This is a genomic window from Pseudomonas sp. P5_A2_2 (assembly GCF_054177685.1).
Window position 1 is genome coordinate 57,672 of the sequence record NZ_JBGCUL010000002.1, and the last position, 55,353, is coordinate 113,024.

Sequence of the window (55,353 nt, forward strand, 5' to 3'; positions counted from 1 at the left end):
CGGCACCGAAGCATCGCGATAACCCAGGGTGATGCTGTTGGCGCTGGAGATCTTGCTCAGGGTGCCGGTCAGCGGCGCTTCATTGGCCTGAACCTGACTGCCGAGCAACAGGCCAAGCGTACAAGCGAGCAACGTGATTTTTTGCATTGTTATTCTCCGTTGTGGGTGTTGGTTTATCAGACGCGTGCAGCGATGACGGTGATTTCCACCAGCACCTGCGGGCGGGCCAGTTCGGCCTGCACGGTGGTGCGGCTCGGTGCCTGCCCCGGCGACAGCCAGGCCGACCAGACCTCGTTCATCGCGGCGAAATCCTCGGTGATGTTCTTCAGGTAAATGGTCGCGCTGAGCAGATGATCCTTGTCGCTGCCCGCCTCGGCCAGCAAGGTATCGATTTTCGCCAGCACTTCGCGGGTCTGGCCGCCGGCATCCCGGGCATCGCCTGGCACCTGCCCGGAGAGAAACACCAGGTCGCCAAAGGTCACGGCGCCGGACAGGCGCGGGTTGCTGTGCAGTCGGGTAATGGTCATTGCAGTGTCCTCTTCAGAAATCCGTATTCAGGCGGCCCGATGGCTGAAACCCTGAAGGTCAATGGAAGGCCGGCGCTCGCCGATCAGCTCGCTGAGCAAGCGCCCGCTGCCGCATGCCAGGGTGAAGCCCAGCGCACCGTGGCCGAGGTTGAGCCACAGATTGCGATACGCCGTCGCACCGAGCAACGGCACGCCGCTGGGGGTGGCCGGGCGCATGCCGGCCCACTCGACGGCTTCGTCATAGGCGCCGGCATTTGGAAAGGTGTCATGGGCCTGGCGCTTGATCAGTGCCAGGCGTTTGGGGTCCAGCGCAGGGTCGAAGCCGACGATGTCGACCATCGCCGCCACGCGCAAGTGCTCGCCGATGCGGGCGTAGACGATCTTGCGGTCGTAGTCGGTAATGCTCACGTCCGGCGCCCGGTGACCGGCGCCGATCGGCACGGTCAGGCTGTAGCCCTTGAGCGGATAAAGCGGCAGTTGCAGCCCCGGCAACGCCAACAGCGGACTGCGGTGACCGGCGGCGATCACCAGTTGCTCGACCGGCAGCACGTGTTCGCCCAGTTCGATGGCGTTGACGCTGCCGTTGCTGTGGCGAATGCCGGTCACCGCTTGCCCGAGGCGAAACTCGCAACGGCCAGACGCCTTCAGTCGTGCGGCCAGTTGCTGGCAGAAACCGTGGCAATCGCCGACCTCTTCGTCGGGGGTGTAGATCGCCCCGACAAAGGGCGCATCGGTCAGCGCCGGTTCCAGCTGCGCGCATTCGGCCGGCGACAACACCTGCTGTTGCTGCGGGTCGGCCAGGCCCTGGCGCGCATGCTCGAAACTGCTGTTCCGGCGGAAAGTCACCAGCTTGCCATTGCGCCGCCACTGGAATCCCGCCAGTCCATCGTCCTCGCGCCAGGACTTCAAGGTGTCCTGGCTGAACAGCGCCAGGCGCAGCAAGTGCGCGGTGTTCTCGCGGTTGACTGAGCGGCGACAGGCGCCGAGGAACGCCGCCATCCAGCGCCACTGGGCCGGGTCGAAGCGCGGGCGCAGCTTCAGCGGTGAATCGCCGCGCAGCATCCAGCCGATGGCTTGCCAAGGCACACCGGCGTCGGCCAGGGGCGCAACATAGCGATAAGACAACTGGCCACCGTTGGCGAAGCTGGTTTCACTGCCCAGCGAATCCCGTGCCTCGACCACCGTCACCTCGAAGCCGTCGCGCACCAGCGCATAGGCCGTTGCCAGGCCAATCACGCCGCCACCGATGATGCACACACGCTGAGCCATGTCCGTCCCTAAAACCGTTGTGAAGACAAGGCCAAGGTTAGAGCCAGGTGACAGACGTTGAACAATGCATAAAGATGGCAACCCCATAAACAAAGGTTATGGACTTGCCATGCGCCTTCGCCATATCGAAATTTTCCAGGCCATCCGCCAGACCGGATCGATCAGCGCTGCCGCGCAATTGCTGCACGTCTCGCAACCAGCGGTGAGCAAGGTGTTGCAGCACGCCGAGCAGCAATTGGGCTTCCCGTTGTTCCTGCGGGTACGCGGCAAGTTGCAGGCGACGCCGGAAGCGCTGGAGCTGGAGCGCGAAGTGGACAAGGTCAGTGAAAGCCTGCAAGGCGTGCGACGCCTGGCGCAGAGCCTGCGCCGCGAGCCTGGCCACAGCCTGCGCATCGGTGCCACCCCGGCACTGGCCCTGTCATTGCTGCCGCCGGCCATTCACGAGTGGACCGGGCGTTACCCGGACATCGTTTGCGAACTCTCCAGCGCCCACAGTCGCGAACTGGTGCAGAACCTGTTGATGCGCGAAGTGGATGTCGCCCTGACCCTGCAACGCCCGGATCACCCGGGGCTCAAGGCCCAGGCGCTGGCGTCCGGCGTGCTGGTGGCGCTGGCGCCGAGTGGTTACTGGCCTCAGGAAGAGGCGGGTAAACCGTTGCCGCTGATGGCGCTGGCGGATGCACCACTGATCGGTTTATCCAGCGCTGATCCGCTGGCCGCGCGGCTCGACAGTTACCTGGAAGCGGTCGAACCGCCGCCGCGGGTACGCATCGCCGTGCAAACCTACTCACTGGCACGGGCGATGGTGGAATCCGGCGCGGGCCTGGCGGTGATCGATCCGTTCACCGCCCTTGGCGCCTCTTGCGCCAGCACAACCATCCGCCCTCTGACACCGCCGCTGCCCATCACCCTGTACGCAGTGACCCGCGCCGCCGAACCACCGCCCCACACCTTGAACGACCTGTTGCAGGTGTTCAGCCGTCGAGCCCGGGAGCAGCTGGATCGCCTGGTTCCGGTACAGCCTTAAAGCACATAAAAGAAAATCGCCACAAAGTGCAGCAGGCTCCCGGCGATCACGAACAGATGCCAGATGCCGTGGGCATGCCGCAGCCTGTCGTCCAGGGCAAAAAAGATAATCCCGACGGTGTACAACACCCCGCCTGATGCCAGCCACGCAAATCCGGCGGCGCCCAGCGCCGCGAGCAGCGGCTTGACCGCCACCAACACGATCCAGCCCATCACCGCATAAATCACGATCGACAGAATTCGTGCTTCCGAACGCGGCTTGATCTCTTGCAGGATGCCGATCAGCGCCAGGCCCCAGACAATCCCGAACAACGTCCAGCCCCACGGCCCGCGCAGGGTCACCAGGCAGAACGGCGTGTAGCTGCCGGCGATCAACAGGTAGATCGAGAAGTGATCGACCTTCTGCATGATCTCTTTCTTGCGCCCGCGCACGCTGTGGTACACGGTCGATGCGCTGTAAAGCACCAGCAAGGTAAAGGCGTAGATTGCCATGCTGACAATCTTCCACGGGCTGCCGTCGAGACTGGCCAGCACAATCAGCCACACTCCGCCGACAAACGCCGCCACTGCCCCGACCAAATGCGTCCAGGCGTTCAGTCTTTCCCCGTGATACATGCGCTACTCACCTCGAAGTTCATTGCCGCAGAGCGCAAGGCTCAGGCTTCAAGCGTAAAAGCGCAATGTTTCTGTACGACGGGCCCGGCGTAATTGGGCACAATCGAGTCATTCCAGAAAGAGTCCGCCCCATGCTGATCGATGAAGAGTTGACCCTGAAAAAACTCGAGGTGTTCCTGGCCTTCATGCGCACCGGCAACCTGGCGCGGGCCGCTGCCGAGTTGCAGACCAGTAACGTCAGCGTGCATCGGGCGATCCATTCCCTGGAAAGCGCCCTGCGCTGCCCGTTGTTCAAGCACGAAGGCCGCAGCCTGACGCCGCTGGAAAGCGCTTATGTACTGGAAGAGCGGGCGCAGAAGCTGATTCAGGACGTGGTTGAAAGCGTGCGCCTGACCCGCGAGGCCGCCGGGTTTTCGGCCGAACGCTTCAAGTTAGGTTCGCTGTATTCACTGACGGTGAAGACTGTGCCGCAGTTGATCATGGGTTTGAAGATCCGCCGCAGCGAGCTCAACATCGACCTGATTCTGGGTTCCAATATCGACCTGCTCTACAAGCTCAAGAACATGGAAGTCGATGCGATCCTGGTGTCGCTGGACGACAGCGTCAACGATCCGGATTGCGAGCAGATCCCGCTGTTTTCCGACGACATCTTCCTCGCCACGCCCRCCGATTCGAAGTTTGCCCAGCGAACCGAAGTCGACCTGGCCGAAGTCCGCGACGAAACCTTCATCACCCTGACCCAAGGCTTCGCCACCCATCAGGACGGCAAGCGGGTATTCGAGCAGGCAGGGTTCGAGCCGAAGGTGGCGATGCAGGTCAACGACATCTTCACCTTGCTGAGCATGGTCAGTTCGGGTGTGGGTTATGCGTTGCTGCCGGGGCGGATTGCGGCGGTGTACGAAAACCGGGTGAAGCTGATCCCGCTGCAGGAAAAGTACCGGTTGCAGCAGCACATTGGCGTGGTGTTCCTGAAGGCCAAGGAGCGAGATCCGAATCTGCTGGCGTTGCTGGCGGAGTGTCGGATGTATGCCAATCGGCAGGTCTGAAACCGAGTCGCGGCCATCGCGAGCAAGCTCGCTCCCACATTGGAATGCAATCCCCTGTGGGAGCGAGCTTGCTCGCGATGACGTCGGTACAGTAAGCGAAGATCCCGCGGCTTACCCGACAATCCCGCGAACAATGAAGAACAACAGCGAAGGCCCCAGCAGACAGCCCAGCCCGGTGTGGAAAGTCGCGGTCAACGCGCCATAAGGCACCAGGCGCCGATCCGTCGCCGCCAGCCCGGCGGTCACGCCACTGACAGTCCCGGCCAGCCCACCGAACACCATCGCCGAGCGCGGGTTGTCCAGGCCCATCCAGCGCGCCGCCATCGGCGTACCGACCATCACCAGAATCGCCTTGATCAGGCCGGTGGCAATCGACAGCGCCATCACATCCGAGGTTGCACCAATTGCCGCACCAGTCACCGGGCCGACGATATAAGTCACCGCACCGGCACCAATGGTGGTCATGCTCACCGCGTCGCGGTATCCGAATGCCCAGGCCATGCACGCGCCGACAATAAACGGCAGCACCGTGCCCAACAGCAGCGCGATCACGCCGATCAAGCCGGCCTTTTTCGCTTCTGTGGCCTGCACCTCGAATGCCGTGGCAACGATGGCGAAGTCCCGCAGCATGGCGCCGCCCATCAGCCCGATGCCGGAAAACAGCGTGAGGTCCGCCAGGCCTTTTTGCCCGCCAGTCAATGTGCCGCCGACCCAGGCCAGCACCAGGCCGATGACGATGGCAATCGCCGAACCGTGGATGCGTCCGAAAGTCAGGCGCTTGGAAAGAATGACCGACACCCACATGATGATGCCGACGAAAGCGAATGCTGTGACCAGACTGTTCGTGGCCAGGCCTTTCTCGATGAGTTCCCACATATCAGCGACCTCCTGCCGGTGCGCCAACCGGCGTTACATCCGCCGGTTCATCGGGCAAGGGTTCGCCTTTATGGGTCCGACTGATCAGGGCAATGGTGCAGCCGCAGATCACCACCGATCCTATCGCCGCCAACACCGCCACCGGACCGCCATGCAGCGCCGTGACCACGTTTTGTTGCGCCGCCATCGCCACCACCACCGGGATGTACATCGCGCCCCAGAAGCCGACGCCCAGCTCGCAATCCTTGGTCATGCCGCCACGGTTGTGCATCCACAACCGTGCGCAAATCAGCAGGATCATCGCGATCCCGACACCGCCGACGTTTGACTTCACTCCCAGCAACACACCGAGCATGTCACCCATGATCACCCCTGCCAGCGTACAGATCGCCAACAGCGCCACACCGTAAATAATCATTGTTGTAGTCCTCAAAGTGCATCGTCGAATGTTGTTTTTGTTGTTCGAAGCCTGAGTCGGTTTTAGGAGTGACGGCTTCCCTCCTCACGCATCAGCGCCTGCAAGGTATCGAGCCGTGCACCGTCGAAGGCAATCACGGTGCCCTGCTCGAACACCCGGCGCGCCAGCCCGGTCAACACCGCGCCGGGCGGCAGTTCGATCTGCAGACGTACGCCGCGCTCGTAGGCGCTTTGTACCGTGCCGCGCCAATCGACGATGCGGCACATGTTGAAGGCCAGGTCGTCACGCAAGGCTTCAGGCTTGATCAGCGGACGCGCACGACTGCCGCTCAGGTAACCGATCTTCGGGGTGTGCAGCGGCACCTTGGCGAAGGCTTCGGCCAATCGTTGCGCAGGGGCATCAAGCAAAGGGCAGTGGGACGGCACGCTCACTGCCAGACGCTTGGCCAAGCCAGCCCCGCAACCTTTCGCCAACTCCGCCACCGCTTTCATCGCCGCGTCGCTACCGGCAATCACCACCTGGTTATCGGCATTGATATTGGCCAGATAAACCGGCATTTGCGCGCTGTGTACCTGGGCCAGTAATCCTTCCACCGTGGCCAGGTCCAGACCGATGATCGCGGTCATGCCATAGCCCTGTGGATATGCCTGCTGCATCAGCTCACCGCGCAGGCTGACCAGATGCAACGCATCGCTGAAACCCAGGGCGCCAGCCACCACCGCTGCCGGGTAAGCGCCGATCGACAAGCCGGCCACGTAGTCCGGGGCCATGGTCAACTGACGTGAAGCGGCGACCCCGGCGATCAGCAGGCAAAGCTGAACCGCCCTCGTCGACTGCAACGCCTCGGCAGAATCCAGCCGCGTGACATCTTCACCGAGCAGGTCGCTCGCTTCGTTCAATGTTTCCCGAGGCAAACGCGCCAGCATCCCGGGTTGTTGCGCGCCCTGCCCGGGGAACACCAGCAAGCTGCTCACGCTGCTTGCTCCTGTGGATTCCACGGATCAGTGACCAGGCTGGCCTGAGTGGCACTTTTCAACAGGACCCGCGACGAAGCACCGGCCCATTCGCGCAAGGCAACGGCGCCCGACGGTGTCTGCAATTGCAGGTCCACGCGGCACACGGCTGAATCAAGAACGGCCACCAACGCCCGCGCGTCGTCACGACTCAACGGACGCGGTGTACGCAAGATCAGATCGAGATCGCTGCCCTCATGCAAAGCGGCAAATCCACTGGCCAACTCGAACCCGGCGCTGCCGCTGACACCCCAGACCCAATCACAGTTTTCCAGGTGTGGGCGCAGTTGCGCCAAGGCTCGCAGCGCAGGGAAATCGCGCAGCCCTTGAACATGGCAGAGTTCTTCCGGCCGCACCTGCCGCGTAATGGCGGCGACGCCCATCACCGCCGCAAATCGCTGTTCGCGCATCGGCCCGCGCACGCCCACCGCCACCTGCCCCGCCGCGCACAAGGCGCGACGGACCACCACCGGCTGGCCGGCACTGATCGACTCGATCACCCAGGCAGGCGCATCCGCAGGCAACTGCTGCGGGGTCATGCCCCACAGCAGGTCATGGGCCAGTAGCGTGTTCACCACTGCGCTCTCAGCAATTGGCGAACCTTGCTCGACGCCGCACGATTGGCCGCACCGAGACGACCACTCAGATCACGACCACCGGCGGCCACATCGCCAATTGCCTGAAGCAGGCACTCGGTTACCCGCGCCAGATCCCCCGCCGTCGGCTGCTCGATCTGCTCCACCGACAAGGTTTCCCACAACAAACCCAGGCTGGCATAGCTGTCGATGTCATAGGCCATCGGCGGCACGCTGGCAGCCAGGGCTTCGAGCTCCTCAACGCTGCGCAAAGTCACCCGCGCCGCCGACGCCTTGCCCATGGCATGCACCATCACCCCCGGATCACGCAGGGCGATCAAGCGATTGGCCTGATAGCCGTGGGCCAGAAACGCCCCGGACATCGCCTTGCCCACCAGCAGACCGATCACCGCATGACCAGCGAGACGGGCGCGGGCATAACTGTCCGCCGCAGCGGCCAGCGCCTGATGGATACCGAGGGCTTCCTCGCGTCGACCGTAAGCCTGGCTCGGCACGTCGACGATGGCGATCAGGGCGCGTTTGTGTGCCTTGTTCTGATCGGCGGCGATGACTTCATCCACAGCCTTGGCCAGGCCCCAGCCTTCGAGCAAACCCACTTCGCCGTTGCGGGCACGGACGAAGCGGTTTTCCGGGTCGGCCACCACCGCGATGAAGCGCACAGGCTGAGCGCCCAGCGAACCGTCCGCGACCTTCAGTGAAGCCGGCAAACCCTCGACCGCTTTGGCCCCGGTACTCAAGGCGTTGAACCAGTTCAGGCCTCGCAGGGAATACGAACTCATGGGCGTTCTCCTTGGTACAGATCGCGAACCACGGACGGCTCGATTTGCGGTTCGGCGTCCAGACGCGCCAGGTGTTGCAGGAACAACTCGGCCTGCTGGCTGCGCGGCTGTGCAGGCAAACCCTGCTGGAGCAACTCAGCCACCTGCTGGCGAATCTGCGCCACATCGTCATCCACGTAACGATCCACCAGACCACTGGCGAAACGCTGTTCACCACCGGTCAGGCTCCAGATGAAGGGCCGGTCGCGGGAATCGTATTCTTCGAGTCCGGCTTCCTGCTCGATTACCTGCGGACCGTTCAAGCCGAGTCGCGCTTCCTGGGTCACCAACAGGTAGCTGCACAAGCCGGCGGCAATCGACATGCCGCCAAAGCAGCCGACGCTGCCCGCAACCACACCGACCACGGGTTGGTACTGCTGCAAGTCAACAATCGCCGCGTGGATGTCGGCAATTGCCGCCAGGCCGAGGTTGGCTTCCTGCAAGCGCACGCCGCCGGTTTCCAGCAACAGCACGGCGCGGGTCGGAATGCCGTTGCGGTTGTCTTCAGCGGCCAGTTCCAGTGCACCGGCAATTTTTGCTCCGCCGACTTCACCCAGGCTGCCACCCTGGAATGCGCCTTCAATGGCCGCAATCACCACCGGCAAACCATCGAGATTGCCCTTGGCGATCACCACGCCGTCGTCGGCTTGCGGCACCACGCCCTGGCGCGACAGCCATGGCGACATGATGCGCTGGAACGGATCGAGCAATTCGCGGAAGGTGCCCGCATCGAGCAGGGCCTTGGCCCGTTGCCGGGCACCGAGTTCGACGAAGCTGTGCTTGTTGAGCAAGGCTGCGCTGTCAGTCATGGCCGATCTCCTCGAAGCCCTGTTCCAGGCGCAGGCGCACCACGCCGGGTGTCGCGCCGAAATCGTGGATATCGATATCCATGGCCGGTGGCGTCTGGCCGTCGAACATCCGTGCGAACAGATGCTGCCAGCGTTGTTCGCTGCCATTGACCGAGGTCTGCACGTTGATCGTCAGCTTGCCGGCCTGGCCCGGTTCGATCAGCACTTCCAGATCACCAGAGCCGACACAACCCACCAGGGTGCGACCGCGTGGCGGCTGTCCGGCGGGGAATTCAAAGGATAAGGTTTCCATCAAAACACTCCCTGGATAAGGCCGTCGTCCGACCCGATACGGTCGACGAACAGGCAGGCTGCGAGCAGGTCGGCAGCGCCGCCGGGCGAGGCATTCAAAGCGATGAGTTGTTGGTCCAGCTCATGCAGGCGGCGACGTCCGGCGAGGCTGGCACTGCCACCCGCGTCGAGTACCGCCCGGGCACCCCGCTGCATGGTGCTCAGCCCTTCTTCCCCGGCGCGGTAAAGCACGCAGGTGTCGGCCAGATTGGTCATGATCGCCAGCAGCGCGTCGAGCCGGGCGTTCTGTTCGCCATGACCGGCTGCACGACTGCGTAGCAGTTGTGGCAGACCACGTTGGGTCACCGCCGGAAAACCCAGTTGCGCTTCTTCACGAGCACCCCGAGCGCCGTAGCGTTGGGCCACTTGCGCACCGTGACTGAGCGGACGTGGTGCATAACGGTCGTCGAGCAAGGCCAACCGCGCCACACGCAACGCCACGCTATTGGCGCTACAGGATTGAGGTTCCAGCGCAGCAGCCGTTACCAACAAGCCCAAGGCCCAGATTGCCCCACGATGAGTGTTCACGCCGCCCGTGGTGTCGAGCATCGCTTGCTCGCCTTCGCGACCGATGCGGCCCACGGCTTCGCGCAGGGGCAAGCCGACCTCGCCGAACTCGATGGCGGCTTCAGCCATATCTTTGAAGGCGGGCCACAAGGACAGCGCCGAAGCGTGCATCAACCCCAGATGCAAATCGGTGTGGGCGCCATTGCCGCGACGGTCGACCAGTGCCGGCTTCGGCGACAGATCAGCCTCGTCGATCAATGCGTCCACCGCCAGGTCCGCCAGCCGTTCGGTCAGGCTCAGGCTTTTTGGTTGCAGGTTAAGTGCGTGCATTACCAGCTCCTGAACTTGGCGGGCGGGTTGTAGAGGCCACCGGACCATTCCACCAGATCGGCCACGCTTTTCGCCGCGAGCAATTCGCGAGTGGCGTCGGTGCGGCGGATGCCGAGGTCTTCGGGCAAGGCGATCAGACCTTCGCGACGCATGCGTGCGGTGTCTTTGGGGTTGTGGCGCAGGCCGATGGCGGTGACCCCGGCGACGGCGGCGATCATCGCCTGGCGCTCTTCCAGCGAGCGCGCCTTGTACAGGTAGGCAATGCCTTCTTCAGTCAGCAGGTGGGTGACGTCGTCGCCATAAACCATGATCGGTGCCAGCGGCATGCCGCTTTTCTTCGCCACATCAACGGCATCGAGGGTTTCGACGAAGGTCGGTTTGCCGCCCTCCTGGAAGGTCTCGACCATCTGCACCACGAGTTTTTTACCGCGTTCGAGCATCGGCTCAGCCACATCTGTGTTGCGCATGTCGAGCCAGGCCGGTGTGCCGTGGCGACGACCGCGCGGGTCGTGGCCCATGTTCGGTGCCCCGCCGAAACCGGCCAGGCGCCCGCGCGTCACGGTGGAGGAGTGGCCGTCGCCATCGACCTGCAAAGTCGCGCCGATGAACAGGTCTACTGCGTATTGCCCGGCCAGTTGGCTGAACATCCGATTGGAACGCAGGGAGCCATCGCGCCCGGTAAAGAACACATCCGGCCGCGCCGCAATGTAGTTTTCCATCCCCAACTCGGTGCCGAAGCAATGCACGCTTTCGACCCAGCCGCTTTCAATCGCCGGAATCAGGGTCGGGTGCGGGTTGAGCGTCCAGTTGCGGCAGATCTTGCCTTTGAGGCCGAGGGATTCGCCGTAGGTCGGCAAGATCAGTTCGATGGCCGCGGTGTTGAAACCGATGCCATGGTTGAGCGACTGCACGTTGTGTTTTTCGTAGATCCCGCGAATCGCCATCATCGCCATCAGCACGTGCACGGGCTTGATGTGCCGAGGGTCGCGGGTGAACAGCGGTTCGATGTAGAACGGCTTGTCGGCCACCACCACGAAGTCGACCCAGGAGGCGGGAATGTCGACGCGCGGCAGGTCGCTGACATCGTCCACCAATTGGTTGACCTGGACGATGACGATGCCGTCGCTGAAGGCCGCCGGCTCAATCAGCGCCGGGGTGTCTTCGGTGCTTGGCCCGGTGTAGATGTTGCCGGCGCGGTCGGCCATGAACCCGGCCGAAAGCACGACGTTGGGAATCAGGTCCACCACCAGTCGTGCGTAGAGTTCGATGTAGGTGTGGATCGCGCCGATTTCCAGCAGGCCGTCTTCGAGCAACTGGCTGATGCGCAGGCTTTGGGTGCCGGCAAAAGAGAAGTCGAGCTTGCGGGCGATGCCGCGCTCGAACAAGTCCAGGTGCTCGGCGCGACCGACGCTGGGCATGATCATGTGCAGGTCATGCAGCTTCGCGGGGTCGGCCTTGGCCAGGGAGCGCGAGAGGAAATCCGCCTGCTTCTGGTTGTTGCCTTCGAGCACCACGCGGTCGCCAGGCAGAATCAACGCCTCCAGCGCCGCGACGATGTTGTCGGTGGGCAACACCACGCCGTCGGCAAGCCCTCGCACCAGCTCGAGGCGCCGCTGCTTTTCGCTGCGCCGCCGCGTCCATCGCGAGTCGGGGGATATTGTTGTTGTCATGACCACTCCACGGGTTCGCTGTCGTGGAGCTACCTTAGGAGCGTTGGGTGGGTGTATCAATCAAGCAGAGTGGTGGATCGTTACGCTCAGGGTAATGGTTGTCAGAACTGACGCCTTCGCGGGCAAGCCCTAATGCCGATCAGTCAACGCTTCGAACACCGCAACTCCTGTGGGAGCGAGCTTGCTCCGGGCGGCGTTCCGACGATGACGATCGCATAGCCAACACCTGCATTGCCTGACAGTCCGCTATCGCGAGCAAGCTCGCTCCCACAGGTTTTGCGCCTTAACTGACTGGCATTAGGGCAAGCCCGCTCCAACAGAGACCGTGCAATTTCGCAAATCGTGAATCACCTGAAGAACCTGTGGGAGCGGGCTTGCCCGCGAAGAGGCCGGTCAGATCACCGCTGAATCGGGATCAGTTGATTAACCCGGCATCCACCAACAACGCCTCCAGCGCCAACAGATCCGGCACCTTGGCCACCTGCTCGCCCACCTGCACCGCCGCCTGTTCCAACGAACACAACGGCACATCCACATAACTCAACTGGCTATCGAGCTTGCAGGAGCGCGGAATGCCCTGCACCAATAGCGCGATGAACTTCAGCTCGGGGCGCCCGCCGAGGGCGTTGAGGATCACGATCCGCGCACGTTCGCCGATGACGACTTTCTGCGCGCAGGCCGATTCGAAACTCAGCAGCGGAATCTGCCGTTCGCGCCACATCACCAGGCCCAGGTACCACGGCGGTGTGTCAAGGTCGAAAGTCCCCGGCGGCTGGTAATCGATCAGCTCGGCAACGGCGACGTTGGGCAGGATCAGGTTACGGTCGGCCAACGGCAGCAGCAGGCCGGTGAGGTTGCTGGTGCGGTGCTCAAGCATGGGTCTTGCTCCACAAGGCGATGCTTTCGAGCAGCACCGATTCCTGGTACGGCTTGCCGAGGTAGTCGTTGACGCCGATGGCCATGGCGCGGTCGCGGTGTTTCTGTCCGGTGCGGGAGGTGATCATGATGATCGGCAGGTGTCGCAGGCGTTCGTCGTTGCGCACCTGGGTCGCGACTTCGAAGCCATCCATGCGCGGCATCTCGATGTCCAGCAGCATCAGGTCGGGCATGTGTTCTTCCAACAGCAGCATGGCATCGACCCCGTCCTTGGCGGTCAACACGTTCATGCCGTGGCGTTCGAGCAAGCGGCTGGTGACCTTGCGCACGGTGACCGAGTCGTCGACCACCATCACCAGCAGCGGCCGATGCGGTTCGGCCTCGACCTCTTGTCCTGCCGGACGCTGGGGCACACGGGCCTGCATGGCGCGGATCGGCGCCAGCAAATCCAGAATCAGCACCACCCGGCCGTCTCCGAGAATCGTCGCCCCGGACACCCCTTGCACCGCCGCGAACTGCGGCCCCAGGCTCTTGACCACGATTTCGCGAGTGCCGGCCATGGCGTCCACCAGCACCGCGATGTGCCGTTCGTTGCACTGCACCAGCAACACCGGCAATGGCAGGCTCTGGCCCAACAGCTTCGGGCGCGGGCTGGTTTTCAGCAGCTCACCCAGATAGCACAGCTCGTAACGTTGTCCGGCGTATTCGTAGGTTGGCGAATCGAAACGGAAATACCCTTCGAGTTCATTGGGCAGGACGCGCACGATGCCGTCGATGGTATTGAGCGGGATCGCGTATTGGTCCTCACCGCACTGCACCATCAGCGCCCGGTTGACCGATACGGTGAACGGCAGGCGAATGCGAAAATGCACGCCCTGCCCCGGCACCGAGTCGATGCTCATGGTGCCGCCCAGTTGCCGCACCTCTTCGTGCACCACGTCCATGCCGACGCCGCGCCCGGAGATCTGGGTGATTTTTTCGGCGGTGGAAAACCCCGGTTGCAGGATGAACTGCAACACGTCGTGATCACTGATGACACTGTCCGGGGCGAGCAGACCGCGCTTGATCGCCTTGCGCCGCACCGCGTCCAGCGGCACACCGGCGCCGTCGTCGCGGATGTCGAAAATGATGTCGCCCCCTTCGCGCAGCAGATCGAGGGTGATCTTGCCCTTGGCCGGTTTTCCCGCCGCCAGCCGTGCTTCGACGGACTCCAGGCCGTGGTCGACGGCGTTGCGCAGCATGTGTTCCAGCGGCGCGGCCATGCGTTCGAGAACGTTGCGGTCCATCTCGCCTTCGGCGTTATCGACGATGAAATCCACGTCCTTGCCCAGTTCGCCGGCCACCTGCCGAACAATGCGCTGCAAACGCGGGAGCATGCGCTCGAACGGCACCATGCGCGTGCGCATCAGGCCTTCCTGCAATTCGGTGTTGATGCGGCCCTGCTGTTGCAACAGGTTTTCCGCATCCTGATTGCGTCGTTCGAGGGTTTCCTTGAGGTCGAGCAAGTCAGAGGCCGATTCGAACAGCGCCCGGGACAGTTGCTGCAATTGAGAGTGGCGGTCCATTTCCAGCGGGTCGAACTCTTCGTAGCCCAGGCGCTCGGCGTCGACTTGCTGGCGGCTGAGGATCCGCCCCTGGGTTTCGGTATCGAGGCGACGCAACTGGTCGCGCATTCGCTCGATGGTGGTCTCCATCTCATTCAGGGCGATGTGCGCATCGTTGACCTGCTGCTCGATCCGGCCACGGAAGATCGATGTTTCACCGGCCAGGTTGACCAGATCATCGAGCAGCTCCGCCGAGACCTTGACCATGTCGGCGCCGGCATCGGACGGCGGCGTCAGCGGCTCGGCCTTGGGCGTGGCCGGCAGAGCAATCGGCGCGGGGGCTTCAGGCACGGCCGGGTGGCTGAAGTTCTTGATGGCATCGATCAAGCGATCGGCCGGCGGCATCGGCTCACCGGCGCGGGCCGCATCGAGCATCTGCGCCAGGCGGTCATGGCTGCGCTGCAACAGCGCGAACAACGGCTCCGTCGGTTGCAACACGCCGGTGGACAGGCCTTCGTAGAGGAACTCCAGTTCATGGGCCAGATCACCAATCGCGGCGATTTCCATCATGCGCGCGCCGCCCTTGAGGGTGTGCAGGTCGCGCAGCAGGGTTTCCACTTCCTGCCGATTCGAAGGCTGGACCTGCCAGCGCTCCAGCGCCGCCCCGGAGCTTTCAATGATGTCGAAACCTTCCTCGAGGAATATTTCCAGCAATTGCGGATCGTGCGCAGCCGAGTCGTTGTCGGTCGCCTGCCGGGCAGACTCGGCGATACCCGCATGCCCTTGACGGTAGGCACGAATGGCTTCGATCAGCTCTCGGGCATCGTCCAGTGGCTGGTTGAGCTGCAACTGTTCGAAATACAACGCCAGTCGCTCATGGCTCTGTTTAAGCAACACCGCCATTGAATCGCTGAAGGCATAACGACGGTCCACCAGGCCCTGGTAAAGACTTTCCAGTTCATGGGCCAGATCGCCGACCGGCCCGACCTCGGCCATGCGTGCGCCACCCTTGAGGGTGTGCAAATCCCGTTGCAGGGACGACAGCGGCGCGGCGTTGTCCGGGTCGCGCAACCAACGCTGCAAGGCATGACCGGCGCTTTCGAGGATATCCACCGCTTCTTCGAGGAAGATCGCAACGATTTCATCGTCCGGCCCCGTGGCCGTGGTGGCTTGGGCCAGCTCCTCGGTGGCAGAACCCAATTCGCGGATGCTCAGGCTACGGCTGCCATCACTGCGGATCAGGCCCATGGCCGACGGGTCGAGGCTCTCGTCGAGCAGTTCGCGCAAGGCCCTGATCCGTTGCGGTTGCGGGCTGACTTCCTGACCGGCGGCCAGTTCGTCGAGCATGTTGATCAGTGCTTCGTGGGCACCCTGTGCTTCATGGAAAAACCGCTCGCTGACCGCGAGGCTGCTTTCCTCCACGGCACCGTACAGGTCGAGCAGCGCTTCGCACAGCTCATCCACCGGGTGCAGGTCGGCCAGATGGGCGCCTTCGCCGAGGGTGGTCAATTCGTCCAGCAGTGCGCTGAGTTCCTGACGTTCGCCGGGGTGTTGCTGCCAACGCTGCAACAGGCTTTCGGCGTCCAGCAGGATGTCCATGCCCTGGGCGAGGAAGTTGTTGATCAGTTGCGGGTCGCGCTTGATCCGCAGCCCGGTGTTCGGCGTGAGGTTTTCCAGGCGCTCGGCCAACAACGCCTTGGCTCGCTCGGTCAAACCCCGGGCGCCGGGAATTTCCGCCAGCGGATCGCGTTTGAGCTGGCGTAAGCCGAGGCGGAACAGCCCTTCTGCCTCCAGCAGCAGTTCAACTTCGTCCAGATCCAGCGCAATCAGGTGTGCCTTGTATTCCCGGGCCAGTTGATCCAGCGGCGCGGCCAGTTCGGCAATCGGCAACACGCCGGCCATGGAGGCGCTGCCCTTGAGGGTGTGCAAGGCGCGCTGCAATTGGTCGCTGGCCTGCAACGGCACATGTTCGGCGGCCTGATCAAGGAAGCGATTGAGGCTGCCCAAGTGGGTTTCGGCCTCTTTGCGGAAGATCTCCAGCAACAGCGGGTCGAGGGCCGCGACATCCTGCGTATCCTCATCGGACACCGGCTCATCGCCCTTGGCCAGGGCATGGGCACGCGCTGCCAACTGGTCGACATCGTTGCGCTGACGCTGGGCATTGGCGGCGTATTCCGCCACCAGTTCCGGCAGCAGCTGCAGCACATCGCCGATCAGTCGTTGCACCGTAGCGCCCGGCTCCACGCTGTCTTCCAGTACGCGGTTGAGCAGGTTTTCCACAGCCCAGGCCAGCTCACCCAACACCAGGGCGCGCACCATCCGGCCGCTGCCCTTGAGGGTATGAAAGGCGCGGCGCAGCTCACTCAGGGCCGAGCGGTTGTCGGGGTTGACCGACCAGCGCGGCAAGTACTCGCGCAGGATTTCCAGGACTTCGTCGGTTTCCTCGAGGAACACCTCACGCAGTTCCTCGTCCACCGGTTCTTCGCCTGCAGGTGGCGGCAGCAGGCTGCCCGGGGTGTTCAGCGCGGGCGGGTTCAGGCTCGAAACCGGGCTGGCAAGCACGTCGGCCAGGGTCTGGACGGTCTGCGGATCATCCAGCTCCTGCATCATCTGCATGACCTGCGCTTCGGTCGGGTTGAGCACATCATCAAGCACTGGCACATGCTGCTCACTGGGGAAAAACCCGAGGCTGGCCAGGCTTTTTTCCGCGACATCGAGCAGGTTTTCACCCTGTGCTTGCGGGTCATCGCTGAGGCGCTCGAGGTAGTACTCGATGCTGGTGATCACGTCGGCCAGGCTGTCCAGTTCCTGCCAGCCCGGTTGACCCGGTTCGAGCAACAGGTGCTCGCGGATAAAGTGATTGCAGGTTTCGACCAGACTCGCCGCCCGGCCCAGCGGAATCATCGCCAGCGCGCCGCGCACCTGGGTCAGCAAGGCCGGCAGCGCCTGCAAATGCTGGCGGTCCCAATCGGCGTCGATGTAGTCGACGATCATGTCTTTGGCCTGCTGCAAACAGATGCGGGCCTCCTTGATCACAATCTGATGGATCTGCGTCAGGTCGGTGGTCGGCAGGCGGTTGTCTTCCTGGCTCTCCGGCTCCACGGTACCGACCATGCCGGCCAGCGTCGCTTCGACGTACAACAAGGCCCCGGCAACGTCCATGAGGATCGCATCGTTGGGTTCGCGCTGGCCCTGGGCGAGGCTGAGCACCACCGCCAATTGATCGATGATCACCTTGCGCGGCTGGCCGAAGCCCAGGACCGCCAGGGTGTCGGCGATTTGCCGCAGCGGCGCCAGCAGGCTGTCGAGGTCAGAGGTGTGCTGGCGGTCACTGCGCACGAACAGGTCCAGGCGCTCCTTGACCCGCACCAGCTCTTCGCACAGCGCCGCCAGTACCGAGCGCATGGCATCACGGTCAGGACCGGCCAGCCGCGCGCGTTCTTCATCGACCATCGCGCTGTCGGGCAGCGCGTCGTCCAGTGAGTAGCGTTCTTTCATGGTCAGCATCTGCCCGGTGGGATGTTCGGCCTTGGCAATGTAGAAGAGCAAACTCTTGAGCAGCTCCGGCGGGGCCGCTTGGTTGATGCCTTGAATGCCTTGTTCGAGAAGACGCTTGAGCTCAATGTCGGCGTCCTTGAACAGGCTGCGCAAGGCCGGGCTGTTGGCGATCGCACCGCCCTGCATGCCTTCGACCAGCGCCGATGCCACCTGCCATAACGGGCTCAGGGGTGCATTGGCGCACAGTGCTTCGAGGCGGGTAAAGACCTTGGCCAGGTAATCGAGGTTGGTGTCGTTGTCCTGTTCACGCAGGAAACCGACCAGCGCCATTTGCAGCATCTGCCGCAGCTTGCGCAGCACATTGGGCAATTCGGCCGGCTCCAGCTGCGCCAGCGTTTCTGCGTCCAGCGCTGGTAACTCGGGCAATTGCGGGCTGAACAGGCTGGTTTCCGACAGCAGGCTTTCGCCGCGGGCGCTGCGCAGGTCGTTGATCAGTGGCAACACCACCAGAGGCAAGTCACGACGCGCGCCTTGCACCCGGTCGAGGTAGATCGGCAGCTGCCCCAGGGCCTGCATCAACAGGTGCAACGCCTCGTCGCGATGACTGACACGGCTGCCCTGCAAGGCCATGGCCAGTTGTTCCATTTCTTCGGCGAGCAACGCCGCGCCGTAGAACTCGACCATCTGCAAACTGCCGTGGACCTGATGGATGCATGCCAGGCAATCATCCAGCGCTTGCGTCGCCTGCGGGTCATCGAGCAGGTTTTCGATCGCGTGATGAGCCTGTTTCAGCGTTTCGGCAATCTCGCCCTTGACCCACTCGAGGGCCACATAGTCGTGCCGATCACCCATAACCACTCCAATCACAATTCAGATACCCATGGGCGGTTCAAGCTTTGTCCACAACCTGCGCCTTGGCATCCGGCAAGGTGAAACCGGACACCGAACGACGCAATTGACTGGCCATTTTCGCCAGGTTGCCGATGCTATCGGCCGTGGCGGTGGAACCCGACGACGTCTGCGAGGTGATCTGCTGGATCACGTTCATCGTCAGGGAAATCTGACCGGCCGACGACGTCTGCTGTTGCGCCGCATTGGAAATGCTCTGGATCAATGCCGCGAGCGTCTTGGAGACGCCTTCGATTTCTTCCAGGGCCACACCGGCATCCTGCGCCAGACGGGCGCCGCGCACCACTTCGGTCGTCGTCTGCTCCATGGAGATGACCGCTTCGTTGGTGTCGGTCTGGATCGCCCGCACCAGGGTTTCGATCTGCCGGGTGGCGGCGGATGAGCGCTCGGCCAGGCGCTGCACTTCATCGGCGACCACGGCGAAACCGCGACCGGCGTCACCGGCCATGGACGCCTGGATAGCCGCGTTGAGGGCAAGGATGTTGGTCTGGTCGGCAATGTCATCGATCAGGCTGACAATGTCGCCGATTTCCTGGGACGACTCGCCCAGGCGCTTGATGCGCTTGGCGGTGTCCTGGATCTGCTCGCGAATGTTGTCCATGCCGTGGATGGTGTTGTGCACCACCTCGTTGCCCTTGTTGGCGATTTCCACCGAGCGCTCGGCAACCGCCGAAGATTCAGCTGCGTTGGCCGACACCTGGTCGATCGACTCGGCCATGTCGTTGATTGCCATGGAGGCCTCGGAAATCTGCTGGGCCTGATGCTCCGACGCTTGGGCCAGGTGCATGGCGGTGGCCTGGGTTTCCTGCACGGCGGCTGCGACCTGGCCGGCGGTGAGGTTGATGGTCGCGACCAGATCGCGCAACTGGTCGACGGAGTAATTGATCGAATCGGCGATGGTGCCGGTAAAGTCTTCGGTCACCGAGGCGGTCACCGTGAGGTCGCCGTCGGCCAGGTCTTCGATCTCGTCGAGCAGGCGCATGATCGCGTTCTGGTTACGCTCGTTTTTCTCCGCGGTTTCGCGCAACTGACGATTGGTTTCGCGCACCATCACCATGCCGATCAGGATGATCGAAGCCAGCGCCAGCAAGCCCAGTACGTAACCACCAATGGTGTCGGTGGTGCGTCCACCGACCAGGTTTTCGAAACCGTTGGCCAAGTGCGAGGCTTCATCGAGCAGGGTTTGCGACAGACTGAAAATGTTCGAGGCCGATTCGCGGACCTTGAACAGCTCCGGCGAGGTTTCGAGGATCTCGTCCACCGAGCCCGAGACGAACTCGAACAGCTCGGAGATTTCCGCGAGACGCGCACGGGCGTCACGATCTTCGACCTGGCTGACCTTGAGCGCCGGGTCGCCCTGGAGCATGCCGTTGAGCACCTTGCCGAACTGCGTCGCATCACGTCCGAACGCATCGGCGGCCTGCTGTGAATTTTCGTCGCCGGCCAATACCGTGTTGACCGCGCCGAGGATCCGCTCGGCCAGCAGCGATTGGCGCTGGGCCATCGCCACCTGGGCCGCCGGAGCGCCCCGTTGCAGGAGAATCTCGACGACTTTTTCGTACTCGACCTGCAACTGCGGCACGGTTTCGGCCAGGGTCGCGGCGACCTGATGCAGCGACAGTACGGTTTGCTCGCTGGAAAGAATCGCATCGGTGTTTTTCAGCAGGCGTTCCCAGTCCTGTTGCACCGCGCGCATCTCCGGACGCACGGTAGCAGGGGCCGGCGGCAGGCCGGTGGCCGGGTCGCCCTTTTTCAGATAACCCCAGCGCTGGGCGAAGTCGTTGCGCGCATCGCTGAGCAACTTGAACGCGGCAGCCTTGCCGGCGGCGGCTTCGGTGGCGTTCTTGGCGATACGCTGGGACAGCACGCGCAGTTCGCCCGCGTGGCCGATGTACTGTTTGTCGTAGGTAGCCTGGGTGTTGAGGTACGCGAAGTTGGCGAACAGCAGCATGATGAAGACGATCAGCGCGATGAACAGCACGATAATCTGCGACCGGCTGCGCGACCCTTCCAATGGCTTGCCTGCTTTTGCTTTTATCATCGGTCCTCGCCTGTTAACCAGCACCTTCCAAGACTTACCGGGGAACCTGTGGGAGCGAGCTTGCTCCAACTACACCGCGACGTTCATGAACCCCTGAGACTGCGTCAACGCAAACGGGCTGAACACCTGCCAGCACTGCTCGCGCTGAAACCGGCCTTTGACGAACGCCGCCATAGGCCCTTTCAACTCTTCTGCCAGCACCGGCTCCAGGCTGTCCTGGGCAAAGTGCTGGAGGCCGAAGACTTCGTCGACCAACAACCCGGCAAACACCTCTTCATGTTCCACCACCAACACCCGCCGCTGCCCGCGCACCGCCGAAAGCTCGTGCCCGAAGAAGCCGCACAAGTCCATGACCGGCAGCAAACGCCCGCGCAGGTTGGCGACACCCTTGACCCAGGGTTTGACCCCCGGCAGCTGAGTGACGCGCGGCTCGTGCAGGACTTCGCTGACTTCGCTCATGGGCGCGACGTACCAGTGCTCGCCCAGGCGAAAACCGATGCCGCTCCAGCTGTCCCGCCGGGGTGGCTGGGACGGCAAGTCCGCCGCCAGCAAACGACAGCGCCGGTCGATTTGCAGCAGCAGCTCAAAAGCCGTCAGCGACTCGTTCATGACCTGACGATCAACCGGCCAGCACGTTGTTCAGGGTATTGATCAGGGTGTCTTCATCGACCGGTTTGGTCAGGTAATCCCTGGCGCCCTGGCGCGTGCCCCAGACCTTGTCGGTTTCCTGGTCCTTGGTGGTGATGATGATCACCGGGATGTGTCCGGTTTCCGGATCCTTGGTGAGCTGACGGGTCGCCTGGAAGCCGTTGAGGCCGGGCATGACAATGTCCATCAGCACCGCGTCGGGTTTTTCCTGGCGGGCCAGGGCCACACCGTCGGCGCCGTTTTCGGCTTTCAACACTTCATGACCGTGCTTTTCCAGCATGCCGGTCAGTTTGTACATTTCGGTCGGCGAATCATCGACGATCAGAATACGTGCCATGGTCTTCCCCATTCTTGTCGACGCCGGGCCCGATGGCCGAGCGTCACTGTGCGTGTCCTACTGCGGCAAAACGGCGGCGAAACCCGGTACATGGGCCTGGATCGCATCAAGCAATTCTTCCTTGCTGAAAGGCTTGGTCAAAAACTGGTCGGAGCCGACGATGCGCCCCTTGGCCTTGTCGAACAGCCCGTCCTTGGACGACAGCATAATCACCGGCGTGGACTTGAACGCGCTGTTGTTCTTGATCAGGGCGCAGGTCTGGTAGCCATCCAGGCGCGGCATCATGATGTCGACAAAGATGATGCCGGGATGGTTGTCGGCAATCTTGGCCAGGGCATCGAAGCCGTCGATGGCGGTAATGACTTCGCACCCGACGCTCTTCAACAGCGTTTCGGCGGTGCGACGAATCGTCTTCGAATCGTCGATCACCATGACCTTCAAGGCGCTGGGGTGCTGTTCCATAAATGCTCTACCGTCGCCTTTGCGAAACAATTTGTCCGTTTGCCGGTTAACGGCAGCTCGAAACCCTTGATGTTCAAGGGCCATTACCACTTGGCAGCCTTTTTAGCACAGTCTCCAAAACCAATCTATCGGCCGACCTTCAAGGTGGTTTTTCCTTGACCGGGAACACACTCAGCGCCACTCTGACGCCACTTTTATACGGCTCTTTGTAGGAGCGAGCCTGCTCGCGATGATCGCTAACGATGACGCGTGCTGGCTGGATGAACGCGGTGCTCTGACATCCATCGCGAGCAGGCTCGCTCCTACAGATCGGCACAAGCCCCCAAAATTTCGAGGAAAACCCAATGAGCGTTCGCGTCGGGATTGTCATGGACCCTATCGCCAGCATTTCCTATAAAAAGGATAGCTCGCTGGCCATGCTGCTGGCCGCGCAAAAGCGCGGCTGGGAGCTGTTCTACATGGAGCAGCGCGACCTCTATCAGGGCGAAGGCCAGGCGCGGGCGCGGATGCGTCCGCTGCAGGTGTTCGCCAACCCGGAAAAATGGTTCGAACTGGGCGCTGAAAGCGACGCACTGCTAAGCGATCTGGACGTGATCCTGATGCGCAAGGATCCGCCGTTCGACATGGAGTTCGTCTACTCCACTTATTTGCTGGAACAAGCCGAGCGCGCCGGTGTGCTGGTGGTCAACAAGCCGCAAAGCCTTCGCGACTGCAACGAAAAGCTGTTCGCCACACTGTTCCCGCAGTGCACGCCGCCGACCATCGTCAGCCGCCGCCCGGACGTACTGCGCGAATTCGCCGATCACCATGGCGATGTGATTCTCAAGCCGCTGGACGGCATGGGCGGCTCCTCGATTTTCCGCCACACCGCCGGCCACCCGAACCTCTCGGTGATCCTCGAAACCCTGACCCTGCATGGTCAGCAGCAAATCATGATCCAGGGTTACCTGCCAGCTATCGTCGATGGTGACAAGCGCATCCTGATGATCGATGGCGAGCCTGTGGATTATTGCCTGGCGCGGATTCCGGCCAAGGGCGAAACCCGTGGCAACCTCGCCGCCGGTGGCCGTGGCGAAGCCCGCCCGCTGACCGACAAGGACCGCTGGATCGCCGCGCAAGTCGGCCCGACCCTGCGTGAAAAAGGCCTGTTGTTCGTTGGCCTGGACGTGATCGGCGAGCACCTGACCGAGATCAACGTCACCAGCCCGACCTGCATTCGCGAGATTGATAACGCGTTTGGCACCGACATCGGCGGCATGCTGATGGATGCCATCGATCAGAAGCTCAAGGCACGTTGATTAGCCAAACCAACATTGCGTTATCATGCGCGGCCTGTGAAAACGCGATGTTGGTTTCCTTGTCATGACCCTCCCGTCCGATCTGCCTGCCGAACTCGCCCACCGTGGCGTGCGCCCGGCCGATCGCCTCGGTTTTACCCTGTTTCTGGCGGCGCTGATCCACCTGGCCTTGCTGTTGGGTGTCGGGTTTGCAGTGGTCGAACCAAAGCAGATCAGCAAAACCCTGGAAATCACCCTCGCCACCTTCAAAAGCGAAAAGAAGCCTGAAAAGGCCGACTTCCTCGCCCAGGAGAATCAGCAAGGCAGCGGCACCCTGGATAAAAAGGCGATTCCCAAGACCACCGAGGTCGCGCCGTTCCAGGACAACAAGGTGCAAAAGGTCACGCCACCGCCGGCCGCCAAGCCTGAAACGCAGGAAGCCCCGCCCAAGGCTGCCGTGACCACCGTGGCACCGAAACCGAAAAAAGCCCCCGCCAAGACCGAGGAGCCCAAGACCGAGGTCAAATCCCAGGTCCAGGCACCGACGTTCGACAGCGAGCAGCTGTCCAGCGACATCGCCAGCCTGGAAGCGGAACTGGCCGCCGAACAACAGCTGTACGCCAAGCGCCCGCGCATTCACCGCTTGAGCGCGGCCTCGACCATGCGCGACAAGGGCGCCTGGTACAAGGACGAATGGCGCAAGAAAGTCGAGCGCATCGGCAACCTCAATTACCCCGACGAAGCGCGGCGCAAACAGATCTACGGCAACTTGCGCCTGATGGTGTCGATCAATCGCGACGGTTCGCTGTATGAAGTACTGGTGCTGGAGTCTTCCGGCCAGCCGCTGCTGGACCAGGCGGCGCAACGAATCGTCCGGCTGGCGGCGCCGTTTGCACCGTTTACCGGGGATCTCTCGGATGTTGACCGGCTGGAGATCATCCGCACCTGGAAGTTTGCCCGTGGGGACAGGCTCTCAAGCAACTGACCACCCCCGAAACCCTGTGGGAGCGAGCTTGCTCGCGATGACAACTTCACATTCAACAGAGATGTCGACTGCCAGGCCGCCATCGCGAGCAAGCTCGCTCCCACAGGAATCCAAGTCGTCAGTGGGGATTTGAGGCATTTCCTGTGCATCCCCAGCTTGTCAGTTCGCCCCTCGAACGCCACACTAGCGCTCATGAAAAACGTCAGCCCCAGCTACCTCAAGCATCAATTCCTGATCGCCATGCCGCACATGGCCGACCCGAACTTTGCGCACACCTTGACCTACATCGTCGAGCACACGGCCAATGGTGCCATGGGGCTGGTRGTCAACCGTCCGCAAGAGCTGAGTCTGGCCGATATCCTTGAGCAATTGCGCCCGGATATCGAACCGCCAGCGCTCTGCCAGCATGTGCCGATCTTTGTCGGCGGCCCGGTGCAGACCGATCGCGGCTTTGTCCTTCACCCCAAGGGGCTGAGCTTCCAGGCAACCGTTGATCTGGAAGACGAATTATCCCTGTCGACCACCCAGGACATACTGTTCGCCATCGCTGACGGCGTCGGCCCGGCCAAAAGCCTGATTGCCCTCGGCTATGCCGGCTGGGAAGCCGGGCAGCTGGAGGCCGAACTGGCGCAGAACGCCTGGCTGACCTGCCCGTTTGACGCCGACATCCTGTTCAACACCAGCAGCGAACTGCGCCTGGAAGCGGCAGCCAAACATCTGGGCGTGAACCTCAGCCTGCTGACCAGCCAGGCGGGGCACGCCTGATGGCCCTGCGGCTGATTCTCGGATTCGACTACGGCACCAAACAGATTGGTGTTGCGGTCGGCCAGGTGGTGACCGGCCAGGCCCGCGAGCTGTGCACCCTGAAAGCGCAGAACGGCATTCCCGACTGGAACCAGGTCGAAGCCCTCATCAAAGAATGGAAGCCCGATGCCGTGGTGGTCGGCCTGCCGCTGAACATGGACGGCACCCCCAGTGACATGTGCGCCCGCGCAGAAAAGTTCGCCCGGCGCCTGAACGGCCGCTTCAACCTGCCCTTCTATACCCACGATGAACGCCTGACCACCTTTGAGGCCAAGGGCGAACGCCTGGCCCGGGGCGGCCAGAAAGGCAGTTACCGTGACAACCCGGTCGATGCCATCGCCGCCGCCCTGCTGCTGCAAGGCTGGCTCGACGAAAATGGCGCACTGTTCGAGTCCTGAAGAGCCGTTGTGCGTCTCCATTAGCTACAACCCGAGCCATTTTGCGCACAAGCTGGCTCGAACCCAAGAAGGAGCAACCATGAGCCTGCCCAATCCCGCCGAACTGGTCAGCCAGATGGCAACCCGACTTGACGCTTATTTGGCCAAACGAGGCATCAGCGACCCGCGTTTCATCGGCATCCGTACCGGCGGCGTCTGGGTGGCCCAGGCCCTGCTCAAGGAACTGGGCAGCAATGAGCCCCTCGGCACTCTCGACGTGTCCTTCTACCGCGACGATTTCAGCCAGAACGGCCTGCACCCGCAGGTTCGCCCTTCGGCGCTGCCGTTCGAGATCGAAGGCCAGCACCTGGTGCTGATCGACGACGTGCTGATGAGCGGTCGGACCATCCGCGCCGCCATGAACGAACTGTTCGACTACGGCCGCCCGGCCAGCGTGACGCTGGTGTGCCTGCTGGATCTGGACGCCGGCGAGCTGCCGATCCGCCCGAACGTGGTAGGCGCGACCCTGTCCCTGGCTGCCCACGAACGGGTAAAGCTGTCTGGCCCGGAGCTCGCGCTCGAACTGCAAGACCTCGCCCTTTAATTCGCCCTATTGAGAGTCCCCCTCGCGATGACGCCTCTAGAAACCAAGCGCCCGCTGCAGCTCAATGATCAGGGTCAGCTGCGCCACTTCCTCTCGCTCGACGGTTTGCGCCGCGAGCTGTTGACGGAAATCCTCGACACCGCCGACTCCTTCCTCGAAGTCGGCGCCCGGGCCGTGAAAAAAGTCCCGCTGCTGCGCGGCAAGACCGTGTGCAACGTGTTCTTCGAAAACTCGACCCGCACCCGCACCACCTTCGAACTGGCGGCCCAGCGGCTCTCGGCGGATGTGATTACCCTCAACGTGTCCACGTCGTCGGCGAGCAAGGGCGAAACCCTGCTCGACACTCTGCGCAACCTGGAAGCCATGGCCGCCGACATGTTCGTCGTGCGCCACGGCGATTCCGGCGCCGCGCACTTCATCGCCGAACATGTTTGCCCACAGGTGGCGATCATCAACGGCGGTGACGGCCGGCACGCGCACCCGACCCAGGGCATGCTCGACATGCTGACCATCCGCCGACACAAGGGCGGTTTCGAAAACCTTTCGGTGGCCATCGTCGGCGACATCCTGCACTCGCGGGTCGCACGCTCGAACATGCTGGCGCTGAAAACCCTCGGTTGCCCGGACATCCGCGTGATCGCGCCGAAAACCCTGCTGCCGATCGGCATCGAGCAATACGGCGTAAAGGTCTACACCGACATGACCGAAGGCCTGAAAGATGTCGACGTGGTGATCATGCTGCGCCTGCAGCGTGAACGCATGACCGGCGGCCTGCTGCCGAGCGAAGGCGAGTTCTACCGCCTGTTCGGCCTGACCACCGCGCGCCTGGCCGGTGCCAAGCCCGATGCCATCGTGATGCACCCGGGGCCGATCAACCGCGGCGTGGAAATCGAGTCGGCGGTGGCCGACGGCCCGCACTCGGTGATCCTCAACCAAGTGACCTATGGCATCGCGATTCGTATGGCCGTGCTGTCCATGGCCATGAGCGGGCAAACAGCCCAGCGCCAATTCGAGCAGGAGAACGCCCAGTGAAGCTCAGCATTCTCGGTGCCCGCGTGATCGATCCGGCCAGTGGCCTGGATCAAGTGACCGACATCCACATTGAAGCCTGCAAAGTCGTCGCCCTTGGCGTTGCGCCAGCCGGTTTTGTCGCCGTCGACACGATCGACGCCAAAGGCCTGGTGGCCGCTCCCGGCCTGGTTGACCTCAACGTTGCCCTGCGTGAGCCGGGTTACAGCCGCAAAGGCTCGATTGTCAGCGAAACCCGCGCAGCGGCGGCTGGCGGCGTGACCAGCCTGTGCTGCCCGCCAAAAACCAAACCGGTGCTGGACACCTCGGCGGTGGCCGAACTGATCCTCGACCGCGCCCGCGAGGCCGGCAACACCAAAGTCTTCCCGATTGGCGCCCTGAGCAAAGGCCTGGACGGCGAACAGCTGGCAGAGCTGGTGGCACTGCGCGATGCCGGTTGCGTGGCCTTCGGCAACGGCCTGGAGAGCTTTCGCAACAACCGCACCCTGTGCCGGGCGCTGGACTACGCAGCGACCTTCGACCTGACGGTGATTTTCAACTCCCAGGATCACGACCTGGCCGAGGGCGGCCTGGCTCACGAAGGCCCGACCGCCAGCTTCCTTGGCTTGCCGGGCATCCCGGAAAGTGCCGAGACCGTCGCCCTGGCCCGGGATCTGCTGCTGGTTGAACAGACCGGCGTGCGCGCGCACTTCAGCCAGCTCACCAGCGCCCGCGGTGTTGAATTGATCGCCCAGGCCCAGGCCCGGGGCCTGAAGGTGACCGCGGATGTCGCCCTGTACCAGCTGATCCTCACCGACGAAGCGCTGATCGACTTCAGCAGCCTGTATCACGTCCAGCCGCCGCTACGCACCCGCGCCGACCGCGAAGGCCTGCGCGCAGCGGTGAAATCAGGCGTGATCTCGGCCATCTCCAGTCATCACCAACCCCATGAGCGTGACGCCAAACTGGCACCGTTCGGCGCAACCGAGCCGGGCATCAGCAGCGTCGAACTGCTGTTGCCGCTGGCGATGACCCTGGTCGAAGATGGCTTGCTGGACCTGCCGACACTGCTCAAGCGCCTGAGTGCCGGCCCTGCCGAGGCCTTGCGCCTGCCAGCAGGCAAACTGGCGGTGGGTGGTGCGGCGGACATCGTACTGTTCGACCCGGCGGCCTCGACCGTGGCGGGTGAAACCTGGCTATCCAAGGGCGAAAACTGCCCGTTCATTGGCCACAGCCTGCCGGGTGTGGTGCGTTATACCCTGGTGGATGGGCGCATTAGCCACCAGGCGTAACTCCGCGTCGCCTGCATTCGCGAGCAGGCTCGCTCCCACAGTAAATCTGCGTTGATGCAAATTTCGCAGCCAACCGATAACACTGTGGGAGCGGGCTTGCCCGCGATGGCGTCTTAGAAAGCGCCCCTACTCTGCGAGTTGCGCACGGAAACCTGATCATTCAACGTCCAGAAGCCATACAGCCCTCCTCCCCCTACTCCGTCATCCACTGCCTCTCCCTAACGACACATCTGCATCAAGAACATTTCCACAAACGATGGCGAATAAAACTATCCAATGAATAGAACTTCCTGACTACTCACCACCTATGCGAAAGGAACTTCGCAATATTCAGAAACATCCTACAAACTTATTGAATGCAAATTCAACACCTATCATTTAACATAAAAACAGCACAAAGAAAAATCACTACAAACACCCTGAATACAAATGCTGTACAAACAAGGAGCCAGACATGAAAAATGGACTTACCACACCTCCTATCTAACGAAAGGAATAACGGGAAACTCAGGAGGCTTACAGTTAATCCTGTGTTCAACTGGAGACCTGTGCGACGGCCCGTCATTTCCTCAGCCGAAGTGGGTATGCTCCATGGTTGGCCGGAATGAAAAACGGTATAAATGCCTTTATTTATGAGCTTCTGCATTCAGGAAGAGCCAACATGAAGCCCCTCTACAAACACCTGAACTACATCTACCCTTTACTTTTAGCGCTCACTTCCAGCGTAGCAATATTTACCATAGAAAAAAATTTGAGCACCGGCATTTACGACATAGATCGAGATTCAATCGGAATACCAATAGGTGCGATCCTGATTGCGGGCTTAGTATTATTCATGTTTCACCTAATGCAAATATTTTTATACAGAAAAGCCCGCCACACCAATTCAACCTTGATAAAAATATCAGCATTAATAATTGCAATTGCATCGCTTGCGATTCTCGCCGACAGCATAAATTACTGGGCCACCCCAAACCACTTCATCATTTCAATCTTCTACAGCTTCAGCACAATGGCTTTTTTAACGCTTCAACTTCAATTACTGAAAGCATTTCAGTAACCACTCATGGGCTATAACTCAAGCAGGCAGATAGCTGGATCAGTCAACAGAAGTAAAAGCCTGCGGCGAGGGGGCCTGCCCCTCGCCGCAGAAATCAACGACTCTGTGCATTACGCACCGACACCTGGTCATTCAACGTCCAGAAGTCATACAGCACGCCAATAAAGAACAACCCGCCCGTCACCAGGTACAGCAGTCCGCTGATCCATTTCCCCTGATACATCCTGTGCACGCCAAACACCCCGAGAAACGTCAGCAGGATCCACGCCACGTTGTATTCGATCGGGCCGGCTGTAAACCGCAGGTCAGCCTCGCGATCCATCGCCGGGATCAGGAAAAGGTCGATCAGCCAACCGATCCCGAGCAAGCCGAAGGTGAAGAACCAGATCGTCCCGGTCACCGGCTTGCCGTAATAGAAGCGGTGTGCGCCGGTAAAACCGAAAATCCACAGCAGGTAACCGATCACTTTGCTGTGAGTGTCTTGCTGCTGGACAGCCTGTTGATAGGGGTTCATGAATGACCTCGATTCCCACGATAGATAAATATTCTTTAATTCTTTGTGACTTTTTTACAGGCATCCGACGTATGGCAAATGCTACCTTCACTCCCGTCAAAGCCTTGTAACACCGGACTTCTGTCCGACAATTGCGTCATTTTGCCGCTTTTTTGCCACTATTGCCCTCCAGATTGAATCGACCAACGGCCTCGGAAGCGGCAAAAAAGCTGTTATAAAGTTGCGCGCTGACCTATTAAGAGCCTTGCCTAATGCGTTCATTTTTCAAGACATGGCTAACCATTTGCCTTTTGATGCCACTGGCCGCCCACGCCACCAATCGTGAGCAACGTCTTCCTAACGTTAATGGTTACACCCCAAAATCCCATGCCTCTGCTCCTTCGAGCAAAGACAAAAAATCCGCCAGATATGCTCCGAGCCTGGCCAGCAGCAAAAGCGGCCTGGTTCCACCGATGGGCACCAAGGAAAGCAGCGACGTGCTGAGCCGCGCCGTGAACGTCCTTGGCACTCCCTATCGTTGGGGCGGCAGCAGCCCAAGCAAAGGCTTCGATTGCAGCGGCCTGGTGAAGTACGCGTTCAACGACGCCTCGTTCGACCTGCCACGCACCTCCAATGCCATGGCCAGCGGTCATGGGGAGAAAGTCGATCGCAATGACCTGAAGCCCGGCGACCTGATTTTCTTCAACATCAAGAGCCGTCGGGTCAATCACGTTGCCATTTACCTGGGCAACGATCGCTTCATCCACGCGCCACGTCGCGGCAAGTCGGTGTCCATCGACACTTTGAATAAACCGTACTGGGAAAACCACTACGTGGTTGCCAAGCGGGTTCTGCCGAAAGAGCCGAATCAGTTGCGCGTCGTTCAGCGCTGATTTCAGTGTCATGAATCTGCATCGAACATGATGCCCCCATCGCGAGCAAGCTCGCTCCCACATTGGGATGCGCCCCCCTGTGGGAGCGAGCTTGCTCGCGATGGGGCCCTTGAAAGCACAGCCACTCCCTCAGAAGTTATCCGGTAACCGCGCCTTCTCCCGCGCATGGTCACGACTGACCAAACCCTTGGTCACCAGGTCCTTCAAACTCATATCCAGCGTCTGCATCCCCAACGACCCTCCCGACTGAATCGCCGAATACATCTGCGCCACCTTGTCCTCGCGGATCAGGTTCCGGATCGCCGATGTCCCCAGCATGATCTCGTGGGCCGCGATGCGTCCGCCGCCGATTTTCTTCACCAGGGTCTGGGACACCACCGCCAGCAGCGACTCGGAGAGCATCGAACGCACCATCGACTTCTCGTCCCCCGGAAACACGTCGACTACCCGGTCGATGGTTTTCGCCGCCGACGTGGTGTGCAGCGTGCCGAACACCAGATGGCCGGTTTCGGCGGCGGTCAACGCCAGGCGAATGGTCTCCAGATCGCGCATTTCGCCCACCAGAATCACATCCGGGTCTTCCCGCAGTGCCGATCGCAAGGCGGTGGCGAAGCTGCGGGTATCTCGATGAACCTCACGCTGGTTGATCAGGCACTTGCGCGGCTCGTGGACAAACTCGATAGGGTCTTCGATGGTGAGGATGTGGTGATGGCGATGGGTATTGAGGTAATCGATCATCGCCGCCAGCGTGGTGGACTTGCCGGAACCGGTCGGGCCAGTCACCAGCACCAGGCCACGGGGTGCGTCGGTCATTTTGCGAAACACGTCCCCCATGCCCAGTTCGTCCATGCCCTGCACTTTCGACGGGATGGTACGAAACACAGCGCCCGCGCCACGGTTCTGATTGAACGCATTGACCCGGAAGCGCGCCACACCGGGCACCTCAAAGGAAAAATCGGTTTCCAGGTGTTTCTCGAAATCCACCCGCTGGGCGTCATTCATGATGGCATGGATCAGCACCTGCACCTGCTGGTGCTCCAGGGCCGGCAGGTTGATGCGCCGCACATCGCCATCCACCCGAATCATCGGCGGCAGGCCGGCGGACAAGTGCAGGTCGGATGCCCCCTGTTTGGCGCTGAATGCCAGCAGTTCGGTGATATCCATAGCGTCTCTCAATTCCAGTAGAATGCCGCGAACCTTCAGACCGCTGGCGCCTCTTGATGTCCACCATAGCAGACAACATTCTCGAAGTTAGTTCGCGCATCCATGCCGCAACACTCGCCGCCAACCGCGCCGAGAACAGCGTCCAGCTGCTGGCCGTGAGCAAGACCAAACCCGCACAAGACCTGCGTGAAGCCTACGCCGCCGGCTTGCGCGACTTTGGCGAGAACTACCTGCAGGAAGCGTTGGGCAAACAGCTCGAACTGGCCGACCTGCCCTTGATCTGGCACTTCATCGGCCCCATTCAATCGAACAAGACTCGTGCCATCGCCGAGCACTTCGACTGGGTGCATTCCGTGGATCGCCTGAAAATCGCACAACGCCTGTCCGAACAACGTCCCGCCGATCTGCCGCCACTGAATATCTGCATCCAGGTCAACGTCAGCGGTGAAGCCAGCAAATCCGGCTGCACCCCGGCCGACCTGCCGGCCCTGGCCAACGCCATCAGTGCCCTCCCGCGCTTGAAGTTGCGCGGGTTGATGGCTATTCCTGAACCGACTGAAGATCGCGCCGCCCAGGATGCCGCTTTCGCTGCCGTGCAAAGCCTGCAAGCCAGCCTGAACCTGCCGCTCGACACACTTTCCATGGGCATGAGCCACGACCTTGAGTCAGCCATCGCCCAGGGCGCCACTTGGGTCCGTATTGGTACGGCCCTGTTTGGCGCCCGCGACTACGGCCAGCCGTAAACATGGCTGACACACTTCTGAATAAGGACCTGACATGAGCAAGACACGTATTGCCTTTATCGGTGCCGGCAACATGGCCGCCAGTCTGATTGGCGGCCTGCGGGCCAAGGGTCTGGAAGCCGCACAGATTCGCGCTAGCGATCCGGGCGAAGAAACCCGCGCCCGCGTGAGTGCTGAGCATGGCATCGAAACCTTCGCCGACAACGCCCAGGCCATCGACGGTGCCGACGTGGTCGTGCTGGCGGTCAAGCCCCAGGCGATGAAAGCCGTGTGCGAAGCGCTTCGCCCAAGCCTCAAGCCCGATCAACTGGTGGTTTCGATTGCCGCGGGCATCACCTGCGCCAGCATGAACAACTGGCTCGGCACCCAGCCGATCGTGCGCTGCATGCCCAACACCCCAGCGCTGGTGCGTCAGGGCGCGAGCGGCCTGTTCGCGACAGCCGAAGTGACCGCCGAACAGCGTCAGCAGGCCCAGGAACTGCTGTCCGCAGTCGGCATCGCCTTATGGCTGAATGAAGAGCAGCAACTGGACGCCGTCACCGCCGTTTCAGGCTCGGGCCCGGCGTATTTCTTCCTGCTGATCGAGGCCATGACCGCCGCTGGCGTGAAACTTGGCCTGCCAGCGGACATCGCCGCGCAACTGACCTTGCAAACCGCACTGGGCGCCGCCCAAATGGCCGTCTCCAGCGACGTCGACGCGGCCGAGTTGCGCCGCCGCGTCACCTCGCCTGCGGGCACCACAGAAGCTGCAATCAAGTCGTTCCAGGCCAATGGCTTCGAAGCCCTGGTCGAAAAAGCACTCGGCGCTGCCGCGCATCGCTCGGCCGAGATGGCTGAACAACTGGGTCAATAAGGAGCTTTTCATGATTGGATTGAATACCGCAGCGGTCTACGTGCTGCAAACCCTCGGCAGCCTGTACCTGCTGATCGTGCTGATGCGCTTCGTACTGCAACTGGTGCGGGCGAACTTCTACAACCCGATCTGCCAGTTCATCGTCAAGGCCACTCAGCCACTGCTCAAGCCACTGCGCCGGATCATCCCGAGCGTATTCGGCCTGGACATGTCCTCGCTGGTGCTGGCGATCCTGGTACAACTGGCGCTGATGGCCCTGACCCTGCTGCTGACCTACGGCACCACCGGCAACCCGCTACCACTGCTGATCTGGTCGGTCATCGGCGTGACCGCGCTGTTCATGAAGATTTTCTTCTTCGCCCTCATCATCAGCGTAATCCTGTCCTGGGTCGCTCCGGGCAGCCATAACCCGGGTGCCGAACTGGTGAACGACGTCTGCGAACCGGCCCTGGCGCCATTCCGCAAGTTCCTGCCGAATCTGGGCGGACTGGATCTGTCGCCGATCTTTGCGTTCCTGGCCATCAAACTGGTCGACATGCTGGTGATCAACAACCTCGCCGCCATGACCATGATGCCGGAAATCCTCCGCGTGTTGATCTGACCCGGTGAGCTGGTTTCGCTGGGACGGTGACGACCTGATTCTGGAGTGTCACCTGCAACCGGCAGCCCGTAGCGATGACTTCTGCGGGCTGCACGGCGATCGCCTGAAGATCCGCCTGACCGCGCCGCCAGTCGAGGGCAAGGCCAACGCGTATTTGATGGCGTTTCTGGCCAAGGCCTTTGGCGTGTCCAAGAGCCAGGTCAGCCTGATCAGTGGCGAGTTGAACCGGCAGAAACGGGTGCGGATCTGCTCGCCGAAGAAGTTGCCGGACTTGCCGGATCTGGTGCGCCCGACGGGCTGACCGCGTCATCGTTCATCGCGAGCAAGCTCGCTCCCACATTGGAATGCGTACCCCTGTGGGAGCGTGGCTTGCCCGCGATGGCCGCACCTCGGTCTTACATGAAAAAATCAGCTCGGGCCTTTGCTTGCCGCTAACCCCAGCGGTCTTTAGACTTACGCCTCATTTCAACGAGAGCAGGGTCGATGCCAGCTGCCTTTCCCCCCGATTCTGTTGGTCTGGTGACGCCGCAAGTGGCGCACTTCAGCGAAGCCCTGGCTCTCGCCTGCGGCCGTTCGCTCCCGGCCTATGACCTGATTTACGAAACCTACGGCACGCTCAACGCCACGGCGAGCAATGCCGTGCTGATCTGCCACGCCCTGTCCGGCCACCACCACGCCGCTGGCTACCACAGCGCCGACGACCGCAAACCCGGTTGGTGGGACAGCTGCATCGGTCCCGGCAAGCCGATCGACACCAGCAAGTTCTTCGTGGTCAGCCTGAACAACCTCGGCGGCTGCAACGGCTCCACCGGCCCGAGCAGCATCAATCCGGACACCGGCAAGCCGTTCGGTGCCGACTTTCCGGTATTGACCGTGGAAGACTGGGTGCACAGCCAGGCGCGTCTGGCGGACCGTCTCGGTATCGCCCAATTCGCAGCCGTGATCGGCGGCAGCCTCGGCGGCATGCAGGCGATGCAATGGAGCATCACCTACCCTGACCGCATCCGTCACTGCCTGGCCATCGCCTCGGCACCCAAGCTGTCGGCACAGAACATCGCGTTCAACGAAGTGGCGCGCCAGGCGATCCTCACCGACCCGGAGTTCCACGGCGGTTCGTTCCAGGAACACAACGTGATCCCCAAGCGCGGCCTGATGCTGGCGCGGATGGTCGGGCACATCACCTACCTGTCCGACGACTCCATGGGCGAGAAATTCGGCCGCGGGCTCAAGAGCGAGAAGCTCAACTACGACTTCCACAGCGTCGAGTTCCAGGTGGAAAGCTACCTGCGCTATCAGGGCGAAGAGTTCTCCGGGCGCTTCGATGCCAATACGTATCTGTTGATGACCAAAGCGCTCGACTACTTCGATCCGGCGGCGAACTTCGACGATAACCTGGCGAAAACCTTTGAAGGTGCCAAGGCCAAGTTCTGCGTGATGTCGTTCACCACCGACTGGCGCTTCTCCCCTGCCCGCTCGCGGGAACTGGTGGACGCGCTGATGGCCGCGCGCAAGGACGTCTGCTACCTCGAGATCGACGCCCCGCAAGGCCACGACGCCTTCCTGATTCCGATCCCACGCTACCTGCAGGCATTCGGCAATTACATGAACCGCATTACGCTGTGAGAAAGCCATGAGAGCTGATCTGGAAATCATCCAGGAATGGATCCCCGCCGGCAGCCGCGTGCTCGACCTCGGGTGCGGCGATGGCGAACTGCTGACCTGGCTGCGCGATAACAAGCAAGTCACCGGTTATGGCCTGGAAAACGACGCCGACAACATTGCCGAGTGCGTGGCCAAGGGCATCAACGTCATCGAACAGGACCTGGACAAGGGCCTGGGCAACTTTGCCAGCAACAGTTTCGACATCGTGGTCATGACCCAGGCACTGCAAGCCGTGCACTACCCGGACAGGATCCTCGAGGAAATGCTGCGCGTGGGCCGGCAGTGCATCATCACCTTCCCCAACTTCGGTCACTGGCGCTGCCGCTGGTACCTGGCGAGCAAGGGCCGGATGCCGGTTTCCGAGTTCCTGCCGTATACCTGGTACAACACGCCGAACATTCACTTCTGCACCTTCGCGGACTTTGAAGCCTTGTGTCGCGAACGTGAGGCGAAGGTCATTGATCGGCTTGCCGTGGATCAACAACATCGGCACGGGTGGGCCAGTAAGCTATGGCCTAATCTGTTAGGTGAGATCGGAATCTACCGCGTGAGCAGTCCGGGACTTTCCGACCACAAGGTCGCGGTCTGATCCACCCTATTTCAAGGAGAACGATCATGGGTCGTCTAGCGTTGCTTCTACTCACTGCCTGCCTGAGCGTCACCGCCATGGCCGCCGACGCCATCAAGGGCGAGCGCAAGGAAACCTTCGGTGACGTGACGGTGCACTACAACACCTTCAACTCCACCTACCTGACACCGGACATTGCCAAGTCCGCCGAACTCACCCGCAGCAAGAACCAGGGCGTGATCAACATTGCGGTGCTCAAGGACGGCAAACCGCAGATGGCGCAGGTCAGCGGTACGGTCAAAGACCTGACCAGCCAAAGTGTGGACCTGAAGTTCCGCCAGATCACTGAACAAGGTGCGATCTACTACATCGCCCAATTCCCGGTACCGCAGCAGGAAACCCGCACCTTCGACATCAAGGTGCAGACCGGCGACAAAATCAACACCATCAATTTCAACCAAGAGCTCTTCCCCGGCCAATGATCAACTTCACACAACTCGTATTGGCCAGCCATAACGCCGGCAAACTCAAGGAGCTCCAGGCCATGCTCGGTGAATCGGTGCATCTGCGCTCGATTGGCGAGTTCAGCAGCGTCGAGCCTGAAGAAACCGGCCTGTCGTTCGTCGAGAACGCGATCCTGAAAGCCCGCAATGCCGCGCGCATTTCCGGCCTGCCGGCGCTGGCCGACGATTCCGGGCTGGCGGTGGATTTCCTGGGCGGCGCGCCAGGCATCTACTCGGCGCGTTATGCCGACGGCAAGGGCGATGCGGCGAACAACGCCAAACTGCTCGACGTGCTGAAAGATGTGCCTGAAGCAGAACGTAGCGCGCAGTTCGTCTGCGTGCTGGCCTTGGTGCGTCACGCCGATGATCCGTTGCCGATCCTCTGCGAAGGTTTGTGGCACGGGCGCATCCTGACCGAGGCCAGCGGCGAACACGGTTTCGGCTACGACCCGCTGTTCTGGGTGCCGGAGCGCGATTGCTCCAGCGCCGAACTGAGCCCAAGCGACAAGAACCAGATCAGCCACCGCGCCCGTGCAATGGATCTGCTGCGCCAGCGTCTGGGCTTGAAATGACCCACGATTCCGCAGCAAAGCCACTGATCTTCGGTGGCGCCGCACAAACGCCCAGGGCAGCGCTGCCTGTGCTGCCACCCCTGGCGCTGTACATCCACATCCCGTGGTGCGTACGCAAATGCCCTTATTGCGACTTCAACTCCCACACCGCCAGCCCCGTGCTGCCGGAAGAAGAGTACGTCGACGCCTTGCTGGCCGATCTCGATCAAGACCTGCACGCCGTTTATGGTCGTGAGCTGAGCTCGATTTTCTTTGGGGGCGGCACGCCAAGCCTGTTCAGTGCTGATTCGCTGGGTCGCTTGCTCAAAGGCGTCGAACAGCGCATCCCGTTTGCCAGCGACATCGAAATCACGCTGGAAGCCAATCCGGGGACGTTCGAGCAAGACAAGTTCGTGGCGTACCGGAAACTGGGGATCAATCGCCTGTCGATCGGCATCCAGAGTTTCCAGCAAGAAAAACTCGAGGCCCTGGGGCGGATTCACAACGGTGACGAAGCCGTACGTGCCGCCGGCATGGCGCGACAGGCCGGGTTCGACAACTTCAACCTGGACTTGATGCATGGCTTGCCGAACCAGTCCCTGGATGATGCCCTGGCGGACCTGCGCACAGCCATCGCCCTGAAACCGACACACCTGTCGTGGTATCAACTGACCCTGGAACCGAACACGGTGTTCTGGAACCAGCCGCCAACGCTGCCGGAAGACGACACGCTGTGGGACATTCAGGAAGCCGGGCAAGCGTTGTTGGCTGAACACGGTTACGCGCAATACGAAGTCTCGGCCTATGCCCTGCCAGGTCGCCCGGCGCGTCATAACCTCAATTACTGGAGTTTTGGCGACTTCATCGGCATCGGCGCGGGCGCCCATGGCAAGCTCAGCCATCCGGACGGGCGCATCATTCGCACCTGGAAGACCCGCCTGCCGAAGGACTACCTGAATCCGGCGAAAAGCTTCCAGGCTGGCGAGAAAGCGCTGACCAATGATGAAATGCCGTTCGAATTCCTGATGAACGCGCTGCGCCTGACTGAAGGCGTCGAATCGCGGCTGTACCCGGAACGTACCGGCATGACGCTGGAAAGCCTTGCTGAGGGCCGCCGTGAAGCCGAACAAAGCGGCCTGTTGCAGGTCGAACCGTCACGTCTGGTAGCCACCGAGCGCGGACAACTCTTCCTCAACGACTTGCTGCAGAAATTTCTGAGCTGATTTCAGCCTTAAGGGAAAACGAATGGATTTGGTACTCGACCTGCTTGCCACCGTGTCTCGCTGGAGCCGCAGCAACCTCTCGGAAATCGCCCTGGCCCTGGTGGGTTGCCTGCTGGTGCTGTTCGGTGCGGATTTCAAAGGCTGGGTCGAGCAGCGTCTGGGCAGCATCGCCGGCGCATTGCGCGTGCCGCTGATGTCCCTGCTGTGCATGATCGGTAGCGGCGCGGCACTGATCTACGCCACGCCGTGGGTCGTGCGCGGCCTGAGCCAGTTCAACAACTACAGCCTGGCGCCAGTGTTGCTGGTGGTGTTGGTGTTGATTGGCGTGGTCGCTGACCGCCGCTGATCCTGCGGCACACACAGACAACTGTGGGAGCGAGCTTGCTCGCGATGAGGCCATCACATTCAACATCWATGTTGACTGTCAGGCCGCCATCGCGAGCAAGCTCGCTCCCACAGGTTTTACGCCAACTTCTCGAACTTCAAATCCCACACGCCATGCCCAAGACGTTCGCCACGGCGTTCGAACTTGGTGATCGGCCGCTCGGCCGGGCGCGGTACGCACTTGCCGTCTTCGGCAAGATTGCGGTAACCCGGCGCGACGCTCATCACTTCCAGCATGTATTCGGCGTACGGTTCCCAATCGGTGGCCATGTGCAGAATGCCGCCGACCTTCAACTTGCTGCGCACCAGCTCAGCGAAGGACGCCTGAACGATACGACGCTTGTGGTGACGGCTCTTGTGCCACGGGTCCGGGAAAAACAGCATCAGGCGATCGAGGCTGTTATCGGCCACGCAGCGGTTGAGCACTTCGATCGCGTCGCAATCGTAGACCCGCAGGTTGGTCAGGCCTTGCGTCAGCACGCCATTGAGCAGCGCACCGACACCCGGACGGTGCACTTCGACGCCGATGAAATCCTGATCCGGCGCAGCCGCTGCCATTTCCAGCAGCGAGTGGCCCATGCCGAAACCGATTTCCAGCGAGCGCGGTGCCGAGCGACCGAACACCTGGTCGAAGTCCACCGGCGCATCAGCCAGCGGCAGCACGAACAGCGGAGTGCCCTGCTCCAGGCCCTTTTGCTGGCCTTCGGTCATGCGCCCGGCGCGCATCACGAAACTTTTGATGCGGCGGTGTTGGCGCTCGTCGCCTTCTTCCGTCTGGATAGGCGTGTCGTTCGATTCAGTCATCAATGGCTCTTACTTGATCAGACCATCCAGCGGCGAAGAGGCGCTGGCATAGAGTTTTTTCGGCATGCGGCCAGCGAGGTAGGCCAGGCGGCCTGCGACGATGGCATGTCTCATGGCTTCAGCCATCATGACCGGCTGCTGGGCGTGGGCGATGGCCGAGTTCATCAGCACCGCATCACAACCCAGCTCCATGGAAATGGTGGCGTCGGACGCGGTACCGACACCGGCATCCACCAGCACCGGGATTTTGGCTTCTTCCAGGATGATTTGCAGATTGTACGGGTTGCAGATCCCCAGGCCCGAACCGATCAGACCAGCCAGCGGCATCACCGCGATACAGCCGATTTCCGCCAATTGACGGGCGATGATCGGGTCATCACTGGTGTAGACCATCACGTCGAAGCCTTCCTTGACCAGCGTTTCGGCGGCCTTGAGGGTTTCGATCACGTTGGGGAACAGGGTTTTCTGATCGGCCAGCACTTCCAGCTTCACCAGGTTGTGGCCATCGAGCAGCTCACGGGCCAGGCGGCAAGTGCGCACGGCCTCGATAGCGTCGTAGCAACCGGCGGTGTTCGGCAGGAAGGTGTAGCGATCCGGCGACAGCACTTCGAGCAGGTTCGGCTCGCCCTCGATCTGGCCAAGGTTGGTGCGACGCACGGCGAAGGTGACGATCTCGGCACCCGAGGCTTCGATGGCCAGGCGGGTTTCTTCCATGTCACGGTACTTGCCGGTACCGACCAGCAAACGCGACTGGTAAGTACGACCGGCCAGGACGAAAGGCTTGTCGCTGCGAACGATGCTCATGGGAAATCCTCTATAGGGGTGAGGTACTTGCAGAATTCTGTGGCCACTCGGCCGAGGTTGCTAGCCGCCACCGATGGCGTGCACCACTTCGACGTTGTCGCCGTCGTTCAACGTGGTGTCTGCGTGCTGACTGCGCGGGACGATATCCAGATTGAGTTCGACCGCCACCCGGCGTCCGGTCAGATCCAGACGGGTCAGCAGGGCCGCAACGGTTTCACCGTCGGGCAGTTCAAAGGATTCGCCGTTCAACTGAATGCGCATGCCGGATGCCGCCATCATTTTTAGGGGCTGGCATTCTAGCCCGATCATGACCTAAAGGTCAGCAACAAGCGTCAAGCGGTAAGTTGCAAGCGCCAGGCGGCTAACCCCAGGCAAAACCAGCCCACCAGGAAGGCCAGGCCACCGAACGGGGTGATGATGCCGAACTTGCTGAGGCCCGTCAGCGTCAAAACATACAGGCTGCCGGAGAACAGCAGGATACCGATGGCAAACGATGCGCCGGCCCAGGTGATCAGGCGGCCGGGAATCTGCGTGGCCAGGAATGCGACGCCCAGTAATGCCAGGGTATGTACCAGTTGATAGGTGACGCCCGTGTGGAAAATTGCCATGTACTCGGCGCTCAGGCGGTTTTTCAGGCCATGGGCGGCAAAGGCGCCGAGGCCGACACCGGTGAAGCCGAAAAAAGCGGCCAGCATCAGAAAGCCACGCAGCATGCAGAACTCCAGTCAGACTCGATCAACAGGGTCTGTATAATGGCCTGCTCAACGGGTTCGGCCAAGCCATCTCTATGCTGCGTATCTATTTCCGTCGTTTCACCAATGCCGTGCTCTGGTTCATGGGTGGCAGCGTATTGCTGGTGCTGATCTTTCGCGTGGTGCCGCCACCGGGGACCGCATTGATGGTCGAGCGCAAGATCGAATCCTGGTTCGATGGCGAACCCATTGACCTGCAACGGACCTGGAAACCCTGGGACGAGATCTCCGATGACCTGAAAGTCGCGGTGATTGCCGGCGAAGACCAGAAATTTCCGGAGCACTGGGGCTTCGATATCGGCGCGATTCAGGCGGCGTTTGCCCATAACGAGCGCGGCGGTTCGATCCGTGGCGCCAGCACCCTCAGCCAGCAAGTGTCGAAAAATCTGTTCTTGTGGTCCGGACGCAGCTGGCTGCGCAAAGGCCTGGAGGCCTGGTTTACTGCATTGATCGAAGTGTTTTGGCCAAAGCAGCGAATTCTTGAGGTGTACCTCAACAGCGTCGAGTGGGATGACGGCGTGTTTGGCGCCGAAGCGGCCGCCCGACATCACTTTGGTGTGAGTGCAAAAGGCCTCAGCCGCCAGCAGTCGAGCCTGCTCGCCGCCGTCCTGCCCAACCCGCGAGTCTGGAGTGCCAGCCATCCGACTTCCTACGTTTCGCGGCGTGCAGGGTGGATTCGACGGCAGATGAGCCAACTGGGCGGGGATAGCTATCTGGTCGGACTGAACGATTCACGCCGGGCGCCTTGGGCCGAATAACCGATCACCATTTATTGAAACACTGAAGATCCCTGTGGGAGCGAGCTTGCTCGCGATTGCGGCCTGACATTCAACTTTTATATTGAATGTTCGGACCTCATCGCGAGCAAGCTCGCCCCCACAGGATCAACGATCGGGGCGTTTTTTATTGCCTGCTCGCCAGTTACGCAGCGATCGACACTTTGAGCTTGTTCATCGCACTCTTCTCGAGCTGGCGAATACGCTCGGCCGACACGTTGTACTTCTGCGCCAGGTCGTGCAGCGTGGCTTTTTCTTCCGCCAGCCAGCGCTGATAGAGGATGTCACGGCTGCGGTCGTCCAGCACTTCCAGCGCTTCGTGCAGGTTGTGGTTGGAGTTGTCGCTCCAGTCGGCGTCTTCCAGTTGACGGGCCGGGTCGTACCGGTGGTCTTCCAGATAGTTGGCCGGCGACTGGAAAGCACTGTCGTCATCCGCTTCGGCAGCCGGGTCGAAGGCCATGTCATGGCCGGTCAGGCGACTTTCCATCTCGCGCACTTCCCGAGGCTCAACACCGAGGCTTTCCGCCACACGGTGGACTTCCTCGTTATTCAACCAGGCCAGACGTTTCTTCTGGCTGCGCAGGTTGAAGAACAGCTTGCGCTGGGCCTTTGTGGTCGCGACTTTCACGATGCGCCAGTTGCGCAGGATGAATTCGTGGATTTCCGCCTTGATCCAGTGCACGGCAAAGGACACCAGGCGCACGCCCATTTCCGGGTTGAAACGCTTCACGGCTTTCATCAGGCCGACGTTGCCTTCCTGGATCAGGTCAGCCTGGGCCAGGCCGTAGCCGGAATAGCTACGGGCGATATGTACGACAAAACGCAGGTGGGCGAGCACCATCTGCCGAGCCGCCCCCAAATCCTGCTCATAATAGAGACTCTCGGCCAGTTCACGCTCCTGCTCCGGCGACAGCAATGGAATGCTGTTGACGGTGTGCACATAGGCCTCCAGGTTCGCACCCGGGACCAGAGCATATGCAGGTTGCAAAGAATTGGTCATACGAAAAAACCTCCGACTTACAAACTCGTGCAGTTCAGCACTGCGAAAATTGACCGGAAACCGAAAGACAAGTTCCCAAAACCCAAAAACGCTGAAAGGTCAATACGAGCAAAATGATACTACTTAGGCGCAAGCTCCCTCAGGTGGCGTGCGACTGCAATCCATGCACCGATATACCCCAACAGCACCGCGCCAAGCAAGAGAGACAGACCGTCGGCAACTGGCACTCCAGCCAGTGCAAAATCACTGCCGTACAAACCGGCCAGCCCTACCACCGCGTCGTTCAGCCAATCAAGGCCGAACGCCAGTACGCCCCAGGACAGAATCCCCGCACCGAAGCCATACAGCGCGCCCATATATAGAAAGGGCCTGCGTACATAGCTGTCAGTGCCGCCGACCAGTTTAATCACTTCTATCTCTGTGCGGCGGTTTTCAATATGAAGACGAATGGTATTGCCTATCACCAAAAGTAATGCAGAAACCAGAAGCACGGTCAGACCGAAGACAAATCGATCACCCAGCTTGAGGATGGCTGCCAGACGCTCGACCCAGACTAAATCAAGTTGCGCCTGTTGTACCTTCGGCAGCTCGGATAGTTTTTGTCTTAATGCTTCAAGGGCCGGCTTGTCGACTTCGTTCGGCGTCACCAGGACCACGCCCGGCAGCGGGTTCTCCGGCAACTCCTTTAGCGCCTCGCCCAGCCCGGACTGTTTCTGGAACTCTTCCAGCGCCTGATCCCGGCCAACGTATTCGGCATCGGCGACGCCAGGCATTCCCTTGATCTGATCACGCAGCGATTCGCCTTCCGCCGGCTTGGCCTCAAGGTCCAGGTACAGGGAAATCTGCGCCGCACGCTGCCAGGAACCACCCAGACGCTCGACATTACTTAGCAAAAGTGACAGCCCCATGGGCAAACTCAGGGCCACCGCCATCACCATGCAGGTGAAAAAACTGCCGACAGGCTGCTTGCCCAGGCGGCGCAGGCTGTCCACCAGACTGGCGCGATGACTTTCGATCCAGGCGCGGAACAACGTAGCAAAGTCCGGCCCGTCGTCATCATCGCGTTTTTTCTTTTGCGGCTGCGGATCGGCGGCCTTCGGGGCCACACGCTCGGAAACCTTGGGGCTACGTGTTGCGCTCATACCGCGGCCTCCCCGTCACCGATCAATCGACCGCGTTGTAGCGTCAGCATGCGATGGCGCATGCGGGCGATCAGGGCCAGGTCATGACTGGCGATCAGCACGCTGGTACCCAGGCGATTGATGTCTTCGAACACACCCATGATCTCGGCGGCCAGACGCGGGTCGAGGTTACCGGTCGGTTCGTCCGCCAACAGCAAGGCCGGACGGTGGACGATGGCGCGGGCGATGCCGACGCGCTGCTGCTGACCGGTGGACAGGTCGCCCGGGTACAGATCGGTTTTATCCGACAGCGCCACGCGCTCCAGTGCCGAGTCCACGCGCTTGGCGATCTCGGCCTTGGACAGGCCCAGGATCTGCAATGGCAATGCAACGTTGTTGAACACCGTGCGATCGAACAGCAACTGGTGATTCTGGAACACCACACCGATCTGCCGGCGCAAGAAAGGTATCTGCGCATTGCTGATGGTGCTCAGGTCTTGCCCGGCGAGCAGCAATTTGCCGCTGGTCGGGCGCTCCATGGCCAGCAACAGCCGTAACAAGGTGCTTTTACCGGCGCCGGAATGGCCGGTGACAAACAGAAACTCGCCACGACGGACTCGAAAGCTCAGCTCATGCAAGCCGACGTGACCGTTCGGGTAGCGCTTACCGACCTGTTCGAAACGAATCATGAACGCTCCCGCTCGGCAAACAATGCCTGGACAAAGGGTTCTGCTTCAAAGGTACGCAAATCGTCGATGCCTTCGCCGACGCCGATGTAGCGGATCGGCAGGCCGAATTGCTTGGCCAGGGCGAAAATCACCCCACCTTTCGCTGTGCCATCGAGCTTGGTCAGCGCCAGGCCAGTCAGCTCGACGGTCTGGTTGAATTGCTTGGCCTGGTTGATGGCGTTCTGGCCGGTACCAGCGTCAAGCACCAACAGCACTTCGTGAGGTGCGTCGGCGTCGAGCTTGCCGATCACCCGGCGAACCTTCTTCAGCTCTTCCATCAGATTGTCTTTGGTGTGCAGGCGGCCGGCGGTGTCGGCGATCAACACATCGATACCACGGGCCTTGGCGGCCTGCACGGCGTCGAAGATCACCGAAGCCGAGTCGGCGCCAGTGTGCTGCGCGATCACCGGGATCTTGTTGCGCTCGCCCCAGACCTGCAACTGCTCCACCGCCGCGGCGCGGAAGGTGTCGCCAGCGGCGAGCATGACTTTCTTGCCTTCCAGCTGCAGCTTCTTCGCCAGTTTGCCGATGGTGGTGGTCTTGCCGGCACCGTTGACGCCGACGACCAGAATCACGAACGGCTTGTTCTGCGAGGTGACTTTAAGCGGCTGCTCGACAGGCTTGAGCATGGCCGCCAGCTCGGCCTGCAGGGATTTGTACAGGGCATCGGCGTCGGCCAGCTCTTTGCGTGCGACTTTCTGCGTCAGACGCTGGATGATCACCGAAGTGGCTTCGACACCGACGTCGGCGGTCAGCAAGCGGGTTTCGAGGTCTTCCAGCAGTTCGTCATCGATGACCTTCTTGCCCAGAAACAGGCTGGCCATGCCTTCGCCGATACTGGCGCTGGTCTTGGACAGGCCCTGCTTGAGACGGGCGAAGAAACCGGCTTTGGTTTCTTCGGTGCGCACTGGCTGGACCGGGGTTTCGATGGGAGCGAGGGCGGGAGCGGGAGCAGGTGCAGGTGCAGGTGCAGGTGCAGGTGCAGGTGCAGGTGCAGCAACAATCGGGGCTACCGGTTCGATTACAACCGGTGCAGGTGCAGGCTCAGCCACAACGACTGGCGCCACCACCGGCTCGATCTCAGGCGCATGAACCGGGGCCGGCGCAAACTCAGCCGGGGCCGGTATCTGCGGTGTCACGTGAGGGGCCAGGTCATTCTCGACCAGTGCCACGGGCTCTTCCGCCACGGGCAAGGTCAGCCACGGCTCGGCAGCGCTGGTCAGCGGTTGCTCGATGATTTCACGGGCAGGTTCGGCGACGACTTCGGCCTGCGTCTGCAGCACCGGCTCGGCAATCGGCAGAGCAACCGATGCAGACGCTTCTTCTATTACCGGGACCGGTGCCGGCGCTGGTTCAGGAATGGCTTGTGGCTGTTCGACGACGGGTTCCTGCGGCTTTTTGCGCAGCCATCCGAACAGGCTTTTTTTCTCGCCAGCCGCAGCTGGGGTCTTCTTGTCGTCGTTGGAACCAAACATGGAGGACGGCTATCTCACAGTAGCGACGCGCCAATGGCGCCCCGGCAAATAAATATTCGATGCAGAACAGACTGCGATTGACCCAGCTTGTTCACGCGCAACATTTTGTCGAGGTGCCAACGGCGCCTCAAAGGTCGACTAATACGAAGGACTGGAACGGCATCGTCGGCGAAAACGCAGAGTTTAGCTGACAAACTCAAAGTTTCTGCCGGTAACCCATACAACCCGAAGGCCGGTCAAAGGCCTGATAGGCGTGGCCGCCAGTAAACCGGATCAGTATCCTAGCACCTCCTCGCCCGCCTAGGCTAAGACCAAGCGGGCAGCCCCAAAGGTTTAAAAACGAATGAATGCTCTTGCCCGCCGCGCCGCAGGCCTGCTGCTCAGCACAGTTTGCCTACCCCTTTCGGCCCTGGCCGCCGACCCGCAACCCACCCACGAATTCACCCTCGACAATGGCCTGAAGGTGGTCGTGCGTGAGGACCACCGTGCGCCCGTGGTGGTTTCCCAGGTCTGGTACAAGGTCGGCTCCAGCTACGAGACGCCGGGTAATACCGGCCTGTCCCACGCTCTGGAACACATGATGTTCAAGGGTAGCGAGAAGGTTGGCCCTGGCGAAGCCTCGCTGATCCTGCGCGACCTCGGCGCCGAAGAGAATGCATTCACCAGCGACGACTTCACCGCGTACTACCAGGTGCTGGCCCGGGATCGCCTGGGCGTAGCCTTCGAGCTGGAAGCCGACCGCATGGCCAGCCTGCGCCTGCCGCCCGACGAGTTCGCCAAGGAAATCGAAGTCATCAAGGAAGAGCGTCGCCTGCGCACCGACGACAAGCCGATGTCCAAGGCCTACGAGCGCTTCAAGGCCATGGCCTACCCGGCCAGCGGCTACCACACGCCGACCATCGGCTGGATGGCCGACCTTGAACGGATGAAAGTCGAAGAACTGCGCCACTGGTACGAAACCTGGTACGTGCCCAACAACGCCACGCTGGTGGTGGTTGGCGATGTCACCCCGGACGAAGTCAAAACCCTGGCCCAACGCTACTTCGGCCCGATCGCCAAGCGTGAAGTGCCCGCCGCGAAAAAACCGCTGGAACTGGCCGAGCCGGGCGAGCGCCAGATCACCCTGCATGTGCAGACCCAACTGCCTAGCCTGATGCTGGCCTTCAACGTGCCAAGCATCGCCACCACCGACGACAAACGCCTGGTCAATGCCCTGCGCCTGATCTCGGCGCTGCTCGACGGCGGCTACAGCGGACGCATCCCGACGCAACTGGAGCGCGGAGAAGAACTGGTGTCCGGCGGCTCGTCGAGTTACGACGCCTACACCCGTGGCGACAGCCTCTTCACCCTGTCGGCATCGCCAAACTCACAGAAACACAAGACCATCGCCCAGGCGCAAGCCGGATTGTGGAAGCTGCTCGACCAGCTTAAAACCACGGCGCCAACCGCTGAAGAGCTGGAACGGGTACGCGCACAAGTCATCGCCGGCCTGGTCTTCGAGCGTGACTCGATCACCAGCCAGGCCACCGCCATCGGCCAACTGGAAACCGTCGGCCTGTCATGGAAGCTGATGGACACCGAACTGGCCGATCTGGAAAGCGTCACGCCGCAAGACATCCAGAAAGCCGCCAAGCTGTATTTCACCCGCGAACGTCTCAGCGTCGCCCATGTACTGCCTCTGGAGACGACTCATGAGTGAGCGTAAACCCTCTCGCCTGGCCCTGATCGGCCTGGTCGCCGTTGCCGTTTTCGGTTCCGCCGCGTTCTATTTGTCGCGTTCTGGCGAAACCAGTGCCAGCGAAGCCCTGGACAAGGCCAAGGCCAGCCAGAAACTGCAATCGCTGACCGAACTCAACGGCAAGGCACCGGGCCACCGCCAGCTGGACGTACAAACCTGGAGCACTGCCGAAGGTGCGAAAGTGCTGTTCGTCGAAGCCCATGAGCTGCCGATGTTCGACATGCGCCTGATCTTCGCCGCCGGCAGCAGCCAGGACGGCGATGCACCGGGCGTGGCGGTGTTGACCAACGCCATGCTCAACGAAGGCGTGGCCGGCAAAGACGTCGGTGCCATTGCCCAGGGTTTCGAAGGCCTGGGCGCCGACTTTGGCAACGGTGCCTACAAGGACATGGCCATCGCGTCGCTGCGCAGCCTCAGTGACCGGGACAAGCGCGAGACGGCCTTGAAGCTGTTCGCCGAAGTCGTCGGCAAACCGACCTTCCCCGCCGACTCGTTTGCCCGCATCAAGAACCAGATGCTCGCCGGTTTCGAATACCAGAAACAGAATCCCGGCAAACTGGCGAGCCTGGAACTGATGAACCGCTTGTACGGTGATCACCCATACGCACACGCCAGCGACGGCACGGCGAAAACCATCCCGGCGATTACCCAGGCACAGCTGCGGGCTTTCCACGAGAAAGCCTACGCGGCCGGTAACGTGGTGATCGCACTGGTCGGCGACCTGTCCCGCGCGGAAGCCGAAGCGATTGCCGCCCAGGTGTCCAGCGCCCTGCCCAAAGGCCCGGCGCTGGCGAAAATCGCGCAACCGGTCGAGCCCAAGGCCAGCGTCGGCCATATCGAGTTCCCGTCCAAGCAGACCAACCTGATGCTCGCGCAATTGGGCATCGACCGCGACGACCCGGACTACGCGGCGTTGTCCATGGGCAACCAGATTCTCGGTGGCGGCGGCTTCGGCACCCGTCTGATGAGCGAAGTGCGCGAGAAGCGTGGCCTGACTTACGGCGTGTATTCGGGCTTTACCCCGATGCAGGCGCGCGGCCCATTCATGATCAACCTGCAAACCCGCGCCGAGATGAGCGAAGGCACCCTGAAACTGGTGCAGGATGTGTTGGCCGACTACCTTAAAACCGGCCCGACCGAAAAAGAGCTGGACGACGCCAAGCGCGAACTGGCCGGCAGCTTCCCGCTGTCCACCGCGAGCAACGCCGATATCGTCGGTCAGCTGGGCGCCATCGGTTTCTACAACCTGCCGCTGAGTCACCTGGAAGACTTCATGCAACAGTCCCAGGCCTTGACCGTCGAGCAGGTCAAAGCCGCCATGAACAAACACCTGGGCACGGACAAGATGGTCATCGTCAGCGCTGGCCCGACCGTGCCGCAAAAGCCGTTACCGGCCCCTACTGATAAACCTTCCGAGCAGCCGCTCGGGGTTCCGGAGCATTAATGGCCCATCCTAAAAAACCCGCCAAAAACGTCCATAACGGCGTGAACCAGCTGCGCATCATCGGCGGCGAATGGCGCAGCCGGAAGCTGAGCTTCCCCGACGCCCCTGGCCTGCGCCCGACGCCGGATCGCGTGCGTGAAACCCTGTTCAACTGGCTCGCGCCTTACGTGCCGGGCGCCAAGGTGCTCGACCCGTTCACCGGCAGCGGCGCGCTGTTCCTTGAAGCACTGTCCCGTGGCGCGGCCATGGGTCAGGCGCTGGACGCCAGCAGTATCGCGGTGTCCAGCCTGAAAGAGCACCTGGGGACGCTGCGGTGCACCAACGGCCAGGTCCAGACTGCCGATGCCCTGCGCTACCTGGAAACCCAGACCGCGACGGCCTACGACCTGGTGTTCCTCGACCCGCCATTCAACCAGAACCTGCTGCCCGCCGTTTGCAAGTTGCTCGAAGAGCGCCAATGGCTGGCCGAAGACGCCTGGGTGTACACCGAAAGCGAGTCGGCGCCGTCGACCCTGGGCCTGCCGGAGAACTGGCGCCTGCACCGGGAGCAGAAATCCGGACGCGTGTATTACTCGTTGTGGCAGCGCAACGCCTGACATTTCAGCGAGACGACTGCCCCAGCCTGGTTGTGAGGTGCACTACATAGTTACCACCTGACGCCCTTACGGATCATCCACAGTGGTTTGCGCAATTACCTGCAAACCACTGAGGATGAACACGGATGAACATCTCCCGCAGCCTATTTATGCTGCCCTTTATCGCCTGGCTACCGCTCATGGCCAGCGCGGCGACACCCCCCGCGACGCAAGACTTCGTACTGGACAACGGCCTCAAGGTTATCGTGCGCGAGGACCATCGCTCGCCCATCGTTACCGCCCAGCTCTGGATCAAGGTCGGTGCAAGCTACGAGCCTCCCGGCCAGTCCGGCCTGTCCCACGCCCTCGAACATATGGTCTACAAAGGCAGCAGCAAGGCCTGCGCCGGAGAGTTCGCGGCGATACTGAAAAAACTGGGCGCCAGCGAAAACGCATTTACCGGCACCGATTTCACGGTCTTTTACCAGACACTGCCTTCCGGCCGCACTGGCGTCGCTTTTGAAATACTGGCCGATCTGATGAGTACGGCCGAGCTGGATGCACAGGACTTTACACAGGAGCTCAAGGTCATTCAGGAGGAGCGTCGGATGCACTTTGATGATGAAATCATCGCGCTGGCTCAAGAACGACTGAACAGCATCGCCTACCCGGCCAGCGGCTACCGAACCCCGACAATCGGCTGGATGCACGACCTGCAACGCATGAATGCCGTGCAATTGCAGCAGTGGTATCAGGCCTGGTATTCACCGGACAATGCGACGCTGGTAGTCGTTGGCGATGTTGCACCTGAGCGGATCAAGACCCTGGCACAGCAGCACTTCGGCCACCTTGAGCGACGTGCGACACCTGTGGCGCCTACCCCTGTCGAGCTGGCTTCTGCCGGAGAACGGTCACTGACCCTGTATGCACCCATAGCATCCCCGCGCCTGATCATGAGTTTCAACGCGCCCAGCCTGACCACGGCACCGGATCATCGGACCGCCCATGCCCTGCGCCTGCTCGATATGTTACTGGCCGGGTCCAGTAGCGCGCGGATCAAACAGCAACTGCAACTGGGCGAGGCGATATTCACCGAGGCCGACTCAGCGTACGACGCCTTCAATCGCGGCGATTCGTTACTGACCATCAGCACCCAGCTCAACCCGGACAAGCTCAGTGACGCTGACGAAGCCCTCGCCCGCCTGTGGCAAGTGATCGAATCACTGAAGAGCAAGGCACCGGAACCGGCAGAACTGGAGCGCGCGAAAAACCTCCTGATCGCTAACTCGGTTTATGCGCAGGATGATCTGGAAGAACAGGCCAACACCTTGGGCCTGCTGGAAACCATCGGCCTGGACTGGCGGCTGGCCGATCAGGATACCGATGAGCTGAACAAGGTCACCCCCCTGGATATTCAACAGGTCGCAAAGACTTACCTGACGCGTGAGCGCCTGAGTACCGCGACAATCTTGCCGGAGAAAAACAATGGATAAGCTCAAAGGCCTCATCAGTGGATTGATCCTGGCCGGCATGCTGTTGAGTGCGCAGGCCCCTGCCGTTGCAACCACGGCGCCCCAGAAACCAGTGCTGCAATCGCTCAATGAACCACAGACTCCGGCGACCCAGCGCACGCTGTCGATCAAGGGTTACAAAACGCTCAGTGGAACGAAGATCCTGTTCATCCACACCCCTGGCCTGCCAATGTTTGATGCCTTGGTGAGTTTTGCTGCCGGCAGCGCCCACACCCCGCATCAACCCGGCCTGGCCGCGGTCACCTATAGCCTTTTGAATGAGGGCGTAGCTGGCAAGGACGTCAACGCCATACAGGCGACGTTCGACAATCTGGGTGCCAGGATGGGTATGGATATCAGCCAGGACCGGACCTGGTTTTCCCTGCGTAGCCTGAGTGACGAATCACGGCGCGCTCCAGCCCTGGAACTGTTTGCCCAGGTACTCGGCAAGCCGCTGTTGCCGCAAGAGTCCCTGCCTACGGTGAAATCCCAATTGCAGTACTTTCTGGACCTTGAAGATCAGTCCCATGCCGCTCAAGCCCGACAAGCGAACCTCGGTCAGTTGTTTCCCGAGCACGGTTATGCTCAGTCCTTCTACGGAACCAGGGCCGGACTGACCTCCGTCACCCGCACCCAGGTGCAAGACTTTTATCGCGAGGCTTATGCCGCGGGCAATGCCCAGATCACACTGGTTGGTGACCTCACCGAGGAAGAAGCCCAGCGCATCGGTGCGCAGATATCCGCGGCCTTGCCCCTGGGACCGGCCACTGCCGCGATCCAGCCAGTGACAAGTCCGGCCGCTCCAGGTCTGCTACGCGTTGAGCGACCATCGACCCAGGCTTATCTACGCCTTGCCCAGCCAAGTGTCCTGCGAAACAGTCCGGACTACGTCGCGCTTCAGATGGCCATGCGGGTTTTCACCAACCGTCTGACCAATGAACTGCGTGAACGCCGAGGCCTGACCTACCACGTTGAAGCCGACCTTTCAGCCCTTCAGGCGCAGGGGTTACTGACCATTGATTTGCAGACCCGACCAGAGCAGGCCGATGCCGTGCTGGCCCATATCAAGACGATGTTCAACGACTTCCTCGCCCAAGGGCCGACCCAACAGGAACTCGAAGACATCCAACAGCAACTGACCGGTAGCGCGCCGTTGGGCAGCGCTACCAATGCGCAGATTCTGAGCCAGTTGTACGCCATCAGCGCCCACAATCTGCCGCTGGACCTCGACTTCGCCATGCAAGCCGCCTTGAAGCTGAACCTTGTATCAATCAAAAGCGCACTCAACCGGCATTACCACGCCGACCAATGGCGCGCTGTCATCCTGGGGCCGAAGACAGATCAACAACCGCTGCCGGCTCCAAGCGAAAGCGCAACCAATTCCATGTGTCGCGCACCTGGCGAGATTGTGGCAAGTTAGAGAGCCATGATGACGCGGTTGCGGCGCTGTCCCGCCGCGTCTTCGGGCAGACTCATGAACACTTCCACCGAGAATGACTGTGCAATCGCACCCCACACTGGCCTCACCGCCGTCCTTTACCCCCGCCTTTGGCATCGGCAATCCGCACTTGCAAACCTTGTGGGGGCCTCTGTGGCGTAAAACCGTGCACATCGGCCGCGAACGCGAACGTCTCTGGCTTGAAGACGGCGATTTTCTCGATCTCGACTGGCACGGCCCGCACAGCGCCGACGCACCCTTGGTGCTCGTGTTGCACGGGCTCACCGGCTCCTCGAATTCGCCTTATGTCGCCGGCATGCAAAAAGCCTTGGGCGAGCGGGGTTGGGCCAGTGTCGCGTTGAACTGGCGCGGCTGTTCAGGCGAACCCAACCTGTTGCCGCGCAGCTACCATTCCGGCGCCAGCGAAGACCTGGCCGAAACCATCAGGCACTTGCGGGCCAAACGGCCTCTCGCTCCGCTGTATGCTGTCGGCTACTCATTGGGCGGCAATATCCTGCTCAAGCATTTGGGCGAAACCGGTACCGACAGCGACTTGATGGGCGCCGTGGCGGTGTCGGTGCCGTTCCGCCTGGACCACTGCGCCGACCGTATCGACCAGGGTTTCTCAAAGGTCTATCAGGCGCATTTCATGCGCGAGATGCTCGCCTACATCAAGAACAAACAGCGGCAGTTCCAGCATGACGGACACGAGGATGGCCTGGCCGCATTGGCCGCACTTGGCTCACTGGAAAACATGCGCACGTTCTGGGATTTCGATGGCCGGGTTACCGCACCGCTGAACGGCTTTGTCGATGCCGAGGATTACTATCGCCGCGCATCGAGCCGCTACTTCCTCGGCGAAATTCGCACCCCGACCCTGATGATTCAGGCGGCCGACGACCCCTTCGTATTTCCCCACAGCCTGCCGCACGTCGATGAATTGTCCGCCTGTACGCAATTTGAACTGCAAGCCAAGGGCGGGCACGTCGGATTCGTAGACGGCACGCTCAGGCAACCGGGTTACTACCTGGAACGGCGCATCCCCGAGTGGCTGGCCGCCGTGGCTCGCAAGTAAAGCCATGGTCAGCGATCAGGGCGAGTCGATTCATTTCTGGCAAACCGCACCACTGGCCGGGGTCGAGTTGTTGTCCGCCCGCTACATCGATCATCGTTTCGCGCMCCATGTGCATGACGGCTATGTGATCGGCATGATCATGGCCGGCGCCCAGCGTTATCGTTATCGCGGTGCCGAACACCTGGCGGGCAGCGGCACGCTGGTGCTGATCAACCCCGATGAATTGCACACCGGTCATAAAGGTACCGAGGATGGCTGGCTGTACCGGGCGTTTTATCCGGACAGCGGACAGATAACCTCGCTGCTGGCCGAACTCGAATTGCCGACCCACCACTTGCCGGCCTTCGGTGCCACGCTGTATCGCGATCAGGATCTGGTGAACGGTTTCTGCCAACTCCACCGCCTGCTGGAAAGCCCCGCCACCGCATTGCAGCAACAAACGGTCTGGCGCGAACTGGTGCTGTCGCTGTTGCAGCGTCATGCGGCGGTGCCCGATGCCGGCAAACCCGGCAAGGAACACCGGGCCGTGAGCCTGGCCAAGGAATTGCTGCAGGCGCAACTGGCAGCACCGCCCTCACTGGAGACACTGGCGGCGGCGGTCAATCTCTCGCCATTCCATTTCGCCCGAGTGTTCCGCCGCGCCACCGGCAYGCCGCCACACACCTGGCTGATGCAACAGCGCATCGCCCGGGCGCGGACGTTGCTGCAAAGTGGTTGTTTACCGCTGGAAGTCGCAATGCAACTTGGGTTTGCCGACCAGAGCCATCTGAGCCGGCAGTTCAAGCAAGTGTATGGGGTTGGGCCGGGGGCGTATCGCAGTGCAAAGCGGGGGACTTGAGGTTTAACAAGGTCTCACAAACACCATCCATCCCTGTGGGAGCGAGCTTGCTCGCGATGGCGGC

58 protein-coding genes (1 of these 58 cut by a window edge) are annotated in these 55,353 nt (G+C 61.4%); 29 read left to right on the forward strand and 29 right to left on the reverse strand.

Features of this window, described 5'->3' with window-relative positions:
- The 3 genes in view from ACXRVY_RS00580 to ACXRVY_RS00590 are tightly spaced (at most 29 nt apart) and all read right to left on the reverse strand, a layout consistent with a single transcriptional unit that may run on beyond the window.
- Nucleotides 1-147 carry the beginning of a transporter substrate-binding domain-containing protein gene (locus ACXRVY_RS00580; protein WP_223456739.1) on the reverse strand. Its footprint begins 756 nt before the window's first position, so only the first 147 of its 903 coding nucleotides appear in the window; the start codon lies at nucleotides 145-147; the stop codon falls past the left edge of the window.
- 29 nt (nucleotides 148-176) lie between these two features.
- Complete coding sequence (locus ACXRVY_RS00585; protein WP_223456736.1) at nucleotides 177-527, reverse strand: RidA family protein; 351 nt, start codon at nucleotides 525-527, stop codon at nucleotides 177-179.
- Between the two features lie 27 nt (nucleotides 528-554).
- The gene (locus ACXRVY_RS00590; RefSeq protein WP_223456734.1) at nucleotides 555-1,796 is read right to left on the reverse strand and encodes a D-amino acid dehydrogenase; all 1,242 of its coding nucleotides are present in this window, start codon (nucleotides 1,794-1,796) and stop codon (nucleotides 555-557) included.
- Nucleotides 1,797-1,905: 109 nt separating this feature from the next.
- Between ACXRVY_RS00590 and ACXRVY_RS00595 the strand changes: the two genes are divergently transcribed.
- Entirely contained in the window at nucleotides 1,906-2,823 is a 918-nt protein-coding gene (locus tag ACXRVY_RS00595; RefSeq protein ID WP_218431196.1) for a LysR family transcriptional regulator, read from the forward strand.
- On the opposite strand, the gene trhA is transcribed toward ACXRVY_RS00595, so the two are convergent.
- Nucleotides 2,820-3,437, reverse strand: coding sequence for a PAQR family membrane homeostasis protein TrhA (trhA, locus tag ACXRVY_RS00600; RefSeq protein ID WP_223456732.1), 618 nt, complete (start codon nucleotides 3,435-3,437; stop codon nucleotides 2,820-2,822). The two genes, ACXRVY_RS00595 and trhA, sit on opposite strands and share 4 nt — an antisense overlap.
- A 131-nt stretch (nucleotides 3,438-3,568) precedes the next feature.
- Between trhA and ACXRVY_RS00605 the strand changes: the two genes are divergently transcribed.
- Nucleotides 3,569-4,483, forward strand: coding sequence for a LysR family transcriptional regulator (locus ACXRVY_RS00605; protein ID WP_458236949.1), 915 nt, complete (start codon nucleotides 3,569-3,571; stop codon nucleotides 4,481-4,483).
- 111 nt (nucleotides 4,484-4,594) lie between these two features.
- Here the strand turns inward: ACXRVY_RS00605 and madM are convergent, their stop codons facing one another.
- The 15 genes from madM to pilG all read right to left on the reverse strand — a co-directional run bounded on the left by madM (nucleotide 4,595) and on the right by pilG (nucleotide 22,165).
- Entirely contained in the window at nucleotides 4,595-5,359 is a 765-nt protein-coding gene (madM, locus tag ACXRVY_RS00610) for a malonate transporter subunit MadM (protein WP_108217031.1), read from the reverse strand.
- Nucleotide 5,360: 1 nt separating this feature from the next.
- Nucleotides 5,361-5,777, reverse strand: a complete 417-nt coding sequence (gene madL, locus ACXRVY_RS00615) for a malonate transporter subunit MadL (protein WP_223456730.1) — start codon at nucleotides 5,775-5,777, stop codon at nucleotides 5,361-5,363.
- Between the two features lie 62 nt (nucleotides 5,778-5,839).
- The gene (mdcH, locus tag ACXRVY_RS00620) at nucleotides 5,840-6,751 is read right to left on the reverse strand and encodes a malonate decarboxylase subunit epsilon (RefSeq protein ID WP_223456727.1); all 912 of its coding nucleotides are present in this window, start codon (nucleotides 6,749-6,751) and stop codon (nucleotides 5,840-5,842) included.
- Nucleotides 6,748-7,368, reverse strand: a complete 621-nt coding sequence (locus ACXRVY_RS00625) for a malonate decarboxylase holo-ACP synthase (RefSeq protein ID WP_223456725.1) — start codon at nucleotides 7,366-7,368, stop codon at nucleotides 6,748-6,750. The genes mdcH and ACXRVY_RS00625 overlap by 4 nt, the downstream gene beginning before the upstream one ends.
- Complete coding sequence (gene mdcE / locus ACXRVY_RS00630) at nucleotides 7,362-8,165, reverse strand: biotin-independent malonate decarboxylase subunit gamma (RefSeq protein WP_223456723.1); 804 nt, start codon at nucleotides 8,163-8,165, stop codon at nucleotides 7,362-7,364. Before mdcE ends, ACXRVY_RS00625 begins: the two co-directional genes overlap by 7 nt.
- Entirely contained in the window at nucleotides 8,162-9,013 is an 852-nt protein-coding gene (locus tag ACXRVY_RS00635) for a biotin-independent malonate decarboxylase subunit beta (RefSeq protein WP_223456721.1), read from the reverse strand. Before ACXRVY_RS00635 ends, mdcE begins: the two co-directional genes overlap by 4 nt.
- Nucleotides 9,006-9,305 (reverse strand): malonate decarboxylase subunit delta, encoded by a 300-nt coding sequence (locus tag ACXRVY_RS00640; protein WP_007975424.1) that lies wholly within the window; start codon nucleotides 9,303-9,305, stop codon nucleotides 9,006-9,008. Before ACXRVY_RS00640 ends, ACXRVY_RS00635 begins: the two co-directional genes overlap by 8 nt.
- On the reverse strand, nucleotides 9,305-10,180 hold the full coding sequence (locus ACXRVY_RS00645; RefSeq protein WP_223456719.1) for a triphosphoribosyl-dephospho-CoA synthase: 876 nt from the start codon (nucleotides 10,178-10,180) through the stop codon (nucleotides 9,305-9,307). The genes ACXRVY_RS00640 and ACXRVY_RS00645 overlap by 1 nt, the downstream gene beginning before the upstream one ends.
- Nucleotides 10,180-11,850, reverse strand: coding sequence for a malonate decarboxylase subunit alpha (mdcA, locus tag ACXRVY_RS00650; RefSeq protein ID WP_007987781.1), 1,671 nt, complete (start codon nucleotides 11,848-11,850; stop codon nucleotides 10,180-10,182). Before mdcA ends, ACXRVY_RS00645 begins: the two co-directional genes overlap by 1 nt.
- A 415-nt stretch (nucleotides 11,851-12,265) precedes the next feature.
- Nucleotides 12,266-12,727, reverse strand: coding sequence for a chemotaxis protein CheW (locus tag ACXRVY_RS00655; RefSeq protein WP_223456717.1), 462 nt, complete (start codon nucleotides 12,725-12,727; stop codon nucleotides 12,266-12,268).
- Entirely contained in the window at nucleotides 12,720-18,620 is a 5,901-nt protein-coding gene (locus tag ACXRVY_RS00660; RefSeq protein ID WP_223456716.1) for an Hpt domain-containing protein, read from the reverse strand. Before ACXRVY_RS00660 ends, ACXRVY_RS00655 begins: the two co-directional genes overlap by 8 nt.
- Nucleotides 18,621-18,657: 37 nt before the next feature.
- Entirely contained in the window at nucleotides 18,658-20,718 is a 2,061-nt protein-coding gene (locus tag ACXRVY_RS00665; RefSeq protein WP_223456715.1) for a methyl-accepting chemotaxis protein, read from the reverse strand.
- Nucleotides 20,719-20,787: 69 nt separating this feature from the next.
- Nucleotides 20,788-21,327, reverse strand: a complete 540-nt coding sequence (locus ACXRVY_RS00670; protein ID WP_223456714.1) for a chemotaxis protein CheW — start codon at nucleotides 21,325-21,327, stop codon at nucleotides 20,788-20,790.
- Nucleotides 21,328-21,337: 10 nt separating this feature from the next.
- On the reverse strand, nucleotides 21,338-21,703 hold the full coding sequence (pilH, locus tag ACXRVY_RS00675) for a twitching motility response regulator PilH (RefSeq protein ID WP_223456713.1): 366 nt from the start codon (nucleotides 21,701-21,703) through the stop codon (nucleotides 21,338-21,340).
- A gap of 57 nt (nucleotides 21,704-21,760) precedes the next feature.
- Nucleotides 21,761-22,165 carry a twitching motility response regulator PilG gene (gene pilG / locus ACXRVY_RS00680; protein WP_223456712.1) on the reverse strand — a complete coding sequence of 135 codons (405 nt, stop codon included), beginning with the start codon at nucleotides 22,163-22,165 and terminating at the stop codon, nucleotides 21,761-21,763.
- 344 nt (nucleotides 22,166-22,509) lie between these two features.
- Between pilG and gshB the strand changes: the two genes are divergently transcribed.
- The 8 genes from gshB to ACXRVY_RS00720 all read left to right on the forward strand — a co-directional run bounded on the left by gshB (nucleotide 22,510) and on the right by ACXRVY_RS00720 (nucleotide 29,572).
- Nucleotides 22,510-23,463, forward strand: coding sequence for a glutathione synthase (gene gshB, locus ACXRVY_RS00685; RefSeq protein ID WP_095944401.1), 954 nt, complete (start codon nucleotides 22,510-22,512; stop codon nucleotides 23,461-23,463).
- A 64-nt stretch (nucleotides 23,464-23,527) separates the two neighbouring features.
- Entirely contained in the window at nucleotides 23,528-24,427 is a 900-nt protein-coding gene (locus tag ACXRVY_RS00690; RefSeq protein ID WP_223456711.1) for an energy transducer TonB, read from the forward strand.
- 192 nt (nucleotides 24,428-24,619) lie between these two features.
- Entirely contained in the window at nucleotides 24,620-25,192 is a 573-nt protein-coding gene (locus ACXRVY_RS00695) for a YqgE/AlgH family protein (RefSeq protein ID WP_223456709.1), read from the forward strand.
- Complete coding sequence (gene ruvX / locus ACXRVY_RS00700) at nucleotides 25,192-25,629, forward strand: Holliday junction resolvase RuvX (protein ID WP_057398155.1); 438 nt, start codon at nucleotides 25,192-25,194, stop codon at nucleotides 25,627-25,629. The genes ACXRVY_RS00695 and ruvX overlap by 1 nt, the downstream gene beginning before the upstream one ends.
- A gap of 79 nt (nucleotides 25,630-25,708) precedes the next feature.
- A complete protein-coding gene (gene pyrR, locus ACXRVY_RS00705) occupies nucleotides 25,709-26,212 on the forward strand; it encodes a bifunctional pyr operon transcriptional regulator/uracil phosphoribosyltransferase PyrR (RefSeq protein ID WP_223456707.1) in 504 nt (167 codons plus the stop codon).
- A 27-nt stretch (nucleotides 26,213-26,239) separates the two neighbouring features.
- Nucleotides 26,240-27,244: an aspartate carbamoyltransferase catalytic subunit gene (locus tag ACXRVY_RS00710; protein WP_007939362.1), complete on the forward strand. Its 1,005-nt coding sequence runs from the start codon at nucleotides 26,240-26,242 to the stop codon at nucleotides 27,242-27,244.
- Nucleotides 27,241-28,512, forward strand: coding sequence for a dihydroorotase (locus ACXRVY_RS00715; RefSeq protein WP_223456704.1), 1,272 nt, complete (start codon nucleotides 27,241-27,243; stop codon nucleotides 28,510-28,512). Before ACXRVY_RS00710 ends, ACXRVY_RS00715 begins: the two co-directional genes overlap by 4 nt.
- A 661-nt stretch (nucleotides 28,513-29,173) precedes the next feature.
- Entirely contained in the window at nucleotides 29,174-29,572 is a 399-nt protein-coding gene (locus ACXRVY_RS00720) for a hypothetical protein (RefSeq protein ID WP_458236950.1), read from the forward strand.
- 94 nt (nucleotides 29,573-29,666) lie between these two features.
- Here the strand turns inward: ACXRVY_RS00720 and ACXRVY_RS00725 are convergent, their stop codons facing one another.
- Nucleotides 29,667-30,086: an NINE protein gene (locus tag ACXRVY_RS00725; RefSeq protein ID WP_046039250.1), complete on the reverse strand. Its 420-nt coding sequence runs from the start codon at nucleotides 30,084-30,086 to the stop codon at nucleotides 29,667-29,669.
- Between the two features lie 251 nt (nucleotides 30,087-30,337).
- On the opposite strand from ACXRVY_RS00725, the gene ACXRVY_RS00730 reads away from it, so the two are divergent.
- Nucleotides 30,338-30,958, forward strand: coding sequence for a C40 family peptidase (locus ACXRVY_RS00730; RefSeq protein ID WP_223456700.1), 621 nt, complete (start codon nucleotides 30,338-30,340; stop codon nucleotides 30,956-30,958).
- Between the two features lie 129 nt (nucleotides 30,959-31,087).
- Here the strand turns inward: ACXRVY_RS00730 and ACXRVY_RS00735 are convergent, their stop codons facing one another.
- Nucleotides 31,088-32,122 (reverse strand): type IV pilus twitching motility protein PilT, encoded by a 1,035-nt coding sequence (locus ACXRVY_RS00735; RefSeq protein WP_223456699.1) that lies wholly within the window; start codon nucleotides 32,120-32,122, stop codon nucleotides 31,088-31,090.
- Nucleotides 32,123-32,178: 56 nt separating this feature from the next.
- Here ACXRVY_RS00735 and ACXRVY_RS00740 point away from each other — a divergent pair, with 56 nt between their 5' ends.
- The 10 genes from ACXRVY_RS00740 to ACXRVY_RS00785 all read left to right on the forward strand — a co-directional run bounded on the left by ACXRVY_RS00740 (nucleotide 32,179) and on the right by ACXRVY_RS00785 (nucleotide 39,172).
- Nucleotides 32,179-32,865 (forward strand): YggS family pyridoxal phosphate-dependent enzyme, encoded by a 687-nt coding sequence (locus ACXRVY_RS00740; protein ID WP_223456697.1) that lies wholly within the window; start codon nucleotides 32,179-32,181, stop codon nucleotides 32,863-32,865.
- 34 nt (nucleotides 32,866-32,899) lie between these two features.
- Nucleotides 32,900-33,718 carry a pyrroline-5-carboxylate reductase gene (proC, locus tag ACXRVY_RS00745; RefSeq protein WP_223456695.1) on the forward strand — a complete coding sequence of 273 codons (819 nt, stop codon included), beginning with the start codon at nucleotides 32,900-32,902 and terminating at the stop codon, nucleotides 33,716-33,718.
- A gap of 10 nt (nucleotides 33,719-33,728) precedes the next feature.
- Entirely contained in the window at nucleotides 33,729-34,319 is a 591-nt protein-coding gene (locus ACXRVY_RS00750; protein WP_223456693.1) for a YggT family protein, read from the forward strand.
- 4 nt (nucleotides 34,320-34,323) lie between these two features.
- Nucleotides 34,324-34,620, forward strand: a complete 297-nt coding sequence (locus ACXRVY_RS00755) for a DUF167 domain-containing protein (RefSeq protein ID WP_223456691.1) — start codon at nucleotides 34,324-34,326, stop codon at nucleotides 34,618-34,620.
- A 182-nt stretch (nucleotides 34,621-34,802) separates the two neighbouring features.
- The gene (gene metX / locus ACXRVY_RS00760; protein ID WP_223456688.1) at nucleotides 34,803-35,942 is read left to right on the forward strand and encodes a homoserine O-succinyltransferase MetX; all 1,140 of its coding nucleotides are present in this window, start codon (nucleotides 34,803-34,805) and stop codon (nucleotides 35,940-35,942) included.
- Between the two features lie 7 nt (nucleotides 35,943-35,949).
- Entirely contained in the window at nucleotides 35,950-36,570 is a 621-nt protein-coding gene (gene metW, locus ACXRVY_RS00765) for a methionine biosynthesis protein MetW (RefSeq protein WP_223456686.1), read from the forward strand.
- A gap of 26 nt (nucleotides 36,571-36,596) precedes the next feature.
- Complete coding sequence (locus ACXRVY_RS00770) at nucleotides 36,597-37,031, forward strand: DUF4426 domain-containing protein (protein ID WP_223456684.1); 435 nt, start codon at nucleotides 36,597-36,599, stop codon at nucleotides 37,029-37,031.
- Nucleotides 37,028-37,624 carry an RdgB/HAM1 family non-canonical purine NTP pyrophosphatase gene (gene rdgB, locus ACXRVY_RS00775; protein WP_223456683.1) on the forward strand — a complete coding sequence of 199 codons (597 nt, stop codon included), beginning with the start codon at nucleotides 37,028-37,030 and terminating at the stop codon, nucleotides 37,622-37,624. Before ACXRVY_RS00770 ends, rdgB begins: the two co-directional genes overlap by 4 nt.
- Nucleotides 37,621-38,826, forward strand: a complete 1,206-nt coding sequence (gene hemW / locus ACXRVY_RS00780) for a radical SAM family heme chaperone HemW (protein ID WP_223456682.1) — start codon at nucleotides 37,621-37,623, stop codon at nucleotides 38,824-38,826. The genes rdgB and hemW overlap by 4 nt, the downstream gene beginning before the upstream one ends.
- A gap of 22 nt (nucleotides 38,827-38,848) precedes the next feature.
- A complete protein-coding gene (locus ACXRVY_RS00785) occupies nucleotides 38,849-39,172 on the forward strand; it encodes a DUF3392 domain-containing protein (RefSeq protein ID WP_007987827.1) in 324 nt (107 codons plus the stop codon).
- A gap of 116 nt (nucleotides 39,173-39,288) precedes the next feature.
- Here ACXRVY_RS00785 and trmB read toward each other — a convergent pair whose 3' ends face one another.
- The 4 genes from trmB to ACXRVY_RS00805 all read right to left on the reverse strand — a co-directional run bounded on the left by trmB (nucleotide 39,289) and on the right by ACXRVY_RS00805 (nucleotide 41,531).
- Nucleotides 39,289-40,014, reverse strand: a complete 726-nt coding sequence (gene trmB, locus ACXRVY_RS00790) for a tRNA (guanosine(46)-N7)-methyltransferase TrmB (protein WP_223456681.1) — start codon at nucleotides 40,012-40,014, stop codon at nucleotides 39,289-39,291.
- Nucleotides 40,015-40,023: 9 nt separating this feature from the next.
- Nucleotides 40,024-40,818 (reverse strand): thiazole synthase, encoded by a 795-nt coding sequence (locus ACXRVY_RS00795; RefSeq protein ID WP_223456680.1) that lies wholly within the window; start codon nucleotides 40,816-40,818, stop codon nucleotides 40,024-40,026.
- Nucleotides 40,819-40,878: 60 nt separating this feature from the next.
- A complete protein-coding gene (gene thiS, locus ACXRVY_RS00800) occupies nucleotides 40,879-41,079 on the reverse strand; it encodes a sulfur carrier protein ThiS (protein ID WP_007953386.1) in 201 nt (66 codons plus the stop codon).
- 71 nt (nucleotides 41,080-41,150) lie between these two features.
- Nucleotides 41,151-41,531, reverse strand: a complete 381-nt coding sequence (locus tag ACXRVY_RS00805) for a DUF423 domain-containing protein (protein WP_223456679.1) — start codon at nucleotides 41,529-41,531, stop codon at nucleotides 41,151-41,153.
- A gap of 74 nt (nucleotides 41,532-41,605) precedes the next feature.
- On the opposite strand from ACXRVY_RS00805, the gene mtgA reads away from it, so the two are divergent.
- Entirely contained in the window at nucleotides 41,606-42,328 is a 723-nt protein-coding gene (mtgA, locus tag ACXRVY_RS00810; RefSeq protein WP_223456678.1) for a monofunctional biosynthetic peptidoglycan transglycosylase, read from the forward strand.
- A gap of 163 nt (nucleotides 42,329-42,491) precedes the next feature.
- Here mtgA and rpoH read toward each other — a convergent pair whose 3' ends face one another.
- The 4 genes from rpoH to ftsY all read right to left on the reverse strand — a co-directional run bounded on the left by rpoH (nucleotide 42,492) and on the right by ftsY (nucleotide 46,670).
- Nucleotides 42,492-43,346, reverse strand: a complete 855-nt coding sequence (rpoH, locus tag ACXRVY_RS00815; protein ID WP_150725044.1) for an RNA polymerase sigma factor RpoH — start codon at nucleotides 43,344-43,346, stop codon at nucleotides 42,492-42,494.
- Between the two features lie 119 nt (nucleotides 43,347-43,465).
- Complete coding sequence (ftsX, locus tag ACXRVY_RS00820; RefSeq protein WP_223456676.1) at nucleotides 43,466-44,488, reverse strand: permease-like cell division protein FtsX; 1,023 nt, start codon at nucleotides 44,486-44,488, stop codon at nucleotides 43,466-43,468.
- Nucleotides 44,485-45,156 carry a cell division ATP-binding protein FtsE gene (ftsE, locus tag ACXRVY_RS00825; protein WP_007975383.1) on the reverse strand — a complete coding sequence of 224 codons (672 nt, stop codon included), beginning with the start codon at nucleotides 45,154-45,156 and terminating at the stop codon, nucleotides 44,485-44,487. Before ftsE ends, ftsX begins: the two co-directional genes overlap by 4 nt.
- Complete coding sequence (ftsY, locus tag ACXRVY_RS00830) at nucleotides 45,153-46,670, reverse strand: signal recognition particle-docking protein FtsY (RefSeq protein WP_457265668.1); 1,518 nt, start codon at nucleotides 46,668-46,670, stop codon at nucleotides 45,153-45,155. The genes ftsE and ftsY overlap by 4 nt, the downstream gene beginning before the upstream one ends.
- A 343-nt stretch (nucleotides 46,671-47,013) precedes the next feature.
- Here ftsY and ACXRVY_RS00835 point away from each other — a divergent pair, with 343 nt between their 5' ends.
- The 7 genes from ACXRVY_RS00835 (at nucleotide 47,014) to ACXRVY_RS00865 (ending at nucleotide 55,289) form a co-directional block, all read left to right on the forward strand.
- Complete coding sequence (locus ACXRVY_RS00835; protein ID WP_223456672.1) at nucleotides 47,014-48,369, forward strand: M16 family metallopeptidase; 1,356 nt, start codon at nucleotides 47,014-47,016, stop codon at nucleotides 48,367-48,369.
- Complete coding sequence (locus ACXRVY_RS00840) at nucleotides 48,362-49,852, forward strand: M16 family metallopeptidase (protein ID WP_223456670.1); 1,491 nt, start codon at nucleotides 48,362-48,364, stop codon at nucleotides 49,850-49,852. The genes ACXRVY_RS00835 and ACXRVY_RS00840 overlap by 8 nt, the downstream gene beginning before the upstream one ends.
- On the forward strand, nucleotides 49,852-50,448 hold the full coding sequence (gene rsmD / locus ACXRVY_RS00845; RefSeq protein ID WP_223456668.1) for a 16S rRNA (guanine(966)-N(2))-methyltransferase RsmD: 597 nt from the start codon (nucleotides 49,852-49,854) through the stop codon (nucleotides 50,446-50,448). The genes ACXRVY_RS00840 and rsmD overlap by 1 nt, the downstream gene beginning before the upstream one ends.
- 125 nt (nucleotides 50,449-50,573) lie before the next feature.
- The gene (locus ACXRVY_RS00850) at nucleotides 50,574-51,920 is read left to right on the forward strand and encodes a M16 family metallopeptidase (RefSeq protein ID WP_223456665.1); all 1,347 of its coding nucleotides are present in this window, start codon (nucleotides 50,574-50,576) and stop codon (nucleotides 51,918-51,920) included.
- Nucleotides 51,913-53,358, forward strand: coding sequence for a M16 family metallopeptidase (locus tag ACXRVY_RS00855; protein ID WP_223456663.1), 1,446 nt, complete (start codon nucleotides 51,913-51,915; stop codon nucleotides 53,356-53,358). The genes ACXRVY_RS00850 and ACXRVY_RS00855 overlap by 8 nt, the downstream gene beginning before the upstream one ends.
- 73 nt (nucleotides 53,359-53,431) lie before the next feature.
- Nucleotides 53,432-54,451 (forward strand): hydrolase, encoded by a 1,020-nt coding sequence (locus ACXRVY_RS00860; RefSeq protein WP_411740675.1) that lies wholly within the window; start codon nucleotides 53,432-53,434, stop codon nucleotides 54,449-54,451.
- Between the two features lie 4 nt (nucleotides 54,452-54,455).
- Complete coding sequence (locus tag ACXRVY_RS00865) at nucleotides 54,456-55,289, forward strand: AraC family ligand binding domain-containing protein (RefSeq protein ID WP_458236951.1); 834 nt, start codon at nucleotides 54,456-54,458, stop codon at nucleotides 55,287-55,289.
- Nucleotides 55,290-55,353: the final 64 nt, after the last annotated feature.

Excerpts from the sequence above, each read along its gene's own strand:
- ACXRVY_RS00835 (WP_223456672.1), top strand. The coding sequence starts at position 47,014 with ATGAATGCTCTTGCCCGCCGCGCCGCAGGCCTGCTGCTCAGCACAGTT.
- ACXRVY_RS00585 (WP_223456736.1), bottom strand. The coding sequence starts at position 527 with ATGACCATTACCCGACTGCACAGCAACCCGCGCCTGTCCGGCGCCGTG.
- ruvX (WP_057398155.1), top strand. The coding sequence starts at position 25,192 with ATGGCCCTGCGGCTGATTCTCGGATTCGACTACGGCACCAAACAGATT.
- rsmD (WP_223456668.1), top strand. The coding sequence starts at position 49,852 with ATGGCCCATCCTAAAAAACCCGCCAAAAACGTCCATAACGGCGTGAAC.
- mtgA (WP_223456678.1), top strand. The coding sequence starts at position 41,606 with ATGCTGCGTATCTATTTCCGTCGTTTCACCAATGCCGTGCTCTGGTTC.
- ACXRVY_RS00725 (WP_046039250.1), bottom strand. The coding sequence starts at position 30,086 with ATGAACCCCTATCAACAGGCTGTCCAGCAGCAAGACACTCACAGCAAA.
- ACXRVY_RS00840 (WP_223456670.1), top strand. The coding sequence starts at position 48,362 with ATGAGTGAGCGTAAACCCTCTCGCCTGGCCCTGATCGGCCTGGTCGCC.
- gshB (WP_095944401.1), top strand. The coding sequence starts at position 22,510 with ATGAGCGTTCGCGTCGGGATTGTCATGGACCCTATCGCCAGCATTTCC.
- ACXRVY_RS00655 (WP_223456717.1), bottom strand. The coding sequence starts at position 12,727 with ATGCTTGAGCACCGCACCAGCAACCTCACCGGCCTGCTGCTGCCGTTG.
- ACXRVY_RS00720 (WP_458236950.1), top strand. The coding sequence starts at position 29,174 with ATGAAGCCCCTCTACAAACACCTGAACTACATCTACCCTTTACTTTTA.
- ACXRVY_RS00860 (WP_411740675.1), top strand. The coding sequence starts at position 53,432 with ATGACTGTGCAATCGCACCCCACACTGGCCTCACCGCCGTCCTTTACC.
- ACXRVY_RS00735 (WP_223456699.1), bottom strand. The coding sequence starts at position 32,122 with ATGGATATCACCGAACTGCTGGCATTCAGCGCCAAACAGGGGGCATCC.
- madM (WP_108217031.1), bottom strand. The coding sequence starts at position 5,359 with ATGTGGGAACTCATCGAGAAAGGCCTGGCCACGAACAGTCTGGTCACA.
- ACXRVY_RS00850 (WP_223456665.1), top strand. The coding sequence starts at position 50,574 with ATGAACATCTCCCGCAGCCTATTTATGCTGCCCTTTATCGCCTGGCTA.
- ACXRVY_RS00710 (WP_007939362.1), top strand. The coding sequence starts at position 26,240 with ATGACGCCTCTAGAAACCAAGCGCCCGCTGCAGCTCAATGATCAGGGT.
- ACXRVY_RS00640 (WP_007975424.1), bottom strand. The coding sequence starts at position 9,305 with ATGGAAACCTTATCCTTTGAATTCCCCGCCGGACAGCCGCCACGCGGT.
- pyrR (WP_223456707.1), top strand. The coding sequence starts at position 25,709 with ATGAGCCTGCCCAATCCCGCCGAACTGGTCAGCCAGATGGCAACCCGA.
- ftsY (WP_457265668.1), bottom strand. The coding sequence starts at position 46,670 with ATGTTTGGTTCCAACGACGACAAGAAGACCCCAGCTGCGGCTGGCGAG.
- trhA (WP_223456732.1), bottom strand. The coding sequence starts at position 3,437 with ATGTATCACGGGGAAAGACTGAACGCCTGGACGCATTTGGTCGGGGCA.
- rpoH (WP_150725044.1), bottom strand. The coding sequence starts at position 43,346 with ATGACCAATTCTTTGCAACCTGCATATGCTCTGGTCCCGGGTGCGAAC.
- ACXRVY_RS00785 (WP_007987827.1), top strand. The coding sequence starts at position 38,849 with ATGGATTTGGTACTCGACCTGCTTGCCACCGTGTCTCGCTGGAGCCGC.
- proC (WP_223456695.1), top strand. The coding sequence starts at position 32,900 with ATGAGCAAGACACGTATTGCCTTTATCGGTGCCGGCAACATGGCCGCC.
- mdcA (WP_007987781.1), bottom strand. The coding sequence starts at position 11,850 with ATGACAACAACAATATCCCCCGACTCGCGATGGACGCGGCGGCGCAGC.
- hemW (WP_223456682.1), top strand. The coding sequence starts at position 37,621 with ATGACCCACGATTCCGCAGCAAAGCCACTGATCTTCGGTGGCGCCGCA.
- ACXRVY_RS00770 (WP_223456684.1), top strand. The coding sequence starts at position 36,597 with ATGGGTCGTCTAGCGTTGCTTCTACTCACTGCCTGCCTGAGCGTCACC.
- ACXRVY_RS00795 (WP_223456680.1), bottom strand. The coding sequence starts at position 40,818 with ATGAGCATCGTTCGCAGCGACAAGCCTTTCGTCCTGGCCGGTCGTACT.
- metX (WP_223456688.1), top strand. The coding sequence starts at position 34,803 with ATGCCAGCTGCCTTTCCCCCCGATTCTGTTGGTCTGGTGACGCCGCAA.
- ACXRVY_RS00665 (WP_223456715.1), bottom strand. The coding sequence starts at position 20,718 with ATGATAAAAGCAAAAGCAGGCAAGCCATTGGAAGGGTCGCGCAGCCGG.
- ACXRVY_RS00805 (WP_223456679.1), bottom strand. The coding sequence starts at position 41,531 with ATGCTGCGTGGCTTTCTGATGCTGGCCGCTTTTTTCGGCTTCACCGGT.
- trmB (WP_223456681.1), bottom strand. The coding sequence starts at position 40,014 with ATGACTGAATCGAACGACACGCCTATCCAGACGGAAGAAGGCGACGAG.
- madL (WP_223456730.1), bottom strand. The coding sequence starts at position 5,777 with ATGATTATTTACGGTGTGGCGCTGTTGGCGATCTGTACGCTGGCAGGG.
- metW (WP_223456686.1), top strand. The coding sequence starts at position 35,950 with ATGAGAGCTGATCTGGAAATCATCCAGGAATGGATCCCCGCCGGCAGC.
- ACXRVY_RS00645 (WP_223456719.1), bottom strand. The coding sequence starts at position 10,180 with ATGCACGCACTTAACCTGCAACCAAAAAGCCTGAGCCTGACCGAACGG.
- ACXRVY_RS00590 (WP_223456734.1), bottom strand. The coding sequence starts at position 1,796 with ATGGCTCAGCGTGTGTGCATCATCGGTGGCGGCGTGATTGGCCTGGCA.
- mdcE (WP_223456723.1), bottom strand. The coding sequence starts at position 8,165 with ATGAGTTCGTATTCCCTGCGAGGCCTGAACTGGTTCAACGCCTTGAGT.
- rdgB (WP_223456683.1), top strand. The coding sequence starts at position 37,028 with ATGATCAACTTCACACAACTCGTATTGGCCAGCCATAACGCCGGCAAA.
- ACXRVY_RS00660 (WP_223456716.1), bottom strand. The coding sequence starts at position 18,620 with ATGGGTGATCGGCACGACTATGTGGCCCTCGAGTGGGTCAAGGGCGAG.
- ACXRVY_RS00595 (WP_218431196.1), top strand. The coding sequence starts at position 1,906 with ATGCGCCTTCGCCATATCGAAATTTTCCAGGCCATCCGCCAGACCGGA.
- ftsE (WP_007975383.1), bottom strand. The coding sequence starts at position 45,156 with ATGATTCGTTTCGAACAGGTCGGTAAGCGCTACCCGAACGGTCACGTC.
- ACXRVY_RS00690 (WP_223456711.1), top strand. The coding sequence starts at position 23,528 with ATGACCCTCCCGTCCGATCTGCCTGCCGAACTCGCCCACCGTGGCGTG.
- ACXRVY_RS00670 (WP_223456714.1), bottom strand. The coding sequence starts at position 21,327 with ATGAACGAGTCGCTGACGGCTTTTGAGCTGCTGCTGCAAATCGACCGG.
- ACXRVY_RS00855 (WP_223456663.1), top strand. The coding sequence starts at position 51,913 with ATGGATAAGCTCAAAGGCCTCATCAGTGGATTGATCCTGGCCGGCATG.
- pilH (WP_223456713.1), bottom strand. The coding sequence starts at position 21,703 with ATGGCACGTATTCTGATCGTCGATGATTCGCCGACCGAAATGTACAAA.
- ftsX (WP_223456676.1), bottom strand. The coding sequence starts at position 44,488 with ATGAGCGCAACACGTAGCCCCAAGGTTTCCGAGCGTGTGGCCCCGAAG.
- pilG (WP_223456712.1), bottom strand. The coding sequence starts at position 22,165 with ATGGAACAGCACCCCAGCGCCTTGAAGGTCATGGTGATCGACGATTCG.
- ACXRVY_RS00635 (WP_223456721.1), bottom strand. The coding sequence starts at position 9,013 with ATGACTGACAGCGCAGCCTTGCTCAACAAGCACAGCTTCGTCGAACTC.
- thiS (WP_007953386.1), bottom strand. The coding sequence starts at position 41,079 with ATGCGCATTCAGTTGAACGGCGAATCCTTTGAACTGCCCGACGGTGAA.
- ACXRVY_RS00740 (WP_223456697.1), top strand. The coding sequence starts at position 32,179 with ATGTCCACCATAGCAGACAACATTCTCGAAGTTAGTTCGCGCATCCAT.
- ACXRVY_RS00730 (WP_223456700.1), top strand. The coding sequence starts at position 30,338 with ATGCGTTCATTTTTCAAGACATGGCTAACCATTTGCCTTTTGATGCCA.
- ACXRVY_RS00750 (WP_223456693.1), top strand. The coding sequence starts at position 33,729 with ATGATTGGATTGAATACCGCAGCGGTCTACGTGCTGCAAACCCTCGGC.